General features: G+C 71.3%; 36 protein-coding genes and 1 pseudogene. 26 read left to right on the plus strand and 11 right to left on the minus strand.

The window, feature by feature from the left end; translation table 11 throughout:
- Positions 1-1,444: NAD(P)/FAD-dependent oxidoreductase (locus AB0D27_RS34720; protein WP_362516575.1), on the plus strand; the 1,444-nt coding region annotated here is incomplete at its 5' end.
- On the opposite strand, the gene AB0D27_RS34725 is transcribed toward AB0D27_RS34720, so the two are convergent.
- Positions 1,437-2,825, minus strand: coding sequence for an FAD-binding oxidoreductase (locus tag AB0D27_RS34725; RefSeq protein WP_362516577.1), 1,389 nt, complete (start codon positions 2,823-2,825; stop codon positions 1,437-1,439). The genes AB0D27_RS34720 and AB0D27_RS34725 overlap by 8 nt on opposite strands.
- Positions 2,826-2,923: 98 nt before the next feature.
- Positions 2,924-4,726, minus strand: a complete 1,803-nt coding sequence (locus AB0D27_RS34730) for a glycoside hydrolase family 15 protein (RefSeq protein WP_362516638.1) — start codon at positions 4,724-4,726, stop codon at positions 2,924-2,926.
- 496 nt (positions 4,727-5,222) lie between these two features.
- On the opposite strand from AB0D27_RS34730, the gene AB0D27_RS34735 reads away from it, so the two are divergent.
- The 15 genes from AB0D27_RS34735 (at position 5,223) to AB0D27_RS34805 (ending at position 22,522) form a co-directional block, all read left to right on the plus strand.
- Positions 5,223-6,890, plus strand: a complete 1,668-nt coding sequence (locus tag AB0D27_RS34735; RefSeq protein ID WP_362516639.1) for a CTP synthase — start codon at positions 5,223-5,225, stop codon at positions 6,888-6,890.
- Positions 6,891-6,989: 99 nt separating this feature from the next.
- Complete coding sequence (locus tag AB0D27_RS34740) at positions 6,990-7,616, plus strand: NUDIX hydrolase (RefSeq protein WP_362516579.1); 627 nt, start codon at positions 6,990-6,992, stop codon at positions 7,614-7,616.
- Positions 7,617-7,788: 172 nt separating this feature from the next.
- The gene (locus AB0D27_RS34745; protein WP_362516581.1) at positions 7,789-9,870 is read left to right on the plus strand and encodes a tetratricopeptide repeat protein; all 2,082 of its coding nucleotides are present in this window, start codon (positions 7,789-7,791) and stop codon (positions 9,868-9,870) included.
- A 163-nt stretch (positions 9,871-10,033) separates the two neighbouring features.
- Positions 10,034-11,158: an alanine dehydrogenase gene (gene ald, locus AB0D27_RS34750; protein ID WP_362516583.1), complete on the plus strand. Its 1,125-nt coding sequence runs from the start codon at positions 10,034-10,036 to the stop codon at positions 11,156-11,158.
- A gap of 388 nt (positions 11,159-11,546) precedes the next feature.
- Positions 11,547-12,674, plus strand: a complete 1,128-nt coding sequence (locus AB0D27_RS34755) for a ParA family protein (RefSeq protein ID WP_362516585.1) — start codon at positions 11,547-11,549, stop codon at positions 12,672-12,674.
- Positions 12,659-13,231: a hypothetical protein gene (locus AB0D27_RS34760; protein WP_362516587.1), complete on the plus strand. Its 573-nt coding sequence runs from the start codon at positions 12,659-12,661 to the stop codon at positions 13,229-13,231. Before AB0D27_RS34755 ends, AB0D27_RS34760 begins: the two co-directional genes overlap by 16 nt.
- An 18-nt stretch (positions 13,232-13,249) precedes the next feature.
- Positions 13,250-14,353: a segregation/condensation protein A gene (locus AB0D27_RS34765; protein ID WP_362516589.1), complete on the plus strand. Its 1,104-nt coding sequence runs from the start codon at positions 13,250-13,252 to the stop codon at positions 14,351-14,353.
- Positions 14,350-15,006, plus strand: coding sequence for an SMC-Scp complex subunit ScpB (gene scpB, locus AB0D27_RS34770; protein WP_362516591.1), 657 nt, complete (start codon positions 14,350-14,352; stop codon positions 15,004-15,006). The genes AB0D27_RS34765 and scpB overlap by 4 nt, the downstream gene beginning before the upstream one ends.
- Entirely contained in the window at positions 15,006-16,178 is a 1,173-nt protein-coding gene (locus AB0D27_RS34775) for a pseudouridine synthase (RefSeq protein WP_362516593.1), read from the plus strand. The genes scpB and AB0D27_RS34775 overlap by 1 nt, the downstream gene beginning before the upstream one ends.
- A 147-nt stretch (positions 16,179-16,325) precedes the next feature.
- A complete protein-coding gene (locus tag AB0D27_RS34780) occupies positions 16,326-17,384 on the plus strand; it encodes a sigma-70 family RNA polymerase sigma factor (protein WP_362516595.1) in 1,059 nt (352 codons plus the stop codon).
- The gene (locus AB0D27_RS34785) at positions 17,381-18,031 is read left to right on the plus strand and encodes a maleylpyruvate isomerase family mycothiol-dependent enzyme (RefSeq protein ID WP_362516597.1); all 651 of its coding nucleotides are present in this window, start codon (positions 17,381-17,383) and stop codon (positions 18,029-18,031) included. The genes AB0D27_RS34780 and AB0D27_RS34785 overlap by 4 nt, the downstream gene beginning before the upstream one ends.
- A gap of 31 nt (positions 18,032-18,062) precedes the next feature.
- Positions 18,063-19,562, plus strand: a complete 1,500-nt coding sequence (locus AB0D27_RS34790) for an MFS transporter (protein ID WP_362516598.1) — start codon at positions 18,063-18,065, stop codon at positions 19,560-19,562.
- A 405-nt stretch (positions 19,563-19,967) separates the two neighbouring features.
- A complete protein-coding gene (locus tag AB0D27_RS34795) occupies positions 19,968-20,723 on the plus strand; it encodes an NUDIX domain-containing protein (RefSeq protein WP_362516599.1) in 756 nt (251 codons plus the stop codon).
- A complete protein-coding gene (locus tag AB0D27_RS34800) occupies positions 20,723-21,745 on the plus strand; it encodes an ADP-ribosylglycohydrolase family protein (RefSeq protein WP_362516600.1) in 1,023 nt (340 codons plus the stop codon). The genes AB0D27_RS34795 and AB0D27_RS34800 overlap by 1 nt, the downstream gene beginning before the upstream one ends.
- 3 nt (positions 21,746-21,748) lie before the next feature.
- Entirely contained in the window at positions 21,749-22,522 is a 774-nt protein-coding gene (locus tag AB0D27_RS34805; RefSeq protein WP_362516602.1) for a nucleotidyltransferase domain-containing protein, read from the plus strand.
- Here the strand turns inward: AB0D27_RS34805 and AB0D27_RS34810 are convergent.
- Genes AB0D27_RS34810 through AB0D27_RS34825 form a run of 4 tightly spaced genes read right to left on the minus strand, consistent with a single transcriptional unit; the run spans position 22,427 to position 24,874 of the window.
- The gene (locus AB0D27_RS34810; RefSeq protein WP_362516604.1) at positions 22,427-23,191 is read right to left on the minus strand and encodes a nucleotidyltransferase domain-containing protein; all 765 of its coding nucleotides are present in this window, start codon (positions 23,189-23,191) and stop codon (positions 22,427-22,429) included. The genes AB0D27_RS34805 and AB0D27_RS34810 overlap by 96 nt on opposite strands.
- A gap of 22 nt (positions 23,192-23,213) precedes the next feature.
- Positions 23,214-23,615 carry a Rieske (2Fe-2S) protein gene (locus AB0D27_RS34815; protein ID WP_362516606.1) on the minus strand — a complete coding sequence of 134 codons (402 nt, stop codon included), beginning with the start codon at positions 23,613-23,615 and terminating at the stop codon, positions 23,214-23,216.
- A complete protein-coding gene (locus tag AB0D27_RS34820) occupies positions 23,612-24,196 on the minus strand; it encodes a DUF6529 family protein (RefSeq protein ID WP_362516608.1) in 585 nt (194 codons plus the stop codon). Before AB0D27_RS34820 ends, AB0D27_RS34815 begins: the two co-directional genes overlap by 4 nt.
- A 24-nt stretch (positions 24,197-24,220) precedes the next feature.
- Entirely contained in the window at positions 24,221-24,874 is a 654-nt protein-coding gene (locus AB0D27_RS34825) for a hypothetical protein (RefSeq protein ID WP_362516610.1), read from the minus strand.
- Between the two features lie 176 nt (positions 24,875-25,050).
- On the opposite strand from AB0D27_RS34825, the gene AB0D27_RS34830 reads away from it, so the two are divergent.
- The 6 genes from AB0D27_RS34830 to der all read left to right on the plus strand — a co-directional run bounded on the left by AB0D27_RS34830 (position 25,051) and on the right by der (position 30,629).
- Positions 25,051-25,476 carry a YidB family protein gene (locus AB0D27_RS34830; RefSeq protein ID WP_362516612.1) on the plus strand — a complete coding sequence of 142 codons (426 nt, stop codon included), beginning with the start codon at positions 25,051-25,053 and terminating at the stop codon, positions 25,474-25,476.
- A gap of 116 nt (positions 25,477-25,592) precedes the next feature.
- Positions 25,593-25,955 (plus strand): chorismate mutase, encoded by a 363-nt coding sequence (gene aroH, locus AB0D27_RS34835; protein ID WP_362516613.1) that lies wholly within the window; start codon positions 25,593-25,595, stop codon positions 25,953-25,955.
- Positions 25,952-27,037, plus strand: coding sequence for a prephenate dehydrogenase (locus AB0D27_RS34840; RefSeq protein ID WP_362516615.1), 1,086 nt, complete (start codon positions 25,952-25,954; stop codon positions 27,035-27,037). Before aroH ends, AB0D27_RS34840 begins: the two co-directional genes overlap by 4 nt.
- A 672-nt stretch (positions 27,038-27,709) precedes the next feature.
- Positions 27,710-28,405, plus strand: a complete 696-nt coding sequence (cmk, locus tag AB0D27_RS34845; protein WP_362516617.1) for a (d)CMP kinase — start codon at positions 27,710-27,712, stop codon at positions 28,403-28,405.
- Complete coding sequence (locus AB0D27_RS34850; RefSeq protein ID WP_362516619.1) at positions 28,363-29,076, plus strand: lysophospholipid acyltransferase family protein; 714 nt, start codon at positions 28,363-28,365, stop codon at positions 29,074-29,076. Before cmk ends, AB0D27_RS34850 begins: the two co-directional genes overlap by 43 nt.
- 77 nt (positions 29,077-29,153) lie before the next feature.
- Complete coding sequence (der, locus tag AB0D27_RS34855) at positions 29,154-30,629, plus strand: ribosome biogenesis GTPase Der (RefSeq protein WP_362516621.1); 1,476 nt, start codon at positions 29,154-29,156, stop codon at positions 30,627-30,629.
- Between the two features lie 71 nt (positions 30,630-30,700).
- Here der and AB0D27_RS34860 read toward each other — a convergent pair whose 3' ends face one another.
- Together AB0D27_RS34860 and AB0D27_RS34865 are read right to left on the minus strand one after the other, a co-directional pair.
- The gene (locus AB0D27_RS34860) at positions 30,701-31,108 is read right to left on the minus strand and encodes a hypothetical protein (protein WP_362516623.1); all 408 of its coding nucleotides are present in this window, start codon (positions 31,106-31,108) and stop codon (positions 30,701-30,703) included.
- Between the two features lie 116 nt (positions 31,109-31,224).
- Positions 31,225-31,998 carry a hypothetical protein gene (locus AB0D27_RS34865; protein ID WP_362516625.1) on the minus strand — a complete coding sequence of 258 codons (774 nt, stop codon included), beginning with the start codon at positions 31,996-31,998 and terminating at the stop codon, positions 31,225-31,227.
- 537 nt (positions 31,999-32,535) lie between these two features.
- On the opposite strand from AB0D27_RS34865, the gene AB0D27_RS34870 reads away from it, so the two are divergent.
- Positions 32,536-33,204 (plus strand): transglycosylase family protein, encoded by a 669-nt coding sequence (locus tag AB0D27_RS34870; protein ID WP_362516627.1) that lies wholly within the window; start codon positions 32,536-32,538, stop codon positions 33,202-33,204.
- A 115-nt stretch (positions 33,205-33,319) separates the two neighbouring features.
- Positions 33,320-34,021: a transglycosylase family protein gene (locus AB0D27_RS34875; RefSeq protein WP_362516629.1), complete on the plus strand. Its 702-nt coding sequence runs from the start codon at positions 33,320-33,322 to the stop codon at positions 34,019-34,021.
- On the opposite strand, the gene AB0D27_RS34880 is transcribed toward AB0D27_RS34875, so the two are convergent.
- From AB0D27_RS34880 to AB0D27_RS34890, 3 genes and pseudogenes are all read right to left on the minus strand, one after another.
- On the minus strand, positions 33,909-34,637 hold the full coding sequence (locus AB0D27_RS34880) for an ATP-binding cassette domain-containing protein (protein WP_362516631.1): 729 nt from the start codon (positions 34,635-34,637) through the stop codon (positions 33,909-33,911). The two genes, AB0D27_RS34875 and AB0D27_RS34880, sit on opposite strands and share 113 nt — an antisense overlap.
- The gene (locus AB0D27_RS34885) at positions 34,634-37,660 is read right to left on the minus strand and encodes an ATP-binding cassette domain-containing protein (RefSeq protein WP_362516632.1); all 3,027 of its coding nucleotides are present in this window, start codon (positions 37,658-37,660) and stop codon (positions 34,634-34,636) included. The genes AB0D27_RS34880 and AB0D27_RS34885 overlap by 4 nt, the downstream gene beginning before the upstream one ends.
- Positions 37,661-37,962: 302 nt before the next feature.
- A pseudogene (locus tag AB0D27_RS34890) lies at positions 37,963-38,424 on the minus strand (hypothetical protein); the annotation flags it as partial.
- A gap of 121 nt (positions 38,425-38,545) precedes the next feature.
- Here AB0D27_RS34890 and AB0D27_RS34895 point away from each other — a divergent pair.
- Positions 38,546-39,079, plus strand: a complete 534-nt coding sequence (locus AB0D27_RS34895) for a hypothetical protein (RefSeq protein ID WP_362516634.1) — start codon at positions 38,546-38,548, stop codon at positions 39,077-39,079.
- On the plus strand, positions 39,054-40,340 hold the full coding sequence (locus tag AB0D27_RS34900; protein ID WP_362516636.1) for an ABC transporter substrate-binding protein: 1,287 nt from the start codon (positions 39,054-39,056) through the stop codon (positions 40,338-40,340). Before AB0D27_RS34895 ends, AB0D27_RS34900 begins: the two co-directional genes overlap by 26 nt.
- Positions 40,341-40,439 lie beyond the last annotated feature (99 nt).

A 40,439-nucleotide genomic window follows, 5' to 3' on the forward strand; every position in this document is an offset into this window, starting at 1 on the left:
GTCAAACACGCGGTGCGCGTCCAGGCGCGTATCCCGGTGGCAGTCACCAGCGACCGGAATCGCCGGGCTCACCGCCGCCCTCACCCTCCACGACGCGGGATACGCCTGCACGCTCTACGAGGCCAACCCCGACCGCGTCGGCGGCCGTATGTACTCCCAGCGCGACCACTGGGCGTACGGCCAGACCTCGGAGATCGGCGGCGAACTGATCGACACCAGCCACAAGAAGATGCTGGAACTGTGCCGCCGCTTCGAACTCCCCACCGAGGACTTCCTCGGCGGCGGCCCGGGCGGAGCCGAGGAAGTCCTCTGGTTCAACGGCGCGTACTACCCGCGCGCCCAGGCCGACGAGGACTTCAAGGCCGTCTACCAGGCCCTCCACAAGGACCTCCAGGCATCCGGCGAGGTCCGGTGGAACCAGACCACCGACGCCGGCACCGCCCTCGACAACATGTCCCTGTACGACTGGATCGACTCCCGGGTGCCGGGCGGCCACGACTCACCCCTCGGCCGCCTCTTCGACGTCGCCTACAACGTCGAGTACGGCGCCGACACCACCGACCAGTCCTCGCTCGCCCTCGTCCTGCTGATGGGCTACCAGACCAACCCCGGCAACTTCAACATCTGGGGCCTGTCCAACGAGCGCTACCACATCACCGGCGGCAATGACCAACTCCCGCACGCCATAGCCGACTTCCTGCCCGGCGGCACCATCCGCCAGGGCTGGTCCCTGAACGCGGTGAAGGCGAACAGTGACGGCACCCAGACGCTCACGTTCACCGAATCCGGTGCCACCCGCACCGTTACCGCCGACCACACCGTGCTGTGCGTGCCGCTGCCGATCCTGCAGCGACTCGACCTCAGCAAGGCCGCCTTCGACACCCGTATGACGAGCCTGCTGCGCGACGCCCGCATGGGCTACTGCACTAAGCTCAACATGCAGTTCTCCAGCCGCCCCTGGCGTGGCACCGGCGCCTGGCCCGGCGTCTGTGCGGGCGAGTGCTTCACCGACACCGACGTCCAGCAGACCTGGGACACCACCAAGATCCAGCCGGGCACCGGCGGCATCCTCCTCCAGTACGGAGGCGGCGGTCTGGCCAAGTCCCTCACGCCCGCCGGCCCCTTCTCGTACGAGAGCGATCCGTACGTCACGAAGCTCGCGAAGAAGTACCTCACTGGCATCGACGCCTTCTTCCCCGGTACGTCGGCGGCGTGGACCGGCCGGGCCCAGCTCTCCGCCTGGCACCTCAACCCGTACTCCCTGGGCGCCTATTCGTACTGGCCCGTGGGCTATCTCCACCGGTACGCGGGCTACGAGGGCGTCGCCCAGGGCAACATCCACATCGGCGGCGAGCACTGTTCGTACGACTTCCAGGGCTTCATGGAGGGCGGCGCGACCGAAGGGGAGCGCGCCGCCCGGGAGGTGATCGCCGCCCTCAGCTAGGCACGGGCGCGATGTTGTGGTTGAAGCGGAAGACGTTGTCCGGGTCGTACTCCTGCTTCACCGCGGCCAGGCGCCGGAGGTTCTCGGCGCCGAGGCCGGCCACGATGCGGTCCGCGCCCTCGTTCCCGATGAAGTTGAGGTAGACCGCGCCGGTGCTCCACGGCTGGACATCGGCGCGGACGCCCTTGACCCACCGGACGCAGCGCTCGTCGTCGGCCGGGTCCTCCCAGATGCCGAAGGGGTGCACGACCCAGGGGGCGTCCCGGTAGGGCACCGGGAACCCGGTCGGCCCGGAGGCGATCGCGCCGCCCTGCGGGAAGAGGGCGTGCTGGGTGCCCGTGGGCACGGGCAGGGAGTCCCCGAGGGCGCAGTAGACGTCCACGAGGGCGTCGGGGAGGCCGGTCAGGAACTCCGCGGACCAGTAGTTCCGCAGGCCGGGCGGGTCGTCGAGCATGCACTGGAAGTCCGCGTAGGGCAGGGCGGCGATGATCTCGGCCTCGTGCGGCAGCGCCAGCAGCGGCTGGGCGAGTTTGCGCAGGTCCTCCTCGCCGCCCGCGTACACCACAAGGGCACCGCACAGCAGCTCGCCCACCAGGTGCTCGGGGATGAACTCCTCGGGCGGGCCGGTCAGATAGATGACGCCGCCGCTCGCCTCCTGGGGACTGGTCCCGATGACCTCGCGATACGTGCGCACCACCTCCGGGCCGTTGTCCGACCGGTACATGATCATGGCGATCGAGAACTCGGGAAGCTCGTGCAGCTTCAGCGTGAGCGCCGTGGCGACGCCGAAGTTCCCGCCGCCGCCGTGCAGCGCCCAGAACAGCTCCGGGTTCTCCTGTGCGGTGGCGCGGACCGCAGCGCCGTCGGCGGTCACCAGCTCCACACCGAGGAGATTGTCGACGGCGAGTCCGAACGACCGGTCCAGCCAGCCGTTGCCGCCGCCCAGCACGAAGCCGCCGACACCGGTCGTCGAGACCCGCCCCCCGGTGGTCGCCAGGTCGTACGGCTGGGTGGCGCGGTCGAGGTGGCTCATGGTCGCGCCGCCCGCGATCCGTACCGACTGGGAGCCGGGGTGGACCGTCACCTCGTGCATCCGCCGCAGATCGATGACCAGACCACTGTCGTTGAGCGCCATGCCTGCCACGCTGTGGCCCCCGCCACGGACCGCGATCCGCAGATCCAGATCCTGCCCGAAGCGCACGGCACGGATGACATCGGCCTCGTTCGCGCATTGCGCGATCACGGCCGGACGCCGGTCGATCATCGCGTTGAAGACCGTCCGGGCCTCGTCGTAACCCGGATCCCCCGGGGCGAGCACGTCGCCGGCCAGGTCCGCGCGGAGCGCCGCGAGAGCCGTGCCCGCCTTCGAATGGGGAGCCATGGCAGCCGCCCCCTCTCAGCAGGGGACAGGACTGCTCTCAGCGTAGGCGGGCACGGTCCGTCCGGCTCGTTCAGCCGCCCTGCGCTCCCCGAAAGCGTTCAGCCGCCGTACGCCCCCGAAGCCGTCAGCCGCAGTGCCGTGTCGATCAGTGGCACGTGGCTGAACGCCTGCGGGAAGTTCCCGACCTGTCGCTGCAGGCGCGGGTCCCACTCCTCCGCGAGCAGCCCGAGGTCGTTCCTGAGCGCCAGCAGCTTCTCGAAGAGCTTGCGGGCCTCGTCGACCCGCCCGATCATCGCGAGGTCGTCCGCCATCCAGAAGGAGCAGGCGAGGAAGGCGCCCTCGTCACCGGGGAGGCCGTCGACGCCGGCGTGGCTGCCCTCGGTGGGGTAGCGCAGGATGAAGCCGTCCGAGGTCGACAGCTCCCGCTGGATCGCCTCGATCGTGCCGATCACGCGCTTGTCGTCGGGGGGCAGGAAGCCCATCTGCGGGATCAGCAGCAGCGAGGCGTCCAGCTCCCTGGAGCCGTACGACTGCGTGAACGTGTTGCGCTCCTTGTCGTAGCCCTTCTCGCACACGTCCCGGTGGATGTCGTCGCGCAGCTCGCGCCACTTCTCCAGCGGGCCGTCCGCGTCACCGGACTCGATGAGCTTGATGGTGCGGTCGACGGCGACCCACGCCATCACCTTGGAGTGCACGAAGTGGCGCCGCGGGCCGCGGACCTCCCAGATGCCCTCGTCCGGCTGGTCCCAGTGGTCCTCGAGATAGCGGATCAGCTTCAACTGGAGCAGCGAGGCGTAGTCGTTGCGGGACAGGCCCGTCATGTGCGCCAGGTGCAGGGCCTCGGTGACCTCGCCGTAGACGTCCAGCTGGAGCTGGTGCGCGGCGCCGTTGCCGACACGTACGGGGCCCGAGTTCTCGTAGCCGGGAAGCCAGTCGAGCTCCGCCTCGCCCAACTCCCGTTCGCCCGCGATGCCGTACATGATCTGCAGGTTCTCCGGATCGCCCGCGACGGCGCGAAGCAGCCATTCGCGCCAGGCGCGCGCCTCCTCGCGGTAGCCGGTGCGCAGCAGCGAGGACAGGGTGATCGCGGCATCGCGCAGCCAGGTGTAGCGGTAGTCCCAGTTGCGTACGCCGCCGATCTCCTCCGGGAGCGACGTGGTGGGCGCGGCGACGATGCCGCCCGTGGGCGCGTACGTCAGCGCCTTCAGCGTGATCAGCGAGCGGACCACGGCCTCGCGGTAGGGGCCGTGATACGTGCACTGCTCGACCCAGTCGCGCCAGAAGTCCGCGGTTGCCTCGAGCGACTGCTCCGGCTCGGGCAGCGGCGGAGGCTGCTTGTGCGACGGCTCCCACGAGATGGTGAACGCGATCCGGTCACCCGGCGCGACCGTGAAGTCCGCGTACGTGGTCAGCGCCTTGCCGTACGTCTCACAGGCCGTGTCGAACCATACAGAGTCGGGACCCGCGACGGCGACCGTCCGCCCCTCGTGCTTGTGCACCCAGGGCACCACCCGCCCGTACGAGAAACGCATCCGCAGCGCGGAGCGCATCGGCACCCGGCCCGTGACGCCCTCGACGATCCGGATCAGCTGCGGCGCGCCGTCACGCGGGGGCATGAAATCGGTCACACGGACCGTGCCGCGCGGGGTGTCCCACTCGGATTCCAGGATCAGCGAGTCGCCGCGGTACCGGCGGCGCGCCGCCGTCGGCGGTTCGGCGTCGGCCGCGTGCGCCGGGCCGAGCCGCCAGAATCCGTGCTCCTCGGTGCCCAGCAGGCCGGCGAAGATGGCATGCGAGTCGAAGCGGGGCAGGCACAGCCAGTCGACGGTGCCGTCCCGGCAGACCAGCGCCGCTGTCTGCATGTCTCCGATGAGTGCGTAGTCCTCGATGCGCCCGGCCACGTGCATCTCCAGTCGAACGGCCACGTCGCCCCCGTGGGGCGGTCGCTCTGCGGTCAAGGGAAGGTTGGTGCTGCGTCGCTGCGAAACGTCAATTGTCGGTGCGATGGGCGTTGCGATTGTCGTTTCGAAACGAACTGACGAGCTCTCGTTGTCCGGGATACGGACGGGGATGGTGCCGTGTTGACGGACGGGCTCGGCAGCGAGTGTCCGAGCAGGATACGACGCACCTGGATGATCCGCGTGCCGCTCCCGTCAACCTGGCTGGTCCGATCGAGTGAGCGCCGTGTGGGGTCCGTGGTGACCTGTGTGCGGAGCGTGGCCGGAAGCGGTCTCCTTCCGTCGCTGATACCCTGGTAGCCCGTGGACCGGTGGGCACCCCCGCAGCTGGTGAAGACAAAAGGGGTCCCCCGAACCGCAGCGACGGCACCTCCGGAGATCTCCGGATTCCCTGCCGGCACGCACTCCAGATCGCGACCACGGGAGCCCCCTCTTGGCCATGCCGCCCGCTGCTTTTCGAAACAGCACAGCCACGACGACCAAGCACATCTTCGTCACCGGGGGTGTCGCCTCCTCCCTCGGCAAGGGCCTGACCGCCTCCAGCCTGGGTGCGCTGCTCAAGGCGCGGGGCCTGCGGGTCACCATGCAGAAGCTCGACCCGTACCTGAATGTCGACCCGGGCACGATGAACCCGTTCCAGCACGGTGAGGTGTTCGTCACCAACGACGGCGCCGAGACCGACCTGGACATCGGACACTACGAGCGCTTCCTCGACGTCGACCTGGACGGCTCCGCCAATGTCACTACGGGGCAGGTGTACTCGACGGTCATCGCCAAGGAGCGGCGCGGCGAGTACCTGGGCGACACCGTGCAGGTCATCCCGCACATCACCAACGAGATCAAGCACCGCATCCGCCGTATGGCCACCGACGACGTCGACGTCGTCATCACCGAGGTCGGCGGCACGGTCGGCGACATCGAGTCCCTGCCGTTCCTGGAGACGGTCCGCCAGGTCCGTCACGAGGTCGGCCGCGACAACGTGTTCGTCGTGCACATCTCGCTCCTCCCGTACATCGGCCCTTCCGGGGAGCTGAAGACGAAGCCGACCCAGCACTCGGTTGCGGCCCTCAGGAACATCGGTATCCAGCCGGACGCGATCGTGCTCCGTGCCGACCGCGAGGTGCCCACCGCGATCAAGCGCAAGATCTCGCTGATGTGCGACGTCGACGAGGCGGCCGTGGTCGCGGCCATCGACGCCAAGTCGATCTACGACATCCCCAAGGTCCTGCACACCGAGGGCCTGGACGCGTACGTCGTCCGCAAGCTGGACCTGCCGTTCCGTGACGTGGACTGGACGACCTGGGACGACCTGCTCGACCGCGTCCACAACCCGCTCCACGAGATCAACCTGGCGCTCGTCGGCAAGTACATCGACCTGCCGGACGCCTACCTCTCGGTCACCGAGGCGCTGCGCGCCGGAGGCTTCGCCAACAAGGCCCGCGTGAAGATCAAGTGGGTCACCTCGGACGACTGCAAGACCCCGGCAGGCGCCGCGGGGCAGCTCGCTGACGTCGACGCGATCTGCATCCCCGGCGGCTTCGGCGACCGCGGTGTCTCCGGCAAGGTCGGCGCGATCCAGTACGCCCGCGAGAACAAGATCCCGCTGCTCGGCCTGTGCCTGGGCCTGCAGTGCATCGTGATCGAGGCCGCGCGCAACCTGGCCGACATCCCGGACGCCAACTCCACCGAGTTCGACTCCGCCACCGGCCACCCGGTCATCTCCACCATGGCCGAGCAGCTCGACATCGTGGCGGGCGAGGGCGACATGGGCGGCACCATGCGCCTGGGCATGTACCCGGCCAAGCTCGCCGACGGCTCCATCGTGCGCGAGGTGTACGACGGCAAGGAGTACGTCGAGGAGCGCCACCGCCATCGCTACGAGGTGAACAACGCCTACCGGGCCGAGCTGGAGAAGAAGGCCGGTCTGCAGTTCTCCGGCACCTCCCCGGACGGCAAGCTGGTCGAGTACGTCGAGTACCCGCGCGACGTCCACCCGTACCTGGTCGCGACCCAGGCCCACCCCGAGCTGCGCTCCCGTCCGACCCGCCCGCACCCGCTCTTCGCGGGCCTGGTCAAGGCCGCGGTGGCACGCAAGACGGACAAGTAACACAAGGGTTGTACGGTGGCCGGGGTGCGTGCCTTACGAGGTGCGCACCCCGGTTCCGTCACCGGACCGGCTTACGTTGCACGTGTGGGAGGACAGGCCATGACGATCAAGGACACCCCCGAGGAGTGGGAGGTCCGGGCGACCGAGACCCCCTTCAAGGGCAACAAGACCTCGGTGCGCACCGACGACGTGGTCATGCCCGACGGCTCCGTCGTCCGCCGCGACTACCAGGTCCACCCGGGCTCCGTGGCCGTCGTCGCCCTCGACGACGAAGGCCGCGTGCTGGTGCTGCGCCAGTACCGCCACCCCGTGCGCCACAAGCTGTGGGAGATCCCGGCCGGGCTCCTCGACATCCCCGGCGAGAACCCGCTGAACGCCGCCCAGCGCGAGCTGTACGAGGAGGCGCACGTCAAGGCCGAGAACTGGCGCGTGCTGACCGATGTCTACACCACGCCCGGCGGCTGCGACGAGGCCGTCCGCATCTTCCTCGCCCGCGGCCTCTCCGAGGCCGAAGGAGACCGCTTCGAGGTCGAGGACGAAGAGGCCGACATGGAGCTCGCGCGGGTCCCCGTGGATGAACTCGTACGGGGCATCCTCGCCGGAGACCTGCACAACAACTGCATCGTCGTCGGCGTCCTTGCGCTGGTCGCCGCGCGCGCCGGCGACGGACTCGACGCGCTGCGCCCGGCGGAGGCGCCGTGGCCGGCCCGGCCCTTCGAGGCCTGACGCCGCCGCCGATGCCCCACTGACACCACCAGTCCTACGATCGCCTGATCCGATCGGGGGACGTGTCCGCCGCGCTCCTCCCGGATCGTCGCAGAGCGTGAACTAGGCTCTGGAAACGCCCGAACCGGAGTCCCGGCGGGCTTGCTCGTGCAGTGGGACGGGAGAGTGGCCCGTGACGGATCAGGCGGTGGACAACGGCGGCACGAAGATGTCGGCCACGGGGCAGCGCCCGGCTGCCGAGTCCGCTCCCACCGAGGGTCAGTTCCTCGGCCGTACAAGAGAGTTGAAGGAACTCCGGGCCGACATCGAACGCGCGGGCCTGGACACTCTCTCCGGTCGCAAGGCGCCACGCGCGCGCGTGCTGCTCATCGCGGGCAAGCCCGGCTCGGGCCGCACCGCGCTCGCCGAGGAACTCCTGCGGCAGGTCGCCGAGAGTTACCCCGACGGGGTGCTGCGCGCCCGGCTCACCGAGCCCGACGGCACCCCGGTGCCCACCGAGCGCACGGCCCGGGAACTGCTCACCGCCCTGGAGCTGTCCACACCGCCCGGAGCGGCCGCCGACGATCTCGGCGAGGCGCTGCGCGAGGCCCTCGCGGTCCGCCGCACCGTGCTCCTGCTCGACGACGCGGCCGACGCGGAACAGGTCGACGCGCTGCTGCCCGACACGCCGGAGTGCCTGGTCGTCGCCGTCTCCGGCGGGCCACTGACCGGTATCGCGGACGTGCGCCCCTGCACCCTGGGCGGCCTGGACACCAAGTCCGCCCTCGAACTCCTCGACCGCTTCACCGGCTCGGTGCGCATCACCGTCGACCCGCTGGCCGCCGAGGGCCTGGTCGAGCTGTGCGAGGGCCAGCCCGCCGCCCTGGTGCTCGCCGGCGGCTGGCTCGCCGCCCGCCCCTCCTCGGCCGTCGCCGACCTCGCCAAGCACCTGCACACCGACAACGACGAGGGCACACCGCTGGCCCGGGTCTTCAGACTCTCGTACGCCTCACTGCCGAACACCGCGGCGCGGACACTGCGACTGCTCTCGCTGGCCCCCGCCGGCCTCGTCGACCCGCACACCGCCTCCGCGCTGGCCGGCTGCTCGGTGGACGGCGCCCGCACCGCCCTGGACGACTTCACCGCGCTCGGCCTCCTGCGGCGCGTCCCCTCACCGCTGCCGCAGTACGAGGTGCCCGGCTGTCTGCTGCCCCTGCTGCGCGCCCTCACCGAGACCCACGACCGCCCTGCCGAGCTGCAGCTGGCCCGCGCCCGGATGCTGGAGCGGACCGTGCGGCTGCTGGTGTCCTGCCGCGCCATCACGGAGACCGACAGCTCGCCCTCCCGCGAGAAGCTCGCCGGAATGCCCCGCGCCCTGCGCTTCCCGGGGCCCCGGGCGGCTGCCGACTGGCTGTGCATCCGGCAGCCCGCGCTGCTGGCCGCCGCCCGGCTCGCGGTCGCCGACGGAGAGCTGGACACACTGGCCCGCCGCCTCATGTCCGCGCTGGTCAGGGCCATGGTGGCGCACGTCGGTACGCAGGCCGCGGCGCCCGAGCTGTACGGCATCCACCGGCTGGTCCTGGACGTCGCCGAGCGGCGGAACCTGCCCCGCGAGAAGGCCGCGGCCCTGCTGAACCTCGCCGATCTGGACGCGCGGACCGGCCGCACCACCGAGGCGCTGGGCCGCTACCGGGCCGCGCTCGATGCCGGACGCGAGGCGAACGACCCGTATGCGACCGGCCGCGCGATGGAATCCGTAGGCGGCGCCCACCAGGAGCTCGGGGACTACGACCGGGCCGCCGACTGGTACGGCAGGGCACTCGCCCAGCGCCTCGCGCGCGGCGAGGGCGTGGAGGCCGCCCGGCTGTACGGCCGTATCGCCACCGCGCACACCTACGCGGGCCGCTACGGCGAGGCATTGCGCAACTGGCGCGCGGCTGTCACCGGGCACCGCAGGAACGGCGATGTGGCCGCCCAGGCGCGGGCGTTGAGCGAGCTGGGGCGCGTCCAGGAGTACGCGGGGCGCCCCGAGGAGTCGCTGCGCACCTGCCAGGAGGCGGTCGAGTGGGCGCGCCGCGCGGAGGACGTACGGCTGCAGGCCGCGCTGCAGCTCAGGCTGGCCGACACCCTGGACCGGCTCGGCGACCCGGTGGCCGCCCAGCTGCACCGCGGCGCGGCCGAGCGCATGCTGGGAGACGAGCTCCCGGAGAGCACATCCGCCATGGAACAAGCCGCTAACGCCTACGAAATCCGTAGTGCATCCGCTGAAGATTGATGCATTGAAAGGCTAGACAGAGAGAATCCCTTCATTAGACTGGCTCCGCTGCGTTCTTTTCGTGGTGTCTCCCGGTGTGCTCCCGTACGTCGGGTATGACATGCATTGCCTGGCTTGCATCGCCCCGGCATGCATAGCCCCAGAACCCTCTGAGCCAAGGACCGTGATCGACGTGAAGGTCGGTATCCCCCGCGAGGTCAAGAACAACGAGTTCCGGGTGGCCATCACCCCCGCCGGCGTGCACGAGCTGGTGCGCCACGGCCACCAGGTCGTAGTCGAGCGCAACGCCGGTGTCGGCTCCTCGATCACGGACGACGAGTACGTCTCGGCCGGCGCCCAGATCCTGGAGACCGCCGACGAGGTCTGGGCCACCGCCGACCTGCTGCTCAAGGTCAAGGAGCCCATCGCGGAGGAGTACCACCGCCTCCGCAAGGACCAGACGCTCTTCACCTACCTGCACCTGGCCGCATCCAAGGAGTGCACGGACGCCCTCCTGGAGTCCGGCACCACGGCGATCGCCTACGAGACGGTCGAGCTGCCCAGCCGCGCGCTGCCGCTGCTCGCCCCGATGTCCGAGGTCGCGGGCCGCCTCGCCCCGCAGGTCGGCGCGTACCACCTGATGCGCGCCAACGGTGGCCGTGGCGTTCTGCCGGGCGGTGTTCCGGGCGTGCTGGCCGCCAAGGCCGTCGTCATCGGCGGTGGCGTCTCGGGCTGGAACGCCGCGCAGATCGCCATCGGCATGGGCTTCCAGGTGACCCTGCTCGACCGTGACATCAACAAGCTCAAGGAAGCGGACAAGATCTTCGGCACGAAGATCCAGACCGTCGTCTCCAACGCCTTCGAGCTCGAGAAGGCCTGCCTCGAGGCCGACCTCGTCATCGGTGCCGTGCTCATCCCGGGCGCCAAGGCCCCGAAGCTCGTCACCAACGAGCTCGTCTCGCGGATGAAGCCGGGAAGTGTCCTTGTCGACATCGCGATCGACCAGGGCGGCTGCTTCGAGGACTCGCGTCCCACCACCCACGCCGAGCCGACCTTCCCGGTCCACAACTCGGTCTTCTACTGCGTCGCCAACATGCCCGGCGCGGTCCCCAACACCTCGACGTACGCGCTCACCAACGCCACGCTGCCGTACATCGTCGAGCTCGCCAACCGCGGCTGGGTCGAGGCGCTGCGTCGTGACGCCGCGCTGGCCAAGGGTCTCAACACCCATGACGGCAAGGTCGTTTACCGCGAGGTCGCGGAGGCGCACGGCCTGGAGCACATCGAGCTGGAGAGCCTGCTCGGTTAAGTCATCAACGGGTAAAAGGCGATACGTCAACACGCATCGTCAACCCCGCACACCGGGCCGGACCTTGCGAGACAGGGTCCGGCCGGATGTGTGTCGGGTCACTTTGCGACACTCGTTCAACTCGCCACGAACGTAACCCTTCAACCGATTCGCACACCGGTGAAACCTGCTGTGCGACGGCCTTACGCCCTTGACAGAGGGATGTTCGGTTGCCGACACATCGGGTCGGGTCCGGCGGATTGTGTTGCTGCGGACCGGTGACACGCCATAGAGTCGCCAACCGTCGGCATGGTGCCACGCTGACCTATCTAGAAGTTTCCTGGTCACCAAGGAGGTAAGACGACTTGTGAATGAGTCGACATTTACTCCCGGGGGTGGTCAACCAGGAATGCCGACGCGGGGCCAGGGCCCCACGGGGCTCGAGGCTGTCGGCTCCGTCGCTGTCCGAACCTTCGCAGCGCACCAGAGTCCCCGGATGACTCAGACAGCACACCAGAGCATGGATGGCCATCACGTGAACGCCATGGCCGGCAACGGAAGTGGCGAGAACCGCACCCACTTCGCCGACTACGACGAACTGCCCGAAGGGCACTTCTACGATCCCGACGCCGAGTACGAGCCCGATCCGGAGTACGCGGCCACTCTCGCGCCCGACGCTGCCCGTCAGCGCCGTGAGCGCGTCGGCCCGACCGGCCGCCCGCTGCCGTACTTCCCGATCCCGGGCCCGCTGACCGACCACGGCCCCGCGAAGATCATCGCGATGTGCAACCAGAAGGGCGGCGTCGGCAAGACCACGTCGACCATCAACCTGGGTGCCGCGCTCGCGGAGTACGGACGCCGGGTCCTGCTCGTCGACTTCGACCCGCAGGGCGCGCTGTCCGTGGGTCTCGGCGTCAACCCCATGGAGCTCGACCTCACCGTCTACAACCTGCTCATGGAGCGGGGCATGGCGGCCGACGAGGTGCTCCTGAAGACGGCGGTCCCGAACATGGACCTGCTGCCCAGCAACATCGACCTGTCCGCCGCCGAAGTGCAGTTGGTGAGCGAGGTCGCCCGCGAGTCCACGCTGCAGCGCGCCCTGAAGCCGCTGATGGCCGACTACGACTACATCGTGATCGACTGTCAGCCCTCGCTCGGCCTGCTCACCGTGAACGCCCTGACGGCGGCTCACAAGGTGATCGTGCCACTGGAGTGCGAGTTCTTCGCCCTCCGTGGTGTCGCCCTGCTCACCGAGACCATCGAGAAGGTCCAGGAGCGGCTCAACCCCGAGCTGGAGCTCGACGGCATCCTCGCCACCATGTACGACTCCCGCACGGTGCACAGCCGTGAGGTGCTCGCGCGCGTGGTCGAGGCCTTCGACGATCACGTCTACCACACGGTGATCGGCCGGACCGTCCGCTTCCCCGAGACCACCGTCGCCGGGGAACCGATCACCACGTACGCCTCCAACTCCGTCGGTGCCGCCGCCTATCGCCAGCTCGCCAGGGAGGTGCTCGCCCGGTGTCACGCCGAGTGAGTCTGCCGGGGGCCGACGAACTGTTCCGTACCACCGGGGGCATGGCGCTCCAGGCGTCCACGCCCTCACGCCGGACCAACGGCGAGGCCCGGGTGCCGGCTCCCGCAGGGGAGAGCGACGCGACCGCCGCCGGTGAGGACGCGCCGCAGTCGGTACCCGTCCAGGGCGGTGACGGCGAGGGCGACGAACATGTCGCCGCCGACGCCGAGTCCTCCGACGCGGGGGAGTCCCGCAGCCGGGGCGCCGCCGCGGAGCGCTCCGGACGGCGTCAGGCGCCGCAGGAAGCTTCTGGCGCCGGGCAGCAGTCCCGCGGCAAGCGCGGGCGCGGCGCCAATCGTCGGCCCAGCGGGCGCGAGCGGCACGACGAGAAGATCACGGTGTACGTGTCCGCCGAGGAGCTCATGGACCTCGAGCACGCCCGACTGGTGCTCCGAGGTGAGCACGGGCTCGCCGTCGACCGCGGGCGGATCGTCCGCGAGGCGGTCGCCGTCGTGCTCGCCGATCTGGAATCCCGGGGGGACGCGAGCATCCTCGTACGACGGCTTCGCGGGCGGTAGCGGTAGCCTGCGACGGCTATGACCTCGAACGACGTCCCTGTCCCCGCAGCCGGCTCCGGTGGGCGGCGGCGTGCGCTGGGGCGGGGCCCTGGGGCGGCGCCGCTGCCTGAACCTCCGGTCGAGGTCGTACCGTCCCTGCAGGAACCTCCTGTGGAGGCCGAGCCGCTCGTGGAGGCGGATCCCGAGCCTTCTGTGGAGGCCGAGCCGCCCCCGCCTGAGGCTCCTGGGGAGGCCGCGCCGCCCGAGCCGGAGCCGGAAGCGAGGCCCGAACCCGGGGCCGCTGCTGAATCCGCGCCTCCCGCCGAGCCCGGTGACGGAGTCTTCAAGGTGCGGCTCTCGAACTTCGAGGGCCCCTTCGACCTGCTGCTCCAGCTGATCTCGAAGCACAAGATGGACGTCACGGAAGTGGCGCTGTCGCGCGTCACCGACGAGTTCATGGCGCACATCCGCGCGATGGGGCCGGACTGGGACCTGGACCAGACGACCGAGTTCCTCGTCGTCGCGGCCACCCTGCTCGATCTCAAGGCGGCCCGGCTGCTGCCCGCCGCCGAGGTCGAGGACGAGGCCGACCTGGCCCTGCTGGAAGCGCGGGACCTGCTCTTCGCGCGGCTGCTCCAGTACCGCGCGTACAAGCAGATCGCGGACATCTTCAACGGGCGCCTCGAGGAGGAGGCCCGGCGCTACCCCCGTACCGTCGGACTCGAAGCCCATCACGCGGAGCTGCTGCCGGAGGTGGTCATCACCATCGGGGCGGAAGGGTTCGCCAAGCTCGCCGTGAAGGCGATGCAGCCCAAGCCCAAGCCGCAGGTGTACGTCGACCACATCCACGCCCCGCTGGTCAGCGTGCAGGAGCAGGCCGGGATCGTGGTGGCGCGGTTGCGCGAACTCGGCGAGGCCAGCTTCCGCGCGCTGGTCGAGGACACCGACGACACCCTCACCGTCGTAGCCCGCTTCCTGGCCCTTCTGGAGCTGTACCGGGAGAAGGCCGTCGCCCTCGACCAGGAGGAGGCCCTCGGGGATCTGATGGTGCGCTGGACGGGCGGGGACGCGGACACGGAGCCCGTGGTGACCGACGAGTTCGACCGACCGCCCGAGGAGCCCAAGGAGGAGAAGAAGGCGTGAGCGAGGAGAGCACCGAGATCCCGGCAGGGCCGCGCACCGTCGCCGACCTCGATCTCAAGCCCGCCCTGGAGGCCGTCCTGATGGTCGTGGACGAACCGGCGACCGAGGAACATCTCGCGAAGATCCTTGAGCGGCCCCGGCGGCAGATCGCGGACGCGCTGCGCGAGCTGGCCGACGAGTACACCGTGCAGGGCCGCGGCTTCGAGCTGCGGCTGATCGCGGGCGGCTGGCGCTTCTACAGCAGACCCGAGTACGCCACGGCCGTCGAACGCTTCGTCCTCGACGGGCAGCAGGCCCGGCTCACCCAGGCGGCCCTGGAGACGCTCGCGGTCGTCGCCTACCGCCAGCCGGTCAGCCGATCCCGGGTCTCCGCGGTCCGCGGAGTGAACTGCGACGGCGTGATGCGCACCCTCCTGCAGCGCGGTCTGGTCGAGGAGGCGGGCACGGAACCCGAAACAGGTGCGATCCTGTACACGACGACGAACTACTTCCTGGAGCGAATGGGCCTACGCGGTCTGGACGAGCTCCCGGAGCTCGCGCCCTTCCTCCCCGAGGCGGACGCGATCGAGGCCGAGACGCTGGAAGGGGTCCCGTCGTTCGATCCGGACGCACCGGATGCAGATGCAGACGACACGACGACGACGGAACTTTGATGCGAAGCAGTGGCAGCGGCAGTGGCAGGAACAACGGGCGCGGCAACCCCCGGGGGACCGGTGGGGGCGGCAACTCCCGTGGGTCCGGTGGGGGCGGCAACTCCCGTGGGTTCGGTGGGGGCGGCAAGCCCCGCGGGGCCGGTGGGGGCGGCTCCCAGCCGAAGGGCGCCGCGGCGCGCGACGACAAGCCGAAGCGCGCGGGCAATCCCCGCCCCGAGGAGCGCCGCTACGACGTGGGCCCCGGCGCGACCCACGAAGGCCCGAAGTCGGGGCGCGGCAACGCGGCCCGCGGTGGTGCCAAGGGCGGCCCCAAGCAGGGGCAGCAGCGCGGTGGCCGCACCGAGCCCGCGCGCTCCCGTGAGTACGAGACGCGGTCCGAGGAGCGCAACCGGGACCGGTACGCGGGCAAGCCCGAGGTGAAGACGCCCAAGACCTTTCCGGGCGCCGAGGAGGAGGGCGAGCGGCTGCAGAAGGTGCTCGCCCGGGCCGGCTACGGTTCGCGGCGGTCCTGCGAGGAGCTCGTCGAGCAGGCCCGGGTCGAGGTCAACGGCGAGATCGTCCTGGAGCAGGGACTGCGCGTCGACCCGGAGAAGGACGAGATCAAGGTCGACGGGCTGACGGTCGCGACGCAGTCGTACCAGTTCTTCTCGCTGAACAAGCCCGCCGGTGTCGTCTCGACCATGGAGGACAACGAAGGCCGTCAGTGCCTGGGCGACTATGTGACGAACCGCGAGACGCGGCTCTTCCACGTCGGGCGGCTCGACACCGAGACCGAGGGCGTCATCCTGCTCACCAACCACGGTGAGCTGGCACACCGTCTCACCCACCCCAAGTACGGCGTGAAGAAGGTCTATCTCGCGCACATCGTGGGCCCGATCCCGCGTGACCTGGGCAAGCAGCTCAAGGACGGCATCCAGCTGGAGGACGGGTACGCGAAGGCGGACCACTTCCGCGTCGTCGAGCAGACCGGCAAGAACTACCTGGTCGAGGTGACCCTGCACGAGGGCCGCAAGCACATCGTGCGCCGCATGCTCGCCGAGGCCGGCTTCCCGGTCGACAAGCTGGTGCGCGTCGCCTTCGGCCCGATCACCCTGGGCGACCAGAAGTCGGGCTGGCTGCGCCGCCTGTCGAACACCGAGGTCGGCATGCTGATGGCCGAGGTCGGCCTCTAGTAATCCTGCTGGAGTACTAAGTCTCCCGCGTGCCCATTCGGCCGGTCCCGGAACTGCTCCGGGTCCGGCCGATTCGTTTTCGCCGCTCCGCCGGTCTGTACCGGTGACCGATCCACCGGTGCGTGCCGGTGAGGGAAGGGAGCGGAGATGGCTGCGACGACGGACCGCGACGAGTTCGTACGGTTGACCGATCCGTACCGGCGGGAGCTGCTCGCCCACTGCTACCGCATGCTCGGGTCCGTGGACGACGCCGAGGACCTCGTCCAGGAGACCTATCTGCGGGCCTGGCGGTCGTACGAGGGGTACGAGGGCCGGGCTTCGCTGCGGACCTGGCTGCACCGGATCGCCACGAATACGTGTCTGACGGCTCTGGAGGGCCGGGTGCGGCGTCCGCTGCCCTCGGGGCTCGGGGGGCCGTCAGACGCGCCTGAGGAGCCGCTGAGGGGCCTTGCCACCGATGTCCCGTGGCTCCAGCCGCTGCCCGACGCGCTCATCGACCCGGCGACCGTCGTCGCGGCGCGGGGGAGTCTGCGGCTCGCCGTCGTCGCCGCGCTCCAGAACCTCCCGGCGCGGCAGCGGGCCGTGCTCATCCTCCGGGACGTGCTGGCGTGGCGGGCGCCCGAGGTCGCCACCCTGCTCGGAACGTCGACGGCGGCCGTCAAAAGCACCCTCCAACGCGCGCGTGCCCGGCTCGACGAGGTGGCGCCCGACGAGGACCTGGTGACCGAGCCCGAGGATCCCGGGGATCGCGAGCTGATCGACCGCTACATGGCGGCCTTCGAACACGCCGACATGGACGCGCTGCTGGGGCTCCTCCAGGACGGCGTCGAGCTGGAGATGCCCCCCTACCTGGAGTGGTTCAGCGGCACGAAGGACGTGCTGCGCTTTCTGGGGGTGCGCGTCGGCGAGCGGGGGCGCGTGCGCATGGTGCCCACGCGGGCCAACGGACAGCGGGCGGTGGGGGCGTACGAGCGAGGGGCGGACGGCGCGTACCGGGCGCATTCGTTGCAGGTGCTCGATGTGCGCGCGGCGCATGCGCTGGGTGTGTGGAGCGCACGCGGCACGCACGCCGGGCGTGCGCCGGGCGGGTTGGGCGTCCGCGGGGGGTCCATCGCGCGGATCACCGCCTTCCTCGATCCGGATCTCTTCGTGCGTTTCGGGCTGCCGAGGGTGTTGCCGCCGGTGCCGCCGAAGGCGCTGACGTGAACCCCGGGGAGCTGCTGGAACGCTCGCTCGCGTACGCCCTGGGGAGCGTCGCCGCCGTGGTGCCCGGGAGTCTGGGGCGGCCCACTCCATGTGCCCGGTGGGACCTGGGTGAGTTGCTGGGACACCTCGACGACTCGGTGGAGGCGCTCTACGAAGGAGTTGCCGGGGGCCGCGTGGGGCTGTGTCCCGCGCCGGGCGCGGCCGATCCCGTGTGTGCCTTCCGGGAGCGGGCGTGCGCCCTGCTGGGGGCCTGGGCAGTGGTGTCCGGGCAGGTGACGTCCGCGGAGCGCTCCCCGGGTGTGGGCGAGTCTTCCCCGGGCGAGGGTGACTCCTGCGTGGGCGTGGGCGACCAGTCGCTTGAGCTCGGGCTGCTGGCCGCCGTCGGTGCCGTGGAGATCGCGGTACACGGGTGGGACGTGGCCCAGGCGTGCGGGCGGACACGGCCGATCCCGCCGGGGCTGGCCGCCGAACTGCTCCCGGTGGCGCGGGGCGTCGTCGCGGACGCCGACCGGGGCGTGCGCTTCGCCGAACCGGTCGGCGCGCCGTCGTCGTGGCCCGGGCCCGGCGACCGACTGCTGGCCTTCCTGGGGCGGCACCCCGGACCGCCGCGATTCCTTTTCGGACGGGGCCGGGTCTGCCTTCCGTGAGTGATCCCTTGACCTCACGAAAGGAACCGTCATGGCTGACACGTTGCGTGCCCCGGTCCGTGAACCGGCTGCCGGTGCCGCGCCGCCGCGCCGCGCGTGGACCGTCGTACTGGCCGGACTCGGGGCGCTGCTCTGCTCCCTCGACGTGGTCGTCGTCTCCACCGCGCTGCCCGCCCTGCGGGCCGACTTCGGGGCGAGCCTGTCCGACCTGGAGTGGACGATCAACGCGTACAACCTCGTTTTCGCCTGCCTCACCCCCACCGGCGCCGCGCTCGGCGACCGGTTCGGACGACGGCGCATGTACGTGGCCGGGCTGGCCGTCTTCACCCTCGCCTCGGCGCTGGCGGCGCTGGCGGGCGGCCCCGGCCAGCTCATCGCCGCGCGCGTGGTCCAGGGGGCCGGAGCGGCCGTCCTGCTGCCACTCACGCTGACCCTGATCAGCGACGCCTTCCCGGCCGAGAAGCGGGGCGTCGCGATCGGTGTGTGGGGCGGCGTGACCGGGCTCGGCGTGGCCGCCGGGCCGGTGCTCGGCGGCGCCGTCACCGAGGGCCTGTCCTGGCAGTGGATCTTCTGGCTGAACGTGCCGACGGGGCTGGCGATGCTTCCCCTGGCCGCCCTCAAGCTCCGCGAGAGCTACGGCCCTCGCCCACAACTCGACGTCGTAGGGCTGCTGTTGGCCGCCGTGGGTCTGACAGGGTTGGCCTGGGCGCCGGTGCGGGCGCCGGAGGCGGGCTGGGGCAGCGTCGAGGTGCTGGGCGCGCTGGCCCTCGGCATCGCCTTCGTGGCGGCCTTCCTCGGCTGGGAGCGGTCGCGGGCGCGCTATCCGATGCTGCCGCTCGAACACTTCAGGAAGCGCGGCTTCTCCACCGCCAACGGCACGGTCTTCCTGATGTTCATGTCGCTGCTCGGCTCCCTGTTCATGATCACGCAGCTCTTCCAACTCGGCCTGGGCGAATCGCCGTTGCAGGCGGGCATGCGGATCCTGGCGTGGACCGGAATGCCGCTGCTGGTCGCGCCGATCGCGGGCGCGCTCGCGGACCGCTTCGGGAACCGGCCCTTCATGCTGACGGGCCTCGTCCTCCAGGCGGTCGGCATCGGGCTGCTGGCCCGGCAGGTCGAGCCCGGTGTCGGCTACGGCAGCATGGTCGTGCCGCTGATCATCGCCGGGGTCGGCATCTCCATGGTCTTCCCCACCGTCGCGAACGCGGTGACCTCTGCGGTGCCGCCGGGCGACGCGGGCGTGGCGGCCGGCGTCAACAACGCGCTGCGTGAGCTGGGCGGGGTCTTCGGAGTCGCCGTCGCCGCGGCCGTGTTCACGCGCTACGGCGGCTACGGCTCGGCGAAAACCTTCGTCGACGGCTGCGGCCCGGCCCTGTGGGTCTCGGCGGGGGCCGCGGCGGCGGGGGCGGTGGTGGCGGCGTTCGCCCCGTCACACGCCCAGGCGCAACGCGCGGAGGGTTCCCGGGACCAGGTTCAGCGCCCGGACGGTTCCCGAGTCCGGTCAGAGCACCCGGACGGTTCCCGGACCTAGGCTCAGCGCCCGGACGGCCCCGGCCCCGACACCCGGACGGCCCGGACCTAGGCTCAGGTCCCGCACCCAGCCCGCCCCGTGGGGCGCAGCGCCCGGCCGGTACCCTGCCGGGGCGCGGAGCCAGGTCTCTTCCCGTCCCCGGGGCGCACGGCCGGACAGCCTCCCCGCCCCCGGGGGCGCACGGCCCGGACCGCCCCGCGCCGGAGCTCGGGAGCCGGATGTTTCCCGCGCCCGGGTTCAGCGCCTGACACCTTCCGCCGCCCGGGCCTCAAGGGCTGACCATCCTCCCGACCGGCGCTCGAAATACCGTCAATTTCCCGCCCCCAAGGGCTTGTAGACGCCCGCCCCCCTCTTTATAGTCGGTATGACTATTAGTCAATCTGACTCTAAAGAGGGGGTGGGGGCGTGCTCGCACGGGAGGGCCGCGCGCCCGGCGGCAAGGCACCCGAGGGCTACGACAAGTACGCCTTCGAGCCCTTCGCCGTCACCGTCGACCTGGCCGTCCTGACGGTCCGTGCGGGCGCACTCCAAGTGCTGCTCGTCGAGCGGGGGCAGGAGCCGTACGCGGGCCGCTGGGCCCTGCCCGGCGGCTTCGTGCTGCCGCACGAGTCCGCGGAGGCGGCGGCCCGCCGCGAACTCGCCGAGGAGACCGGCCTCTCGGACGTCTCCGGACTCCACCTCGAACAGCTGCGCACCTACAGCGAACCCGACCGCGACCCCAGGATGCGGATCGTCTCCGTCGCCTTCGCCGCGCTGCTCCCGGACCCTCCCGAACCGCGCGGCGGCGGTGACGCGGCGCAGGCCCAGTGGCTGCGGTACAGCGCGCTCGGCCCGCTCGCCTTCGACCACGACAGGATCCTCGCCGACGCCCACGAACGCGTCGGCTCCAAGCTCGAGTACACCTGTCTCGCCACGTCCTTCTGCCCGCCCGAGTTCACCCTCGGAGAGCTGCGGCAGGTCTACGAGACGGTGTGGGGCACCGCCCTCGACCGGCCCAACTTCCGGCGCAAGGTCCTCGCCACACCGGGCTTCGTCGAACAGGTCCCCGGCGCCGCGCGCCTGACCGGAGGCCGCGGCAAACCCGCCGCGCTCTACCGGGCGGGCGGCGCCAAGTCCCTGCACCCACCCCTGCTGCGTCCCACTTCGGAAGGACGGCCCTGATGACCACCACGACCCTCGCGAAGCGCGCCGCGACTGGATCACTCATCGGTCTCGCTCTCGGCGACGCGCTCGGGTTCCCGACCGAGTTCAACTCCGTGCCGGCCATCCTCGCCAAGTGCGGGCCCTGGCGGCAGATGGCGCTGCCCAAGCCCGCGACGGTCACCGACGACACCCAGATGACGCTGGCGCTGGCGCGGGGGCTGCGCACAGCCATGGACCGCGGCCTGCTCGCCCCGCTGCGGATGGAGCGGCCGGTGCGCGAGGAGTTCGTGGACTGGTACCAGTCGCCCGACAACAACCGTGCGCCGGGCCGCACCTGCCTCGTCGCCTGCAACCTCCTCAAGAACGAGAAGCGCCGCTGGCAGGAGGCCAGCCAGATCGGTTCCAAGGGCTGCGGTGCCAACATGCGCGTGGCGCCGGTCGGGCTCATACGCGGTCTCAGTGACGAACAGCGGGCGGGTGCAGCCCAGTTGCAGGCCGCGCTCACCCACGGGCACCCCACGGCACTGGCCGCCGCCGACCTCACCGCACACGCGATCTGGCTCCTCGGCCAGGGCGCCGAGCCCATGGGACTCGTCGGCCTGCTGCGGTCGTACGCGATCGAGAACCGGCACCGCTACCACTCCCGCTGGCTGGGCGATCTGTGGACCTTCAGCGAGGACGCCACACCCGAGGAGTACGTCGCCCGCGGCTGGGACGAGTGCCTCGACGCCCTCGACCACCTCCGGCACGCCGTGCGCACCGTCTCGCCCGAGACCGACCCCTGCCTGGCCACCGGCGGGGGCTGGGTCGCCGAGGAGGCGCTCGCCACCGGCCTGCTGTGCTTCCTGCTCTTCGTCGACGAACCCCTCACCGCCCTGCGCCGCGCCGCCTGCACCTCCGGCGACTCCGACTCCATCGCCTGCCTGACGGGCGCCTTCGCGGGCGCCCACCACGGCTCGGACGCCTGGCCGACGGCCTGGGCCGACCGCATCGAGTACCAGGGCGACCTGATGTCGCTGGGGGCGCTTTGGGACGCTTGAGGGATGACCGACGTCCTCGACCTCGACCTCAAAGCCGTGGTGGCCGAGCAGCCCGACCCGGTGCTGTTCGCCACCGTGTCCGGAGCGCATCTCTACGGCTTCCCCTCGCGTGACTCGGACGTCGATCTGCGGGGCGTCCATCTGCTGCCCGCGGCCGAACTGGTCGGGCTGCGCGAGCCCGATGAGACCCGCTCCCGCATGTGGTTCCACGACGGCGTCGAGATGGACCTGGTCACCCACGACCTGCGCAAATTCGTACGGCTGATGCTGCGGCGCAACGGCTATGTGCTGGAGCAGCTGCTCTCCCCGCTCGTCGTGCACACCACCGACGCGCACCGCGAGCTGGCGGCACTCGCGCCCGGCGTCCTCACCAGCCATCACGCCCACCACTACCGGGGGTTCGCGACGACGCAGTGGCGGCTCTTCGAGAAGACCGGCGAACTCAAGCCGCTCCTCTACACGTTCCGCGTGCTGCTCACCGGCATCCACCTGATGCGCAGCGGTCAGGTGCAGGCCGATCTGCCGACGCTCGTCGAGCAGACGGCACAGGCTCCCGCCTATCTGCCCGACCTGATCGCCGCGAAGGCGGAACGGGAACACGGTGCGGCCGACATCGACCACGCACGCGTGAGCGGCGATGTGGAGCGGCTGCACACCCTGCTGGACGAGGCGCAGGGCGCCTCAGCGCTGCCGGACGCCCCGTCCGCGTACGACGCTCTGCACGCGTTCGTCGTCCGGGTCCGCCTGGAAGGCTTCCGGGGCGCTCCGGAGGGCTGAGGCGCGGCGTACGCGGATCAGAAAGTCCTCCACGCGCGCGTGGTCCGGTTCCGGTGGCAGCGGGCTGCCGGAGACCGCCTCGGCCGCGTCCGTCGCCAGGCGGGACATCCAGGTCTCGACCCGCGGCCACGGGACCTCCCCGCGCTTCACCGCGAGCAGGGGCTCGCGCTGGTCGCCGACGTCGATCGTCAGCGAGCCGGTGCGCAGCAGATCGCGGGAGCTCATCAGGAGACGTAGGAGGTGCATGGCGTGCTTCCAGCGCGGGGCGCCGTGCCGGCGGACATCGGCCTCCAGCTTCTTGTGCTGGCCCAGCGCGTAACGGGCGAACGTCTCGTGTGTCCGGCGGGAGAGAAACGCCTCGCGGAGGGCGAGCAGCTCGCGGGCCGTGTCGTCGGCGTACTCGACGAGGGGGGAGTGCAGGCACTCCAGGATGTTCGGGTTGGCGCGCAGGGCGAGGGCGCAGAAGCGCTCCAGCTCCCAGCTGAACTGTTCCCGCTCCGGGCCCTCCACGTGCGTCGGCGGCTTCTCGAAGCGCCAGAAAAGCGGGGCCGGGGCGAGGTACACGCCCCGGCGGTCCGTGTCGCTGGTGTCCGTGGCCAGACCGAAGGCGCGCGAACCCATGACACAGGCGTAGATGGTGTGGTCGCGTACCAGGGCCTCGGGATGCATGTCCCGGAGCGTACGTGCCGGCTCACGCCAGGTGGATCGAATTTCCCTCCACCGTGATCTTCTTCGCGGGCAGCGGACGGGTGGCCGGACCGTGCGCCACCGCGGCATTCTCGATCTTGTACTTACTGCCGTGGCAAGGGCAGTTGATGGTGCCGTCCGAGACGGTGCTCACCGTGCAGCCCTGGTGCGTGCAGATCGCCGAGAAGGCCTTGAAGTCGTCCTTCGTCGGCTGGGTGACCACGACCTTCTGGTCCTTGAAGATCTTGCCTCCGCCGACTGGGATGTCGCTCGTCTTGGCCAGCTCCTGGCCGGACGCCGCCGACGACGGCTGGGAGCCGCTGTTGTCGCCGTACTTGCTGCACCCCGCGAGCAGCGCGCACGCCCCGGTAGCGAGAACCGTGCGCCGCGTCGAGCGGTTGGTCATGTCGTCACTCCGAACGTACGGAAGAACCAGAGGGCGGAGGTCAGCCAGATGGCCGTGAGCACGGCGAAGACGAGGCCGCCGACGAACGGCAGCAGCCAGCCGGGCAGTCGCTCCGAGCGGAGCAGCAGCATCTTGGCACTGAAGGCACCGAAGAAGAAGCAACCCAGGAGCGAGTGCCACAAAACGCGCGTTTCGTACGTCTGATAGCCCAACGCGTACAGACAGTGCACCGCGACCGGCACCGCCACCAGGAAGGCGATCCGTCCCGACCAGCGGTGCAGCACCGCCGCCCAGCCGGGCCCCGGCAGTTTTCCGTACATCATGAGCGCCGACACGAACTGCACGAGCGCGAAGAAGAACGCCGTCGTCGCCAGCCATGACTTCACGGCGCCCGTGCTGCTGAATCCGGCGAGGTTGAAGGCGGTCCCCGTCGGGTCGTGCGTCTTGCCGTACACACCGAGGCCCACAGCGACCGCCGCGGCGACCAGGGCCGGGACGAGATAGCGGGCCGGGTTCGGGCGGCGGTGAGCGGGTGGGGGAGAGGGGAAGCCCTGGGTGGCGGCGTTCGGGTCCACGGTCATGATCGGTTCCCTACGGCAGAGCGGTCAGGGGGTGACAGGACGCGCGGTGAGCTGCTGTCCTTCGATCGTCACGGCACCGGTCACCGGGTCGATCCGGGGCGCCGCCGAGGGCTTGCCGTCACGGTCGAGGATGCCGACCTGCTTGCCGCCGGGCAGCACGATCCAGCCGCCGTCGAGCTTGGCGCCGCGCACCGTGGCCGTCGCCCGGTAGAGCCCGGACGGCTTGACGGCCTTGTCGGCGGTGAAGCCGTAGTGCCGCCCGCCCAGGGCGACGGTGCCGCGAATCCGCTTGCCGTCCTCGAGCGTGCCGGTGAGCTCGGCGCCGTTCTTGCCGGTGAGCTTCATGGTGCCGTCGTCCTTGACGTCGCCCTTCAGCCACGACTCCTTGTCGTGCCCGTCGCAGAAGTACGCGATCGCCTTGCCGTCGCGCAGGGAGACTGCGACCGCCGAGGAGTCGTCGTCGGTACGGCCCGCGTAGTCGGCGTTCGGCGGCGCGCTCCTCGAAGGAGAGGGCGACGGCGTGGTCTTCGTGGGCGTCGGGCTCGGCGGCGCCGTGACGCCGGGCGATTCCCGGTACGACGACGCGCTCTTCGTCCCCGTGGTCGCGTTGAGCGAGAGCATGAACACGCCGAGCAGCAGCCCCGCGAGAAGGGTGAGAAGGGGTCCTGGACGCTTCATACGGGCCTCCCCCGAGGCGAGTCTCCTGCCATGAGAGCGGACCGGTGCCCCCGCGTCCAGAGGCGCACGGGTGTGTTCTCACTACAAGTGGCGGATCAGGGCGGTTCGAGTGACATTGGCAGAGTCTGAGGCCGGGCGGTGACCTACCCCCGGCCGCACTCTGGAAAGGCGTGACCATGGCGGGTAACGATCTCGGCAGCCTGCTCGGCGGTCTCCTCGGCGGAGGCGGCCAGAGCGGTACCTCGGGCGGTTCCGGCGCGGGCAACATCCTGGGCGCGTTGCTCCAGTCCCTGACCAACGGCCAGAGCGGCGGCGGCAACCCCCTGGGCGGACTGCTGGACCTGCTCACCAAGTCGGGCCTCGCCGAGCAGAAGAACTCCTGGGTCGGCACCGGCGAGAACCAGCCGGTCACCGGTGCGCAGATCCAGCAGGCACTGCCGGACGAGACCCTCAAGCAGGTCGCCGAGCAGGCCGGCGTCACCCCTGACCAGGCGGCGACCCAGATCGCCCAGGCGCTGCCCGAGACGGTCGACAAGCTGACACCGGACGGAGCGCTCCCCTCCGGCTCGCTGGAGGACCTCATCAAGGCCCAGAACGTCTGAGCCGTGCCGGGTGCGCGGCGGCCGTCTCGCCAGGCGGGCGCCGCGCACCCGCGCGCGCACGGCCTGACTACGCTGGTGTGACAAGACGTGTACGCAGACCAGCGAGGAGTATCACCGTGGCGGTACGAGCGGTCCGGGGCGCCGTCCAACTGGAGCGGGACGAGTCCGGGCACATGGACGAGCAGGTCAGCGAGCTGCTCACCGCCATCCTGGAGCGGAACGCGCTCACCACGGACGACCTGATCAGCATCTGGTTCACGGCGACGCCCGATCTGCACAGCGACTTCCCGGCGGCCGCGGCGCGCAAGCTCGGCATCGTCGACGTCCCGCTGATCTGCGCCCAGGAGCTGGACATCGAGGGCGCGATGCCCCGTGTCGTACGCGTCCTCGCGCACATCGAGTCCGACAAGCCGCGCGCCGACATCGTGCATGTCTACCTGGGCGCGGCGGGCGCACTGCGCAAGGACATCGCCCAGTGAGGACCGCGCTCGTCATCGGAACCGGCCTGATCGGTACGTCGGCGGCGCTGGCGCTCTCCCAGCGCGGCGTCGTCGTCCACCTCGCCGACCACGACCCGGAGCAGGCCCGTACGGCAGCCGCGCTCGGCGCCGGTACGGACGAGGTGCCCGAGGGACCCGTGGACCTCGTGATCGTGGCCGCGCCGCCCGCGCACGTCGCCGCGACGCTCGCCGACGCCATGCGCCGCGGGGTCGCACGCGGCTACCTCGACGTGGCCAGTGTCAAGGGCGGGCCGCGCCGGGAGCTGGAGGCGCTCGGCCTCGACCTCTCCGCGTACATCGGTTCGCACCCCATGTCGGGCCGCGAGAAGTCGGGTCCGCTGGCCGCCACCGGTGACCTCTTCGAGGGGCGTCCCTGGGTGCTCACCCCCACCCGGGACACGGACACCGAGGTCCTGAACCTCGCCCTGGAGCTGGTGTCGCACTGCCGTGCCGTGCCCGTCGTCATGGACGCGGACGCGCACGACCGGGCGGTCGCGCTCGTCTCGCACATGCCGCACCTGGTGTCCAGCATGGTCGCCGCGCGGCTGGAGCACGCGGAGGAGGCGGCGGTACGGCTGTGCGGGCAGGGCATCCGTGACGTGACCCGCATCGCGGCCTCCGACCCCCGGATGTGGATCGACATCCTCTCCGCGAACCCCGGGCCGGTCGCCGACCTCCTCGCGGACGTCTCCGCCGACCTCGAGGAGACGGTGCGTGCGCTGCGTGCGCTGCAGTCCTCCGACGATGCCAAGCGGCGGGAAGGGGTCACCGGTGTGGAGGACGTGCTGCGGCGGGGGAACGCGGGGCAGGTGCGGGTGCCCGGCAAGCACGGGTCCGCTCCGCGGGCGTACGAGGTCGTGGCTGTCCTCATCGACGACCAGCCGGGGCAGCTGGCGCGGATCTTCGCGGACGCGGGGATGGCTGGGGTCAACATCGAGGACGTACGGATTGAGCATGCGACGGGGCAGCAGGCCGGGCTGGTTCAGCTGATGGTGGAGCCGAAGGCGGCGGGTGTGTTGAGTGGGGCGTTGCGGGAGCGGGGCTGGGCGTTGCGGCAGTAGGGGCGGGCGGGCCCGGCGGGCGGCAGCCCGCCGTCTGCCCGCGGCCGGGCCTGGTTTCCTGCGCCCGGCTCCGGCTCCGGCTCCGGCTCCGGCTCCTGCGCCCGGCTCCGGCCCCGGCCCCGGTTCCGGTTCCGGCCTCTGCTCCGGCCCGGCTCCGGTCCCGGTTGCGGCCCTGGCCCCGGCACTGGCTCTGGCGTCGGCTCCGATCCCGCTCAGGCGCCCGCGGCGGGCCCGGGGTCCTGCGCCTGCGGCGGGCTCTCGCCCCCTCCGCCCCTACCCGTCCCATACCTGGGGCTCCGCCCCAGACCCCGCCAAGGGGCGCTGCCCCCTGGACCCCCGCTCCTCAAACGCCGGAGGGGCTGGATTTTGCCCCCGGGCTGAATCCTTCCCCGGGACTGAATCTTGCCCGGGACTGAAACCTTGCCCCGGGACTGAAACCTTGCCCCCGGGACTGAACCCTGCCCCGGGACTGAACCCTGCCCCGGGGCTGAACCTCGCCCCCGGGACTGGATTTCGCCTCCGCTCCTCAAACGCCTCAGGGGCTCGATTTTCCCGGCCCGGCTCGGGCTGTGCAGCGCCGTGCGGGGGTGCTCGGTCTACCCAGTAACCTTGTGCGGGGCGCGATCGTGTCCCGGACAGACCTCCACCCCGCACCAGGAAGGTGTCTCCACCGTGGAAAACGGCGCCGCTCGGACCGCCCCGGCTGTGATTGTCGCCATTGACGGCCCCTCCGGCACGGGCAAGTCGAGCACCTCGAGGGCCGTGGCCGCGCAGCTCGGGCTGAGCTACCTGGACACCGGGGCCCAGTACCGGGCGATCACATGGTGGATGGTCAGCAACGGCATCGACGTCACGGACGCGTCCGCGATCGCCGCCGCGGCGGAGAAGCCGGAGATCATCTCCGGGACGGACCCGTCCGCGCCGACGATCTCGGTGGACGGGACGGACGTCGCGGGCCCGATCCGTACGCAGGAGGTCACCGCCAAGGTGAGCGCGGTCAGCGCGGTGCCGGAGGTGCGTGCCCGGATCACGGAGCTGCAGCGCTCGCTCGCCGCGTCCGCGGAGAACGGGATCGTGGTGGAGGGGCGTGACATCGGGACGACCGTGCTGCCCGACGCCGATCTGAAAGTCTTCCTCACCGCCTCCCCGCAGGCGCGCGCCGCCCGCCGCAGCGGTGAGCTGAAGGGCGCGGACATCAACGCCACCCGCGAGGCGCTCATCAAGCGCGACGCGGCCGACTCCAGCCGCAAGACCTCTCCGCTCGCCAAGGCGGACGACGCGGTCGAGGTGGACACCTCCGACCTCACGCTCCAGCAGGTCATAGAGTGCGTCGTCACCCTTGTCGAGGAGAAGCGGGCCGCCAAGTGACCGCACCCTCGGAGCGGGGAGCCGAGGTCGGGCGCCGCATCGGCGTCGGACTAATGTACGGGCTGTGGAAGCCGCGTGTCCTGGGCGCCTGGAAGGTCCCGGCGAGCGGCCCGGCGATCCTCGCCGTGAACCACTCGCACTTCATCGACGGCCCGATGGTGATGGGCGTGGCGCCCCGGCCCACGCACTTCCTGATCAAGAAGGAAGCGTTCATCGGCCCGCTCGACCCTTTCCTGCTCGGCATCGGGCAGGTGAAGGTGGATCGCGACACCACCGACCGCACCGCCATCACCGATGCCCTCGGCGTTCTGGCCAACGGTGGCGTTCTCGGGATCTTCCCGGAGGGCACCCGGGGCGAGGGTGACTTCGCTTCGCTGCGTGCCGGGCTCGCGTACTTCTCCGTACGCAGCGGAGCGCCGATCGTCCCGGTGGCTGTGCTGGGAAGTTCCGAGCGGAGCAGCCGGTTGATAAAGGGGCTGCCTCCGCTGCGCAGCCGGGTCGACGTCGTCTTCGGGGACCCCTTCGAGGCGGGCGACGGCAGCGGACGGCGTACGCGCAAGGCGCTGGACGAGGCGACCACGCGCATCCAGAAGCAGCTGAGCGCCCATCTGGACCACGCCAGGCGTCTGACCGGACGCCCGGAAAACGCCGGGCGCCCCACCGGGCCCTAGGCGACACTTGAGTAGTGGATCAGCCGGTATGCGGCGGTCCACCGATCACCACGAATGAACGACGAGGTACGGACTTCATGAACGACCACATCCAGCCCGAGGGCTCGGCAGAGCACGAGCACGGGGCGCTTGGCGATGCCGAGTACGCGGAGTTCATGGAGCTCGCCGCGGAAGAGGGCTTCGACGTCGAGGACGTCGAGGGCGCGATCGAGGCGGCGGGCCACGGTCCGCTGCCCGTCCTCGCCGTCGTCGGCCGTCCGAATGTCGGCAAGTCGACCCTGGTGAACCGCATCATCGGCCGCCGCGAGGCCGTCGTCGAGGACAAGCCCGGCGTCACCCGCGACCGCGTCACCTACGAGGCCGAGTGGGCCGGCCGCCGCTTCAAGCTCGTCGACACCGGCGGCTGGGAGCAGGACGTCCTCGGCATCGACGCGTCCGTGGCCGCGCAGGCCGAGTACGCGATCGAGGCGGCCGACGCGGTCGTCTTCGTCGTCGACGCCAAGGTCGGCGCCACGGACACCGACGAGGCGGTCGTACGACTGCTGCGCAAGGCCGGCAAGCCCGTCGTCCTGTGTGCCAACAAGGTCGACGGCCCGAGCGGCGAGGCCGACGCCTCGTACCTCTGGTCGCTCGGTCTCGGTGAGCCGCACCCGGTCTCCGCGCTGCACGGCCGCGGCACCGGCGACATGCTGGACGCCGTCCTGGAGGCGCTTCCCGAGGCGCCGGCGCAGACCTTCGGCGCCGCTGTCGGCGGCCCCCGCCGCATCGCCCTCATCGGCCGCCCGAACGTCGGCAAGTCCTCGCTGCTGAACAAGGTGGCGAACGAGGACCGCGTGGTCGTCAACGAGGTCGCCGGCACCACCCGCGACCCGGTCGACGAGCTGATCGAACTCGGCGGTGTCACCTGGAAGTTCGTCGACACGGCGGGCATCCGTAAGCGCGTCCACCTTCAGCAGGGCGCCGACTACTACGCCTCGCTGCGCACGGCCGCCGCCGTCGAGAAGGCCGAGGTCGCGGTCATCCTGATCGACGCGTCCGAGACCATCTCCGTCCAGGACCAGCGCATCGTCACGATGGCCGTCGAGGCGGGCCGCGCCATCGTCCTCGCCTTCAACAAGTGGGACACCCTCGACGAGGAGCGCCGCTACTACCTGGAGCGGGAGATCGAGACCGAGCTCCTCCAGGTGGCCTGGGCGCCGCGGGTGAACGTCTCGGCGCGCACCGGACGGCACATGGAGAAGCTCGTCCCGGCGATCGAGACGGCCCTGGACGGCTGGGAGACCCGCGTCCCGACCGGCCGTCTGAACGCCTTCCTCGGCGAACTGGTCGCCGCCCACCCTCACCCGATCCGCGGCGGCAAGCAGCCCCGCATCCTCTTCGGCACGCAGGCGGGCACCAAGCCCCCGCGCTTCGTGCTCTTCGCTTCCGGCTTCATCGAGCACGGCTACCGGCGCTTCATCGAGCGCCGGCTGCGCGAGGAGTTCGGCTTCGAGGGCACCCCGATCCACATCTCGGTGCGGGTGCGCGAGAAGCGCGGAGCCAAGAAGAAGTAGAAGTGTAGAAGTAGCGGTAACTACGCGAAAGGGACGACTCCTCGAGGAGCCGTCCCTTTCGCGTGCGTGGGTCAAAGACCCCGGCGGGGTGCGGGCGGCAGCGCGGCCGGGATGTGGTGCATTCCCGTGCTGTACTGCCGCCCGGTCGCCTGCCAGACGGCGGTCGCCGTCGCGGTGTGCCCCTGCTGCGCGGCGCCCTGGCGCGCGGAGAGCGCACCCGCGCTGTACGAGCTGTAGGAGTTGTACGAGTTCGACGAGCCGTAGGAGTTCGTACCGTGCGGGAGGCTTCCGAAAGCCGTGAAGCCCAGCTCCTCTTCGCCGTGCCGGTCGCCGGGCAGGGCCCGGTAGGACCTGACCCACTCGGCGTAGAGCGCGTCGTAGATCGGCGTGGTCGATGACCCGACCGGAGGATCCTGGGCTTGTCGCGCGGACGGGATCGGCTGGAAGGGACGGCGGCGGGGGACGTCGTAGGTGTGCACGTATGTGCCAACGACCCCACTGCCCAACGGATGCGGCCACCGCGTTGCTTTCGCAGGTCAACCGGAGTGTGCCCGGCGCACTTTCGGACGGTCCGGGCTCCGCTCCCGCCCGCTGCTCAGGTCCCCGCGAGCGGCAGGGTGGCGCCTACGAGCTTGCCGTTGGCCGCCGCCTTGTCGAGCGCGTCGCGCAGCAGGTCCTCGCGGGGCTGGCGGCCGATCGACCCGACCGGGGCGGCGAACAGGAGCACCTGCTGGTGCTTGTTGGCGGCCGCCCGCCAGCTCTCGGCGACCTGGAGCGCCTGGTGCGCCTGCCACCAGGCGACGGGGGAGCCGCCACCCGTGCCCGGCTGGAGCACGGCGTGCAGCTGGCCCATGGCGAGCAGCACGGACCAGCCGTGCAGCACCGGCGGCACCGAGTTGAGCTCCGTCACCGGCATGAAGCCCTGCTCGATGAGGAGGGGCAGGAAGTCGTCGCCGACATCGGTCGAGCCGGGCCGCACGATGGGCCCGGTCGGCTCGACGACGAGGGCCGGGTGCAACTCGCCGTTGATCAGGACGAGTCCGCTGGTGACCCCGAGCACGGCCTGCTCGGGGGCGGCCTCGGCGGGTACGCCGCCGGGGCTGATCGAGCGGACGGCGCCCTGCAGTTGCTCCTCGGTGACCTGCACGACCTGTGAGGGCAGACAGGTGGCGTGGGCGAAGGCGAGGACGGCGGTCTCGTCGCCGATGAACAGGACAGTGCTGGTGCGCTCCTGTTCCGAGTCGCCCGGGGTGCGGCAGGACGTGCAGTCGTAACTGCCGGGGGCGTTCTCTCCGGCGAGCAGCCGGTCGGCTTCTTCGTCGCCGATCTCGGCGCGTACGTCGTCGCTGACGTCGAGCATGCGCGGCACGGTGGCTCCTCGGGATGCGGTGCGTGGCGGTGCCGGGTGGCTCCCGGCCCATGAACCCGGAGGGTTCCCGGCTCATGAAGATGACAACGGGCGATCTGTGGCCGGAGTCACGCCCGAGAGCGAACGGAATCGAACCATCCGACGCCCAGCGTGAGGCTCTCCCCGGAATCAGTCACTCCCAGTCAACTTCTATGAGGACCAAGGAAGTTGGTCCAGTGAAGTGAGTCACAGATCACCAGGGCGGCAGGTCGACAAATCCGGAAATCACCCAATGAAGTGGGTGGCCTAAATTCGACGATACTCGCGGTAACGGCGAACTGGCCTCGAATGACAAGGACTTGGTTGATATCGGGGCGACGGGCTCCATAGATTGCTCCGCCGTGTGCAACGAGCACCGCTCGGGTACGTCCGCCGGCCGAACCAAGCCAGCTCGCAGCACAGCCTCCGGCGGACGGGGCGGAGCGCGACGACCGCGCCCTACGCGCAGGGAACCGCGCCCCGCCTTGGGGGACCCCGAGTGTTTCGAGAGGGAACTTCATGTCCGTATGTGCCCAGAACACTCAGGTCACTCATAAGGCTCGTACGACTCGTACGACGGCGGTCCTCGCCGGCGCGGCACTGCTCGCCCCGCTCGGACTGCTCGCCGCGACCGGCAACGCCGCCGCGGCCGACAGTGGAGTGTGGGACCGCATCGCGCAGTGCGAGAGCGGCGGGAACTGGCACATCAACACCGGAAACGGCTACTACGGAGGACTTCAGTTCTCCGCCGGCACCTGGCGCGCGTACGGCGGAGCGGCCTACGCGTCGACCGCCGACAAGGCGTCCAAGGGGGCGCAGATCGCCATCGCCGGCAAGGTCCAGCGCGCACAGGGATGGGGCGCGTGGCCCACCTGCTCGGCGCGCGCCGGAGCCTACGGAAACGCGCCCGCGTCCTCGGGCGGCGGGTCGGCCGCGGGACCGGCCGTGACGAAGTCAACACCCAAGACGGCGCCGTCGACGTCGAAGCCGTCGAAGGCGCCTGCACGTCCGTCGGGCCACACCAACCGCGGCTCGTCCCGGGGCGACTACACCGTCCGCGGCGGCGACACGCTGAGCGGCATCGCCGCGCGGCACGGGACCACCTGGCGGAAGATCTACGCCGCCAACAGGGCCGTCATCGGCGGTGATCCCGACCTGATCGTGCCCGGACAGCGGCTCGACATCTGAGCCCACCCCCTCGCTCCGGGCACGGGGCTCCGCCCGGTCCTCCGACCGGGTGGGGCCCTGCTCGCGCCGGGCGCGGCTCAACGTGCGGGCGGCGCGGGCCGCTTAGCGTGGCCCGATGTACCTCATGCCGGCCACGCGGACCCCGCCGAGCCCGTCGATCACGCGCGTTCGGTACGCGGCTGTGGTCGCCGCCGCCCTGGCCGTCCTCGTCCTCCTTGTCCTCCTCCTCGTTCCTCAACGGGCGGCCGCCGCTCCCCCGCCCCCGTTTCCCGGCTCCCAGGCCGTACAGGTGTCCTACGACTGCGCCAAGGATCAGTGGCCCTGGGGCTGCGTCGCCGAGTGCGAGAGCAGCGGACGCTGGAACGCCAACACCGGGAACGGCTTCTACGGTGGGCTGCAGTTCCGGCGGCCCACCTGGGAGAAGTTCGGCGGGCTCGCGTACGCCCCGCGTGCCGATCTCGCCACGCGCCAGGAGCAGATCACCGTCGCAGAGGAGGTGGTGGCCACCCAGGGATGGGAGGCCTGGCCCGCCTGTTCCAAGAGGTACGCCCTGCGGGGCCGCATGCATGCGGTGAAGGCCGGCGAGACACTCTCGTCGATCGCCCGCAAGTACCGGGTCAAGGGCGGCTGGCAGGCGCTGTACAAGGCCAACAAGAAGATGATCGGGAGCCGTCCGGGACTGCTGAACGTGGCTACCCTGCTCGTCATCCCGAAGGGTTCGCGCCGCGCCCGGCGCTCGGACCGCGCCCTGTTCGGCCCGCCCTTGAGCCCCCTGACCCCGTCGGCCCCCCTGTCGACTCGGCCGCCTCTCCGCTGAAGGCGACCGCGCCACGGCGCAGTTCATGGACATACGTCGTCCGGCCCGCCCGTTCGCGCAGGCCAGGCGGCAGCCGCTGCTCCGCGACCACCACGCACGCGTGGAGGCCGCTCAGCAGCTCGTACGTCCGTGCCGCGACCGCCGGTGACATGCCCTGCGCGGGTTCGTCGACGAGCACCACGCGCGCGCGTGCCAGCAGGGCGCGGGAGAGCGCGAGCATGCGCTGCTCGCCGCCGGAGAGGGTGCCCGCGCGGCGGGGGAGGAGGGAGGCCAGCTGTGGGTAGGCGTCGAGGGCGGCGGCGAAGTCGGCGGCGGCCAGCTCCAGGTTCTCGCGGACGGTGAGCGAGCCGAAGACGGCCCGGCGCTCCGGGACGAGGCACAGCCCACGCCGGGCGCGCTCGTAGGCGGGCAGGCGCGTCACGTCGGCGCCGTCCCAGACGACGGCCCCGCCGGACAGTGGCACGGTGCCGGCGAGGGCGCGCAGCACGGTCGTACGGCCGGAGCCGTTGCGGCCCAGGAGCACGGTGAGGCCGGGGCCCGGGGCGGCCAGGTTCACGCCGTGCAGGGCCTCCAGGGGGCCGTAGCGCACGCGCGCGTGGCGCAGGGCGATGCTCATCCGCCGGTCCCCGTCTCCAGGACGCGGTCGGCGGGCCCGGAGGCGACGATCCGTCCCGCCGCCATGACGTGGACGGTGTGCGCCAGGTCGGCGACCAGGTCGAGGTCGTGCTCGACGACGAGGAGTGCCGCGCCGTCCGCGGCGAGGGCCCGCAAGACGCGGGCCAGCGCCGTCACTTCGCCGGTGTCGAGTCCGGCGGCGGGCTCGTCGAGGAGCAGCACCCGCGGGCCCCCGGCGAGCGCCCGCGCCAGCTCGACGCGTCGCAGCGTCCCCGTCGGCAGCCCCGCCGCGTGCAGCGTCCGCACCGGGCCGTCCAGCCCGAGCAGCCGCAACGCCCGTTCGACGGCGGCCGGATCGGCGAGACGGCCCTGCTCAGCGCCCACCCGAACAATTTCGGCAACGGTCAATGACGGGAAAACCGCCAGCTGTTGGAATGTCCGAGCGATCCCCAGCCGGGTACGCGCCTGCGCGGCCAGCCGGGTGATGTCCCGCTCCCCGAGCAGCACCTGCCCGCACGAGGGGCGCAGGGTACCGGCGAGACAGTGGAAGAGCGTGCTCTTGCCTGCGCCGTTGGGTCCCACGACGGCGGTGACCTCTCCGGGCAGCACATCCAGGTCGATGCCGTCGAGGGCCGTGAAGCCGCCGTAGGAGACGTGGAGCCGGCGGGCGCGGAGGGCGGTGCGGGCCGGGACAGGGGATGCCGGGTGGGGCCCGGCTCGGCGTGGGATGGCGGTCCAGCGCCGCGGGGCCGGATCCCGTCCCGGTTCGCTTGGCGGTGCGGTCCTGCCGGTTCGCGGGGCGACCTCTGGCCGGCTGGGGGGTGCGTGTGGTTCCCCGGCGGGCGCATCGGTGTCGGGGACGGCCCAACCGGCAGCGGTGGGCGGCACGGCGCCGGCAGATGGAGGGGCCGGGGGCCCCAGGCCTGAACCGTTTGGGAGGTCGGACTTGAGCGGAGCGCGTCGGACGTCGTGCGCCGCGGATGCTTCCGGTCGCCGTCGCCTCGGCACGACCGGCGTGATTCTCCCCGGTACGACCGGCGTGATTCTCCCCGGTACGACCGGCGTGATTCTCCCCGGTACGCGCGGTGTGGCTCTCCCTGGTACGCCCAGCGGGGTTCTCCCCGTGCCCGGGTGCGCGGTCGGCACCGGTCGCCGGGCGCTCCCCACCTGTGCCGGGAGCAGTTGTCGCCGTACGCCCGTTCCCAGCGGTGTCAGTGTCGCCCGGCGGCGCAGCCGGAGGCGGGAGGCCGCTGTGCGCAGCGCTTCGTACGGGCCTCCGGGGAAGCGGCCGACGAGGACCGCCAGTACGCCGATCAGGGCCGCCGCCACGCCGCCGCGTGCCCCCGCGTCGAGCCCCACCAACAGGGCCGCAGCGGCCAGGGCGCCGAGGACGCTGTCGGCGCCGAGGACCACGACCGCGGCGAACCACAGCAACCCCCGGACAGGGTCGTACGCGGCGGCGTCGAAGGCGCGCAGGCCCATGCCGAGCATGCCACCGCCCAGCGCGGCCAGTGCGGCGCCCGCGACGAACGCGGTCAGCTTCAGGGTGGGGACACGGACGCCCGCCGCCGACGCGCCCGACTCGTGGTCGCGCATGGCGGCCAGGGCCCGGCCCGTACGGCCTCGGCGCAGAGCACTCGCGGCGAGCAACGCGGCGGCCAGCAGGGCGAGTTCGAGGACGTAGTACGCGCGGTCGCCGTCGAAGCCGGCCGGGCGGTCCAGCGACAGCCCTGACGTGGCGTACGGCTGGGCGAAGACGAAGCGGCTGACGCCCACGCCCACCGCGAAGGTGGCCAGCGCGAGCGCCAGCCCGTGGCGGCTGATCGCCGGCCAGCCGGTCAGCACGCCGAGCGGGGCGACCAGCAGCACGGCCACCGCGAGTGCGGCCAGTTCCGGCAGCCTCGGCAGGCCGGGGAAGCGGCCCGCCGCCAGCAGAGCGGTGAAGAGGGCACCCAGACCCGCGTACGCGGCCTGCCCCAACGAGATCTGCCCGCCCCGGCCGGTGACGACAACCAGGGACAGCAACACCACGCCCAGCGCCGGGACCTGCACCGACGTATGCAGATCCGAGCCCGCGAACCCGAGGGGCAGCAGGAAGAGCACGACCGCCACTATCCAGGCGCCCGGCGGCGTCGCCACGCGGGCCGTCGCCGTGCGCGGCAGCGCGTCGCGGGTGCCGATGCCGGGCAGCACGAGCGCCGCGATCAGCAGTGCGACCACGAACAGGTTCGCGCCGACCGCCTGGAGCAGCGGTTCGGCCCAGCCCGCGGGGTGCAGCCGCGTCAGCTGGCTCTGCGCGACCCCGATACCGAGGGCCACCACGACGGCGATGGGGAGGCTGCGCATCCGGGCGGCCACCGCCACCGCCATCACCTCCATCACGAGCAGCGGCATGCCGTACGGGTCGAGGCGCACGTAGGCGGCGAGCAGCACGCCCGTCAGACCCGCCGTGAACGAGCCGAAGGCCCAGCCCGCCGCGGCCACCCGGTCCGCGTCGATGCCACCGAGGACGGCCAGCGAGCGGTCGTCGACGACGGCACGCAACTCCCTGCCGAAGCGGGTCCAGTGCGTCACGGCCCCCACGCCCACGGCCAGCGCGACGGCCACCGCCAGTTGCCCCCACGGATCCGCCGACACCAGCGCCGGCGCGTCCGCGCGCGCCCCGGTGCCCCACACCAGGGCGGCCCCGCCGACCATCAGGACGAAGACGCCGATGGACGCGACGAGGGTCTGCGCGGGGTCGCCGCCCAGGACGGACAAGGGGCGGAAGACGAAACGTTCCAGGACCATGCCGATGGCCGGGGCCACGACGAGGAGCGTCACCGAGGCGCCGAGCGCGAGCGGCCAGCCCCACTCGACGGTGAACTGGCGCAGCAGATACGCGCACACCATCGCGATCGCGCCGTGCGCGAAGTTGAGTACGCCGGTGGCCCGGTGAGTGACGATCAGCCCGATCCCGGTGAGCGCGGCGGCGCTGCCGACGGAGAGACCGGCGAGCACGAGGTCGTACGTCAGTGACGCCATCAGTCGCCCGGTTCGGCGGACGGATCAGCAGCGGACGGATCAGCGGCGGAGGGGCCGGCGGCGGATCGATCGGCGACAAACGGACCGGCTGCCGAGGGACCGATGGTGGACGGACCGGCGGCCGACGGGCCCGTGGCGATTGGCTCGGCCGGGGAGGGATCGGCGGTGAATGGACTGGTGGTGATTGGACCGGCGGGGGAGGGATCGGCGGTGAATGGACCGGCGGGGGAGGGATCGGCGGTGAACGGGCCGGTGGTGATTGGATCGGCCGGGGACGGACCGTTGGCGGCTGGACCCGTGGGGGACGGCTCGCAGATCGGGCACGGTGCCAACTCCCCGCTCGCCAGCACCCGCGAGTCCACCGGCACGGCCTCCGGCTTCCCGGCGACCAGGGGGCAGTCCGCGCGGTGCCACAGCGTGCCGCCGGGCACCATCAGCAGTTCGCCGCTGGTGGCCAGGGGCGTGGCCGCCAACTGCCCGGGCTCATCCGCGTCGGCGGGCTCGGCCGCCACGAGCAGCCCGTACAGCTCCTCGACGCGCGCCGCTGCCAGCGCGTTCCTGCCGTGCGTGAGCAGCACCGCGCCCGCGATGATCAGCGCCGCGCCGGGCACCGTGCACGAGGCGAGGTAGGGCAACTGGCGTTCGGCGTACCGCTCGCCCGAGATGCCGTACCAGCCGATGACGCACAACACCGCTCCGGTGGCGAGCGCGGCCCACCCGGCCCACAGGACGGGGTGCACGGTCCGCAGTCGAGCTGTCCGCATCCGGGCTCCCACACGTCATGTGTCTGTCCATGTCAGCCAATGGCTTGCACTATGCCTTCTGGAAGTTGACCCTGAAAGCACCGGGCGCACCTGGCCCGGACGACACCCGGTGGTGAGCCAGATGGTTCTCGGGAGCGATCTCAGGCGGGCGAACGGCCGGGGGGTGGCAGCGGCGGTCGTCCTCGTCTTCGCCGCGGCCCTCACCGCGTGCGACGACAGCGGCGGCCGGTCCACGACGGTCCCCACCCCCTCCGTGGAGAAGTCGACGAGCGCTCAGCCCAGTGCCGCGGCCCCCTCCGATCCGGCGGCGGCCGAGAAGGAGATCAAGCGGAACTGGGAGAAGTTCTTCGACCCGGCCGTCCCCCAGAACGACAAGCAGGCCGTCCTGGAGAACGGCGACCGGATGACCAAGGTCCTGCAGGGCTTCAACGGCGACAAGCGCGGCCAGCAGGTCCAGGCGAAGGTCGAGAAGGTCGAGTTCACCTCGCCGACCGACGCGAACGTGACGTACTCGCTGACCCTGAAGGGCGCCACCGCCCTACCGGGCGCCTCCGGGACGGCCGTTGAGCAGGACGGCACCTGGAAGGTCTCCGTCAAGACGCTCTGCGCGCTGGTCCAGCTGAGCGGCAATGAGTCGCCTGGCCCCGGTTGCTGAGTCGGCCGCCCTGGCCGTGCTGCTCCTCCTGGGCACGGCCTGCGGCAGCCGCCTCCCCGAGAGCGACTTCGAGCACCGGTCCACGCCCACGCCGCCAGGAGGCACCGCCCCGATCCGCGTCGGCATCATCACCAGCGCCACCAGTCCGGTCGGCGGCTCCGCCTTCACCGGCCCGCGCGACGGGGCGAAGGCCTACTTCGACCGGCTCAACTCCCGTGGCGGCATCGACGGGCGGCTCGTCGAGGTGCGTCTGTGCGACGACGGGGGCAGTGGTGTCGGCAACAACGAGTGCGTGCACAAGCTGATCGACGAGGACAAGGTCGTCGCCCTCGTCGCCACCACCGCCCTCGACTACGCGGGCGCCTCCCGGGTGTCCCACGCGCGCGTGCCCGACATCGGCGGCCAGCCCATCGGTGCGGCCTACGACACGTACCCGCACCTGTACGGGATCTACGGCAGCCTCTCGCCCCGGAGCGGCACCCCCGGCTGGGGCGGCAAGCTGTACGGCGGCACCGAGGTCTACCACTACTTCAAGCGCGCGCAGGGCGCCCGTACGGCCGCCGTCGTCTCCTACAACCAGTCCGCCTCGGCCGCCTACGCCCGGCTCGTCACCCAGGGACTGAAGGCCGAGGGCTACAAGGTGGTGAGCGAACAGGTCGACTTCGCGCTGCCCAACTTCCGGGCTGCCGCCGCCGACTTGAAGGACCAGGGCGCCGACCTCGTCTTCGACGCCATCGACACGCACGGCAACGCCCAGCTGTGCAAGGCGATGGACGACGTAGGTGCCAAGGTCATCGCCAAGGTCACCAACGTCCAGAACTGGACGTCCACCGTTCCCGAGGACTACAAGGACTCTCCGCGTTGCCGCAATGCCCTGTGGGCGACCGGGTCGAGCCGGAATTACGAGGACACCGGTGACGCCGCTGTGCGGGAGTTCCGCGACGCGACCAAGGGGCTTGCGACGCACTCGCAGTGGCAGGTGGAGGGGTGGGCGGCCGCGAGGTGGTTCGCGGACGCGGCGCAGTCCTGTGCGGGGCGGGGAGTGACGCGGGCGTGTGTCGACGGATTCATGAACCGGGGGGAGCCGTACACCGCCGGTGGGCTGCTGGTTCCGGTCGCGTACGAGCGCCTCGCCAAGCCTCCGAAGAGTCGCCGAACGTGCCTGTCGGTGGCCCGTTGGACCGACGGCCGGGGCTGGGTCTCCCAGGGGGACATGAACGCCAACTGCTTCGAGGTGCCGCAGCTGCCGTATCGGCCGTGACGGGGTGTGGGTGAGGGGATTTCGCCCCCTCCGCCCCTACCCGGTACCTGGGGGGCTCCGCCCCCCAGACCCCCCGTATCGCGCTTCGCGCTCGTCCTC

It is taken from the genome of Streptomyces sp. NPDC048415 (genome assembly GCF_040651675.1).
Taxonomy (GTDB): domain Bacteria; phylum Actinomycetota; class Actinomycetes; order Streptomycetales; family Streptomycetaceae; genus Streptomyces.

Coding starts and splice junctions, on each gene's coding strand:
- AB0D27_RS34810 (WP_362516604.1), bottom strand. CDS start 23,191: ATGCATCCCGAGGCCCTGGTACGCGACCACACCATCTACGCCTGTGTC.
- AB0D27_RS34880 (WP_362516631.1), bottom strand. CDS start 34,637: ATGAGCATCGCCCTGCGCCACGCGCGCGTGCGCTACGGCCCCCTGGAG.
- AB0D27_RS34900 (WP_362516636.1), top strand. CDS start 39,054: ATGAGTCGCCTGGCCCCGGTTGCTGAGTCGGCCGCCCTGGCCGTGCTG.
- AB0D27_RS34820 (WP_362516608.1), bottom strand. CDS start 24,196: ATGACCGTGGACCCGAACGCCGCCACCCAGGGCTTCCCCTCTCCCCCA.
- AB0D27_RS34895 (WP_362516634.1), top strand. CDS start 38,546: ATGGTTCTCGGGAGCGATCTCAGGCGGGCGAACGGCCGGGGGGTGGCA.
- AB0D27_RS34740 (WP_362516579.1), top strand. CDS start 6,990: ATGACGATCAAGGACACCCCCGAGGAGTGGGAGGTCCGGGCGACCGAG.
- AB0D27_RS34885 (WP_362516632.1), bottom strand. CDS start 37,660: ATGGCGTCACTGACGTACGACCTCGTGCTCGCCGGTCTCTCCGTCGGC.
- AB0D27_RS34755 (WP_362516585.1), top strand. CDS start 11,547: ATGCCGACGCGGGGCCAGGGCCCCACGGGGCTCGAGGCTGTCGGCTCC.
- AB0D27_RS34725 (WP_362516577.1), bottom strand. CDS start 2,825: ATGGCTCCCCATTCGAAGGCGGGCACGGCTCTCGCGGCGCTCCGCGCG.
- AB0D27_RS34765 (WP_362516589.1), top strand. CDS start 13,250: ATGACCTCGAACGACGTCCCTGTCCCCGCAGCCGGCTCCGGTGGGCGG.
- AB0D27_RS34825 (WP_362516610.1), bottom strand. CDS start 24,874: ATGAAGCGTCCAGGACCCCTTCTCACCCTTCTCGCGGGGCTGCTGCTC.
- AB0D27_RS34875 (WP_362516629.1), top strand. CDS start 33,320: ATGTACCTCATGCCGGCCACGCGGACCCCGCCGAGCCCGTCGATCACG.
- AB0D27_RS34870 (WP_362516627.1), top strand. CDS start 32,536: ATGTCCGTATGTGCCCAGAACACTCAGGTCACTCATAAGGCTCGTACG.
- AB0D27_RS34780 (WP_362516595.1), top strand. CDS start 16,326: ATGGCTGCGACGACGGACCGCGACGAGTTCGTACGGTTGACCGATCCG.
- AB0D27_RS34800 (WP_362516600.1), top strand. CDS start 20,723: ATGACCACCACGACCCTCGCGAAGCGCGCCGCGACTGGATCACTCATC.
- AB0D27_RS34775 (WP_362516593.1), top strand. CDS start 15,006: ATGCGAAGCAGTGGCAGCGGCAGTGGCAGGAACAACGGGCGCGGCAAC.
- AB0D27_RS34805 (WP_362516602.1), top strand. CDS start 21,749: ATGACCGACGTCCTCGACCTCGACCTCAAAGCCGTGGTGGCCGAGCAG.
- der (WP_362516621.1), top strand. CDS start 29,154: ATGAACGACCACATCCAGCCCGAGGGCTCGGCAGAGCACGAGCACGGG.
- AB0D27_RS34830 (WP_362516612.1), top strand. CDS start 25,051: ATGGCGGGTAACGATCTCGGCAGCCTGCTCGGCGGTCTCCTCGGCGGA.
- AB0D27_RS34790 (WP_362516598.1), top strand. CDS start 18,063: ATGGCTGACACGTTGCGTGCCCCGGTCCGTGAACCGGCTGCCGGTGCC.
- AB0D27_RS34815 (WP_362516606.1), bottom strand. CDS start 23,615: ATGACCAACCGCTCGACGCGGCGCACGGTTCTCGCTACCGGGGCGTGC.
- AB0D27_RS34735 (WP_362516639.1), top strand. CDS start 5,223: ATGCCGCCCGCTGCTTTTCGAAACAGCACAGCCACGACGACCAAGCAC.